This is a genomic window from Pseudomonas sp. LG1E9, from assembly GCF_003290225.1.
GTDB classification, from domain to species: Bacteria; Pseudomonadota; Gammaproteobacteria; order Pseudomonadales; family Pseudomonadaceae; genus Aquipseudomonas; species Aquipseudomonas cyclaminis.
This window is the reverse complement of sequence record NZ_CP029983.1, coordinates 5,827,501-5,882,269: the sequence shown is the minus strand read 5'-3', so window position 1 is coordinate 5,882,269 and position 54,769 is coordinate 5,827,501. Positions and strand designations below refer to the sequence as shown.

General features: G+C 60.1%; 57 protein-coding genes and 1 pseudogene (1 of these 58 cut by a window edge). 29 read left to right on the top strand and 29 right to left on the bottom strand.

The annotated features are described in order from the left end of the window. The 4 genes from proB to DNK50_RS26955 form a co-directional block, all read left to right on the top strand. Window positions 1–462, top strand: the 3' end of a protein-coding gene (gene proB / locus DNK50_RS26970; RefSeq protein WP_026013771.1) for a glutamate 5-kinase. The gene continues 657 nt to the left of window position 1, outside the view; 462 of the gene's 1,119 nt are visible here — the last part of the coding sequence; its start codon lies off the left edge, out of view; the stop codon is at window positions 460–462. Window positions 463–477: 15 nt separating this feature from the next. Next, on the top strand, window positions 478–942 hold the full coding sequence (locus DNK50_RS26965) for a CreA family protein (protein WP_099587254.1): 465 nt from the start codon (window positions 478–480) through the stop codon (window positions 940–942). 101 nt (window positions 943–1,043) lie between these two features. Next, window positions 1,044–1,526 (top strand): glutathione peroxidase, encoded by a 483-nt coding sequence (locus DNK50_RS26960; protein ID WP_112196722.1) that lies wholly within the window; start codon window positions 1,044–1,046, stop codon window positions 1,524–1,526. Window positions 1,527–1,714: 188 nt separating this feature from the next. After that, on the top strand, window positions 1,715–2,818 hold the full coding sequence (locus DNK50_RS26955; RefSeq protein ID WP_099587256.1) for an NADH:flavin oxidoreductase: 1,104 nt from the start codon (window positions 1,715–1,717) through the stop codon (window positions 2,816–2,818). Here the strand turns inward: DNK50_RS26955 and DNK50_RS26950 are convergent. Both DNK50_RS26950 and cysZ read right to left on the bottom strand, forming a co-directional pair. After that, window positions 2,787–3,989: a glycosyltransferase family 1 protein gene (locus DNK50_RS26950; protein WP_099587300.1), complete on the bottom strand. Its 1,203-nt coding sequence runs from the start codon at window positions 3,987–3,989 to the stop codon at window positions 2,787–2,789. The genes DNK50_RS26955 and DNK50_RS26950 overlap by 32 nt on opposite strands. A gap of 54 nt (window positions 3,990–4,043) precedes the next feature. Next, the gene (gene cysZ, locus DNK50_RS26945) at window positions 4,044–4,808 is read right to left on the bottom strand and encodes a sulfate transporter CysZ (protein WP_099587257.1); all 765 of its coding nucleotides are present in this window, start codon (window positions 4,806–4,808) and stop codon (window positions 4,044–4,046) included. Between the two features lie 281 nt (window positions 4,809–5,089). On the opposite strand from cysZ, the gene trxB reads away from it, so the two are divergent. Continuing rightward, window positions 5,090–6,052 (top strand): thioredoxin-disulfide reductase, encoded by a 963-nt coding sequence (gene trxB, locus DNK50_RS26935; RefSeq protein ID WP_010206474.1) that lies wholly within the window; start codon window positions 5,090–5,092, stop codon window positions 6,050–6,052. A 124-nt stretch (window positions 6,053–6,176) separates the two neighbouring features. Here the strand turns inward: trxB and DNK50_RS26930 are convergent, their stop codons facing one another. From DNK50_RS26930 to DNK50_RS26905, 6 genes are read right to left on the bottom strand one after another with little or no spacing between them, the layout of a single operon-like run. After that, window positions 6,177–6,518: a HopJ type III effector protein gene (locus DNK50_RS26930; protein WP_162633406.1), complete on the bottom strand. Its 342-nt coding sequence runs from the start codon at window positions 6,516–6,518 to the stop codon at window positions 6,177–6,179. Beyond that, window positions 6,511–6,807 carry a DUF1244 domain-containing protein gene (locus tag DNK50_RS26925; protein WP_158877546.1) on the bottom strand — a complete coding sequence of 99 codons (297 nt, stop codon included), beginning with the start codon at window positions 6,805–6,807 and terminating at the stop codon, window positions 6,511–6,513. Before DNK50_RS26925 ends, DNK50_RS26930 begins: the two co-directional genes overlap by 8 nt. A 16-nt stretch (window positions 6,808–6,823) precedes the next feature. Then, window positions 6,824–7,195, bottom strand: a complete 372-nt coding sequence (folX, locus tag DNK50_RS26920) for a dihydroneopterin triphosphate 2'-epimerase (protein ID WP_003194073.1) — start codon at window positions 7,193–7,195, stop codon at window positions 6,824–6,826. A 2-nt stretch (window positions 7,196–7,197) separates the two neighbouring features. After that, the gene (gene folE / locus DNK50_RS26915) at window positions 7,198–7,758 is read right to left on the bottom strand and encodes a GTP cyclohydrolase I FolE (RefSeq protein ID WP_099587260.1); all 561 of its coding nucleotides are present in this window, start codon (window positions 7,756–7,758) and stop codon (window positions 7,198–7,200) included. Window positions 7,759–7,778: 20 nt separating this feature from the next. Further along, window positions 7,779–8,489 (bottom strand): dihydromonapterin reductase, encoded by a 711-nt coding sequence (gene folM, locus DNK50_RS26910; protein WP_112196719.1) that lies wholly within the window; start codon window positions 8,487–8,489, stop codon window positions 7,779–7,781. A gap of 57 nt (window positions 8,490–8,546) precedes the next feature. Continuing rightward, entirely contained in the window at window positions 8,547–9,107 is a 561-nt protein-coding gene (locus DNK50_RS26905; RefSeq protein WP_099587262.1) for an antibiotic biosynthesis monooxygenase, read from the bottom strand. 214 nt (window positions 9,108–9,321) lie between these two features. On the opposite strand from DNK50_RS26905, the gene DNK50_RS26900 reads away from it, so the two are divergent. Continuing rightward, window positions 9,322–10,281 (top strand): MerR family transcriptional regulator, encoded by a 960-nt coding sequence (locus DNK50_RS26900; RefSeq protein ID WP_112196718.1) that lies wholly within the window; start codon window positions 9,322–9,324, stop codon window positions 10,279–10,281. Window positions 10,282–10,283: 2 nt separating this feature from the next. Here DNK50_RS26900 and DNK50_RS26895 read toward each other — a convergent pair whose 3' ends face one another. After that, the gene (locus DNK50_RS26895; protein WP_099587264.1) at window positions 10,284–10,889 is read right to left on the bottom strand and encodes a hypothetical protein; all 606 of its coding nucleotides are present in this window, start codon (window positions 10,887–10,889) and stop codon (window positions 10,284–10,286) included. Between the two features lie 60 nt (window positions 10,890–10,949). Then, the gene (locus tag DNK50_RS26890) at window positions 10,950–11,417 is read right to left on the bottom strand and encodes a PAS domain-containing protein (protein ID WP_112196717.1); all 468 of its coding nucleotides are present in this window, start codon (window positions 11,415–11,417) and stop codon (window positions 10,950–10,952) included. Window positions 11,418–11,545: 128 nt separating this feature from the next. Between DNK50_RS26890 and DNK50_RS26885 the strand changes: the two genes are divergently transcribed. The 4 genes from DNK50_RS26885 (at window position 11,546) to DNK50_RS26870 (ending at window position 14,904) form a co-directional block, all read left to right on the top strand. Next, on the top strand, window positions 11,546–12,004 hold the full coding sequence (locus DNK50_RS26885) for a flavodoxin (protein ID WP_112196716.1): 459 nt from the start codon (window positions 11,546–11,548) through the stop codon (window positions 12,002–12,004). Between the two features lie 185 nt (window positions 12,005–12,189). Next, window positions 12,190–12,972 (top strand): class II aldolase/adducin family protein, encoded by a 783-nt coding sequence (locus DNK50_RS26880; RefSeq protein WP_112196715.1) that lies wholly within the window; start codon window positions 12,190–12,192, stop codon window positions 12,970–12,972. Beyond that, window positions 12,972–13,874, top strand: a complete 903-nt coding sequence (locus tag DNK50_RS26875) for an alpha/beta fold hydrolase (protein ID WP_112196714.1) — start codon at window positions 12,972–12,974, stop codon at window positions 13,872–13,874. The genes DNK50_RS26880 and DNK50_RS26875 overlap by 1 nt, the downstream gene beginning before the upstream one ends. A gap of 118 nt (window positions 13,875–13,992) precedes the next feature. Next, on the top strand, window positions 13,993–14,904 hold the full coding sequence (locus tag DNK50_RS26870) for an SDR family oxidoreductase (RefSeq protein ID WP_099587269.1): 912 nt from the start codon (window positions 13,993–13,995) through the stop codon (window positions 14,902–14,904). Window positions 14,905–15,065: 161 nt separating this feature from the next. Here the strand turns inward: DNK50_RS26870 and DNK50_RS28890 are convergent, their stop codons facing one another. Beyond that, a complete protein-coding gene (locus tag DNK50_RS28890; RefSeq protein ID WP_143522585.1) occupies window positions 15,066–15,308 on the bottom strand; it encodes a hypothetical protein in 243 nt (80 codons plus the stop codon). 79 nt (window positions 15,309–15,387) lie between these two features. On the opposite strand from DNK50_RS28890, the gene DNK50_RS26865 reads away from it, so the two are divergent. From DNK50_RS26865 to DNK50_RS26855, 3 genes are all read left to right on the top strand, one after another. Next, on the top strand, window positions 15,388–17,169 hold the full coding sequence (locus tag DNK50_RS26865; protein WP_099587270.1) for a DUF1302 domain-containing protein: 1,782 nt from the start codon (window positions 15,388–15,390) through the stop codon (window positions 17,167–17,169). Window positions 17,170–17,195: 26 nt separating this feature from the next. Next, on the top strand, window positions 17,196–18,554 hold the full coding sequence (locus DNK50_RS26860) for a DUF1329 domain-containing protein (RefSeq protein WP_099587271.1): 1,359 nt from the start codon (window positions 17,196–17,198) through the stop codon (window positions 18,552–18,554). Between the two features lie 222 nt (window positions 18,555–18,776). Continuing rightward, a complete protein-coding gene (locus DNK50_RS26855; protein ID WP_112196713.1) occupies window positions 18,777–21,278 on the top strand; it encodes a LuxR C-terminal-related transcriptional regulator in 2,502 nt (833 codons plus the stop codon). Here DNK50_RS26855 and DNK50_RS26850 read toward each other — a convergent pair. Next, window positions 21,275–22,147, bottom strand: coding sequence for an AraC family transcriptional regulator (locus DNK50_RS26850; RefSeq protein ID WP_112196712.1), 873 nt, complete (start codon window positions 22,145–22,147; stop codon window positions 21,275–21,277). The two genes, DNK50_RS26855 and DNK50_RS26850, sit on opposite strands and share 4 nt — an antisense overlap. Before the next feature lie 138 nt (window positions 22,148–22,285). Here DNK50_RS26850 and DNK50_RS26845 point away from each other — a divergent pair, with 138 nt between their 5' ends. Next, window positions 22,286–23,197 (top strand): DMT family transporter, encoded by a 912-nt coding sequence (locus DNK50_RS26845; RefSeq protein WP_112196711.1) that lies wholly within the window; start codon window positions 22,286–22,288, stop codon window positions 23,195–23,197. A 108-nt stretch (window positions 23,198–23,305) separates the two neighbouring features. Here DNK50_RS26845 and norR read toward each other — a convergent pair whose 3' ends face one another. Next, a complete protein-coding gene (gene norR, locus DNK50_RS26840; RefSeq protein ID WP_112196710.1) occupies window positions 23,306–24,850 on the bottom strand; it encodes a nitric oxide reductase transcriptional regulator NorR in 1,545 nt (514 codons plus the stop codon). A gap of 147 nt (window positions 24,851–24,997) precedes the next feature. Between norR and hmpA the strand changes: the two genes are divergently transcribed. The 8 genes from hmpA (at window position 24,998) to queC (ending at window position 33,281) form a co-directional block, all read left to right on the top strand. Further along, window positions 24,998–26,179, top strand: a complete 1,182-nt coding sequence (gene hmpA, locus DNK50_RS26835) for an NO-inducible flavohemoprotein (RefSeq protein ID WP_112196709.1) — start codon at window positions 24,998–25,000, stop codon at window positions 26,177–26,179. A gap of 164 nt (window positions 26,180–26,343) precedes the next feature. After that, a complete protein-coding gene (locus tag DNK50_RS26830) occupies window positions 26,344–26,850 on the top strand; it encodes a disulfide bond formation protein B (RefSeq protein ID WP_032885619.1) in 507 nt (168 codons plus the stop codon). A 794-nt stretch (window positions 26,851–27,644) separates the two neighbouring features. Continuing rightward, complete coding sequence (gene cyoA / locus DNK50_RS26820) at window positions 27,645–28,586, top strand: ubiquinol oxidase subunit II (RefSeq protein WP_043205874.1); 942 nt, start codon at window positions 27,645–27,647, stop codon at window positions 28,584–28,586. Between the two features lie 3 nt (window positions 28,587–28,589). Beyond that, complete coding sequence (cyoB, locus tag DNK50_RS26815; protein WP_033896216.1) at window positions 28,590–30,608, top strand: cytochrome o ubiquinol oxidase subunit I; 2,019 nt, start codon at window positions 28,590–28,592, stop codon at window positions 30,606–30,608. A 3-nt stretch (window positions 30,609–30,611) separates the two neighbouring features. Continuing rightward, a complete protein-coding gene (locus tag DNK50_RS26810) occupies window positions 30,612–31,238 on the top strand; it encodes a cytochrome o ubiquinol oxidase subunit III (protein ID WP_017734786.1) in 627 nt (208 codons plus the stop codon). After that, window positions 31,238–31,579 carry a cytochrome o ubiquinol oxidase subunit IV gene (gene cyoD / locus DNK50_RS26805; RefSeq protein WP_010206434.1) on the top strand — a complete coding sequence of 114 codons (342 nt, stop codon included), beginning with the start codon at window positions 31,238–31,240 and terminating at the stop codon, window positions 31,577–31,579. Before DNK50_RS26810 ends, cyoD begins: the two co-directional genes overlap by 1 nt. 11 nt (window positions 31,580–31,590) lie before the next feature. Further along, window positions 31,591–32,478, top strand: a complete 888-nt coding sequence (gene cyoE / locus DNK50_RS26800; RefSeq protein ID WP_019817484.1) for a heme o synthase — start codon at window positions 31,591–31,593, stop codon at window positions 32,476–32,478. Between the two features lie 104 nt (window positions 32,479–32,582). Beyond that, window positions 32,583–33,281, top strand: a complete 699-nt coding sequence (gene queC / locus DNK50_RS26795; protein WP_112196708.1) for a 7-cyano-7-deazaguanine synthase QueC — start codon at window positions 32,583–32,585, stop codon at window positions 33,279–33,281. Between the two features lie 203 nt (window positions 33,282–33,484). Here the strand turns inward: queC and DNK50_RS26790 are convergent, their stop codons facing one another. Both DNK50_RS26790 and DNK50_RS26785 read right to left on the bottom strand, forming a co-directional pair. Beyond that, a complete protein-coding gene (locus DNK50_RS26790) occupies window positions 33,485–34,363 on the bottom strand; it encodes a queuosine precursor transporter (protein ID WP_099587279.1) in 879 nt (292 codons plus the stop codon). Next, on the bottom strand, window positions 34,350–34,952 hold the full coding sequence (locus tag DNK50_RS26785; protein WP_099587280.1) for a helix-turn-helix transcriptional regulator: 603 nt from the start codon (window positions 34,950–34,952) through the stop codon (window positions 34,350–34,352). The genes DNK50_RS26790 and DNK50_RS26785 overlap by 14 nt, the downstream gene beginning before the upstream one ends. Window positions 34,953–35,257: 305 nt before the next feature. Here DNK50_RS26785 and glyA point away from each other — a divergent pair, with 305 nt between their 5' ends. Both glyA and DNK50_RS26770 read left to right on the top strand, forming a co-directional pair. Beyond that, window positions 35,258–36,613 carry a serine hydroxymethyltransferase gene (glyA, locus tag DNK50_RS26775; RefSeq protein WP_112196706.1) on the top strand — a complete coding sequence of 452 codons (1,356 nt, stop codon included), beginning with the start codon at window positions 35,258–35,260 and terminating at the stop codon, window positions 36,611–36,613. A gap of 144 nt (window positions 36,614–36,757) precedes the next feature. Next, a complete protein-coding gene (locus DNK50_RS26770) occupies window positions 36,758–37,840 on the top strand; it encodes a pyridoxal phosphate-dependent aminotransferase (protein WP_112196705.1) in 1,083 nt (360 codons plus the stop codon). 57 nt (window positions 37,841–37,897) lie between these two features. On the opposite strand, the gene DNK50_RS26765 is transcribed toward DNK50_RS26770, so the two are convergent. Both DNK50_RS26765 and DNK50_RS26760 read right to left on the bottom strand, forming a co-directional pair. Then, on the bottom strand, window positions 37,898–38,614 hold the full coding sequence (locus DNK50_RS26765) for a hypothetical protein (protein WP_099587284.1): 717 nt from the start codon (window positions 38,612–38,614) through the stop codon (window positions 37,898–37,900). Window positions 38,615–38,839: 225 nt separating this feature from the next. Then, on the bottom strand, window positions 38,840–40,090 hold the full coding sequence (locus DNK50_RS26760; protein WP_112196704.1) for an aspartate aminotransferase family protein: 1,251 nt from the start codon (window positions 40,088–40,090) through the stop codon (window positions 38,840–38,842). 223 nt (window positions 40,091–40,313) lie between these two features. Between DNK50_RS26760 and DNK50_RS26755 the strand changes: the two genes are divergently transcribed. Further along, entirely contained in the window at window positions 40,314–41,342 is a 1,029-nt protein-coding gene (locus DNK50_RS26755; protein WP_112196703.1) for an amino acid ABC transporter substrate-binding protein, read from the top strand. Window positions 41,343–41,347: 5 nt separating this feature from the next. Here the strand turns inward: DNK50_RS26755 and DNK50_RS26750 are convergent, their stop codons facing one another. From DNK50_RS26750 to DNK50_RS26735, 4 genes are all read right to left on the bottom strand, one after another. Further along, on the bottom strand, window positions 41,348–42,361 hold the full coding sequence (locus DNK50_RS26750; RefSeq protein ID WP_112196702.1) for a sensor domain-containing diguanylate cyclase: 1,014 nt from the start codon (window positions 42,359–42,361) through the stop codon (window positions 41,348–41,350). A gap of 136 nt (window positions 42,362–42,497) precedes the next feature. Beyond that, on the bottom strand, window positions 42,498–44,396 hold the full coding sequence (locus DNK50_RS26745) for an alkaline phosphatase D family protein (RefSeq protein WP_112196701.1): 1,899 nt from the start codon (window positions 44,394–44,396) through the stop codon (window positions 42,498–42,500). Window positions 44,397–44,516: 120 nt separating this feature from the next. Then, window positions 44,517–44,720, bottom strand: coding sequence for a hypothetical protein (locus DNK50_RS26740; protein WP_112196700.1), 204 nt, complete (start codon window positions 44,718–44,720; stop codon window positions 44,517–44,519). A 129-nt stretch (window positions 44,721–44,849) separates the two neighbouring features. Continuing rightward, entirely contained in the window at window positions 44,850–45,635 is a 786-nt protein-coding gene (locus tag DNK50_RS26735) for a VacJ family lipoprotein (RefSeq protein WP_112196699.1), read from the bottom strand. Between the two features lie 164 nt (window positions 45,636–45,799). Between DNK50_RS26735 and DNK50_RS26730 the strand changes: the two are divergent. Then, window positions 45,800–46,219, top strand: a pseudogene (locus DNK50_RS26730) (sensor histidine kinase); the annotation flags it as partial. Window positions 46,220–46,246: 27 nt separating this feature from the next. Here the strand turns inward: DNK50_RS26730 and DNK50_RS26725 are convergent. The 3 genes from DNK50_RS26725 to DNK50_RS26715 all read right to left on the bottom strand — a co-directional run bounded on the left by DNK50_RS26725 (window position 46,247) and on the right by DNK50_RS26715 (window position 49,676). Further along, entirely contained in the window at window positions 46,247–48,490 is a 2,244-nt protein-coding gene (locus tag DNK50_RS26725) for an ATP-binding protein (RefSeq protein WP_112196698.1), read from the bottom strand. Continuing rightward, window positions 48,487–49,101, bottom strand: coding sequence for a biliverdin-producing heme oxygenase (locus tag DNK50_RS26720; protein WP_099587292.1), 615 nt, complete (start codon window positions 49,099–49,101; stop codon window positions 48,487–48,489). The genes DNK50_RS26725 and DNK50_RS26720 overlap by 4 nt, the downstream gene beginning before the upstream one ends. Before the next feature lie 194 nt (window positions 49,102–49,295). Further along, window positions 49,296–49,676: a response regulator gene (locus tag DNK50_RS26715; RefSeq protein WP_099587293.1), complete on the bottom strand. Its 381-nt coding sequence runs from the start codon at window positions 49,674–49,676 to the stop codon at window positions 49,296–49,298. A 172-nt stretch (window positions 49,677–49,848) separates the two neighbouring features. Between DNK50_RS26715 and DNK50_RS26710 the strand changes: the two genes are divergently transcribed. The 3 genes from DNK50_RS26710 (at window position 49,849) to DNK50_RS26700 (ending at window position 51,575) form a co-directional block, all read left to right on the top strand. Next, window positions 49,849–50,382, top strand: a complete 534-nt coding sequence (locus tag DNK50_RS26710; RefSeq protein ID WP_256592901.1) for a demethoxyubiquinone hydroxylase family protein — start codon at window positions 49,849–49,851, stop codon at window positions 50,380–50,382. Window positions 50,383–50,423: 41 nt separating this feature from the next. Further along, window positions 50,424–50,801, top strand: a complete 378-nt coding sequence (locus tag DNK50_RS26705; protein ID WP_112196697.1) for a cytochrome c family protein — start codon at window positions 50,424–50,426, stop codon at window positions 50,799–50,801. A 201-nt stretch (window positions 50,802–51,002) separates the two neighbouring features. Continuing rightward, window positions 51,003–51,575, top strand: a complete 573-nt coding sequence (locus DNK50_RS26700; protein WP_112196696.1) for a hypothetical protein — start codon at window positions 51,003–51,005, stop codon at window positions 51,573–51,575. Window positions 51,576–51,583: 8 nt separating this feature from the next. On the opposite strand, the gene DNK50_RS26695 is transcribed toward DNK50_RS26700, so the two are convergent. From DNK50_RS26695 to DNK50_RS26675, 5 genes are all read right to left on the bottom strand, one after another. Further along, complete coding sequence (locus DNK50_RS26695) at window positions 51,584–52,069, bottom strand: hypothetical protein (protein WP_112196695.1); 486 nt, start codon at window positions 52,067–52,069, stop codon at window positions 51,584–51,586. Further along, on the bottom strand, window positions 52,066–52,353 hold the full coding sequence (locus tag DNK50_RS26690) for a colicin E3-like toxin immunity protein (RefSeq protein WP_112196694.1): 288 nt from the start codon (window positions 52,351–52,353) through the stop codon (window positions 52,066–52,068). The genes DNK50_RS26695 and DNK50_RS26690 overlap by 4 nt, the downstream gene beginning before the upstream one ends. Window positions 52,354–52,367: 14 nt before the next feature. Beyond that, the gene (locus DNK50_RS26685; RefSeq protein WP_112196693.1) at window positions 52,368–53,531 is read right to left on the bottom strand and encodes an S-type pyocin domain-containing protein; all 1,164 of its coding nucleotides are present in this window, start codon (window positions 53,529–53,531) and stop codon (window positions 52,368–52,370) included. Window positions 53,532–53,774: 243 nt separating this feature from the next. Further along, a complete protein-coding gene (locus tag DNK50_RS26680; protein WP_112196692.1) occupies window positions 53,775–54,146 on the bottom strand; it encodes a PH domain-containing protein in 372 nt (123 codons plus the stop codon). A 74-nt stretch (window positions 54,147–54,220) separates the two neighbouring features. Further along, the gene (locus DNK50_RS26675) at window positions 54,221–54,550 is read right to left on the bottom strand and encodes a hypothetical protein (RefSeq protein ID WP_112196691.1); all 330 of its coding nucleotides are present in this window, start codon (window positions 54,548–54,550) and stop codon (window positions 54,221–54,223) included. Window positions 54,551–54,769 lie beyond the last annotated feature (219 nt).

The following is a 54,769-nucleotide window of genomic DNA, read 5'->3' as shown; positions in this document are numbered from 1 at the left end:
ACCAAATTGCGTGCTGCACGCTTGGCTGCACGCTCCGGGGCACACACCATCATCGTCGGTGGGCGCCTGGAGCGCGTGCTGGATCGCCTCAAGGCTGGGGAGCGCATCGGCACGCTGCTGTCGCCGGAACGCGGCATGCTGGCGGCACGCAAGCAGTGGCTGGCCGGTCACCTGCAAACCCGTGGCACCCTGGTACTGGACGATGGCGCGGTGTCGGCGCTGTCCCAAGGCAACAAGAGCTTGCTGCCGGTGGGCGTCAAACTGGTACAAGGCAGTTTCCGCCGTGGCGAAATGGTGGTGTGCGTGGCCCCCGACGGTCGTGAGATCGCTCGCGGCCTGGCTAATTACAGCGCCCTGGAAGCTCAGAAAATTATTGGACAATCGTCGGATGCGATTGTCGGACTATTGGGTTACATGGCCGAACCGGAACTGGTTCACCGCGACAACCTGATCCTGGTTTAACCAAAGGAATATACGATGCGTTTAGTGAAGTTCGCGCTGGGCCTGCTGTTGCTGACGCCGCTGCTGGCTTCGGCCGAAGAGATTGGCCAGGTGTCGACGGTGTTCAAGTTTGTCGGCCCCAATGACCGGATTGTCGTGGAAGCGTTTGACGACCCCAAGGTCGACGGCGTGACCTGCTATTTGTCCCGCGCCAAGACGGGCGGCGTCAAGGGCGGCCTGGGCCTGGCCGAAGACCGTGCCGAAGCGTCGATTGCCTGCCGTCAGGTCGGCCCGATCCGCTTCAAGGGTGAGCTCAAGGACGGCGACGAAGTGTTCAAGGAGCGCACCTCACTGGTGTTCAAGACCATGCAGGTGGTGCGTTTCCTCGACAAGAAGCGCAACACCCTGGTGTATCTGGTCTATAGCGACCGCTTGATCGAAGGCAGCCCACAGAACGCCGTGACCGCGATTCCGATTTTGCCGTGGCCGACCGCTCAGTAATCCGCAGGCGGGTTTTGTAATCGGCGTCTATGATTGCAGGCTTGCGAGTTGTAATCTCGATGAGCCGCAACGTAAAGAATATGGGATATCTGGAGTTCGTCATGAGTGCTTTCCACGACCTGAAACTCAAAGCTTTGGACGGACAAGAGCTGCCACTGGCGCCCTTCAAGGGGCAGGTCGTGCTGGTGGTCAATGTGGCCTCCAAATGCGGCCTGACCCCGCAATATGCGGCGTTGGAAAACCTCTATCAGCAGTACAAGAACAAGGGATTTACCGTGCTGGGCCTGCCGTGCAACCAGTTTGCCGGCCAGGAACCGGGTACCGAAGAGGAAATCCGCAATTTCTGCAACCTGAACTACGGTGTCACCTTTCCCTTGGGCAGCAAACTCGACGTAAACGGCCCGGAGCGTCACCAACTCTACCGTTTGCTGGCAGGTGAGGGCGCCGAATTTCCTGGGGATATCACCTGGAACTTCGAAAAATTCCTGCTCGGTAAAGATGGTCGCGTGCTCGCGCGCTTCTCACCGCGCACAGCGCCGGATGATCCAGCAGTCGTCCAGGCCATCGAAAAAGCCCTGAGCTGAACCTTTGGCCGGCGGGCTTGTGTGGTGAGCGAGTTTGTCGAATCGTCGCATCACCCGCGCTGGGCTGGGTAGCAGCCCAATACCTCACTGCTTTTACCCCTTAATCACCCCAATCAATAGTGCTACCCAGCGCTGTGCACTCTCCATATTATCTGCATCATAAACCCCGTCTCCCGTGGAGTGCCCCCATGCCCGTCCAAGCCTTGTTCAAACCTTTCCAGCTCGGCGCATTGCAACTGTCGACCCGCGTGGTCATGGCGCCGATGACCCGCTCGTTTTCTCCGGGTGGCGTGCCCAATTCCAAAGTGATCGAATACTACCGTCGCCGCGCTGCCGCTGGCGTGGGCCTGATCATCACCGAAGGCACTGTGGTCGGTCACCAGGCCTCCAACGGCTACCCGAATGTCCCGCATTTCTACGGTGAGGCGGCCTTGGCCGGCTGGAAGAAAGTGGTCGATGCGGTACACGCCGAAGGCGGCAAGATAGTCCCGCAACTGTGGCATGTAGGCAGCGTGCGCCGTATCGGCACCGAGCCTGACGCCAGCGTTCCCGCCTACGGTCCGATGGAAAAACTCAAGGACGGCAACGTGGTCGTCCACGGCATGACTGCCCAGGACATCAAGGACGTGATCAACGCCTTCGCCCAAGCCGCCAAAGACGCCCAAAGCATCGGCATGGACGGTGTGGAAATCCACGGCGCCCATGGCTACCTGGTCGATCAGTTCTTCTGGGAAGGCAGCAACCAGCGTACCGACGAATACGGCGGCAGCCTCGCCAACCGCTCGCGGTTTGCGATCGAACTGATCGAGGCCACCCGCGCCGCCGTTGGCCCGGATTTCCCGATCATCTTCCGTTTCTCCCAGTGGAAGCAGCAGGACTACACCGCGCGTCTGGTGCAAACCCCTGAGGCATTGGGTGAATTCCTCAAGCCTTTGTCCGACGCCGGCGTGGATATTTTCCACTGTTCCACCCGCCGTTTCTGGGAGCCGGAATTCGAAGGTTCCGACCTCAACCTGGCCGGCTGGGCCCGTCAGCTCACCGGCAAACCGACCATCACCGTCGGCAGCGTCGGGCTGGACGGAGAGTTCCTGCAGTTCATGGTCAACACCGACAAGGTCGCGCAGCCGGCCAGCCTGGAAAAACTGCTGGAGCGCTTGAATAACGACGAGTTCGATCTGGTTGCCGTAGGTCGTGCGCTGTTGGTTGACCCGGATTGGGCCGTGAAGGTGCGTGAAGGTCGCGAGGGCGACATTCTGCCGTTCAGTCGTGAGGCGTTGACGACTCTGGTCTGAGTGGCGTCAGGGCGGGCACTGGGTGGCCGTCCTTGCACACGCCGCGCAACTGGCGTTCAAACTGTTCGATAATCGCCGGCCAGCCCTGGCGACTGGCATGTTGGCGCGCGTTCAGGCGCGCCCTGCGCAACGTTTCGCGCTCTTCCAGTAGCCAGATGGCCGCATCGCAAAACGCATCTTCATCCCCCGGCATCGCCAGTGCGCCGCTATAGCCGTGTCGCAGGTGCTGGCTTGCGGCCGCTTGATCGTAGGCCACCACACCAAGACCTGAAGCCATGGCTTCCAGCACGACGTTGCCGAAGGTTTCGGTCAGGCTGGGAAACAGAAACAGGTCACCGCAGGCGTAATGCCGTGCCAGCTCTTCGCCGCGTTGAGTGCCGCAGAACACCGCGTCGGGCAGATCGCGCTCAAGCAGTGCGCGTTGCGGGCCGTCGCCGACGATGATCAGCTTCATGCGGCGCGATGGATACGTAGCTTGAAGCGCATCGACGCAGCGCTTGAGCAGCCCGAGGTTTTTCTCCTGGGCCAGGCGGCCAACGTGCAGCACAGCAATATCGTCGTTCTCCAGACCCCAGCTTTCACGCAGTGCATTGTCACGCTTGGCCGGGTGGAACAACTGGCTGTCGACACCGCGCGACAACATGCCAAGGCGCTCGAAATGCCGGCGCTCCAACTCCAGGCGTTGGCTGGCGCTGGGCACCAGGGTCAGGGTCGAACGGTTGTGAAACCAGCGCAGGTAATGCGTGACCACACGGCTCAGCAGGCTCAAACCGTACTGGTTTGAATACTGCTGGAAGTTGGTGTGAAAGCCACTGACCACACTGATTCCCAGGCGGCGTGCTGCACGCAGTGCGGACAATCCCAGCGGGCCTTCGGTGGCGATGTAGAGTACGTCCGGGCGTTGGCGTGTCCACCGTCGCAATAACTTGTGCATCGACGACTGGCCCCATTGCAGGCCTGGATAACCCGGCAGCGGCCAGCCGCGGCACAGTAAGAGTTCGTCGTCGCTGAGCCGGCTCTGATCAGCGCCCTGGCGTGGGCGCACGAGCTCGACTTGATGGCCGCGCGCACGCAAACCGTCGCACAGGCGACCAAGGGTATTGGCCACCCCGTTGATCTCTGGCGGGAAGGTTTCGGTGATCAGGGTGATATGGAGCGAAGCTGTCGTCATGACCCACAGTGTCCCGGTGGGCCATGTCGCCATTGTGTCATCCAGATGATGGATTTATGACCTGGGCACCTTGGGCGTGGCCATCGCCTCGGCGCCTTGCTCGCGCACCCAGAACAGCGTCGCCCCGGCCACCGCCGCCGGCATCATCAGCAGGTTGACCACCGGCACCAGCAGCACCAGATAAACAATCCCGCCGAAGCTCATGCTCTGCCAGCGCTTCTGGCGCAGCCACGCGAGCATCTCGTTCCAGCCCAGCTTGTGGTTGTCGGCCGGGTAGTCGATGTACTGGATCGCCATCATCCACACGCCGAACAGCAGCCACAGCGGCGCCGCAATCAGGTTCACAACGGGGATAAACGACAGGATAAACAGACCGATCGCCCGCGGGAGAAAGTAGCCCAGCTTGCGCATTTCCCGAGCCAGGGTGCGCGGCACCATGGCGATCAGCTCGCCCCAACTGAACGCGGGGAAGTCATCGGTACCGCGCACCACCACTTCGACTTTCTCCGAGAGAAAGCCATTGAACGGTGCCGCGATGATATTGGCGAGCATGGTGAAGGTGAAAAACACCATCAGCACCACCAACACCACAAACAAGGGCCATAACAGGTAGTTAAGAAAACTCAGCCAGCTCGGCAGCGTCGGCATCAAGTGGTCGACCCACAGGCTGAACTGATGACCGGCGAAGTAGATCAATCCGACGAACAGCACCAGGTTGATCGCCAGAGGCAGCAGCACAAACAGCCGCAGGCCAGGGCTCAATACCAGTTTGAGGCCTTCACGCAGGTATTGCGGGCCGGAAAGAGCAGGGGCGGGCATGGAGAACTCCGAGCAGAATGACGATCGCGCCGACCTTACCGGCTTTGCATTCAAGGTGAAAGCCGCGACATCAAAGTTAACAAAGGCGTCGATCAGGCCAACTGACAGCATAGAGACCGCCTATGAGCTGGATTGTTAAACCGTATTTCCTTAATCTTGCCCCCCTCTATACGCTGCACCCATTATTTTCAGGATCTGCGAGTTAAAGCCTTCCCCAAGTGCTTCGCAGTCCTTTTTTATTCCAGCCGCCTTGTAGTCCGGGCGGTCGATAGGAGTGAGTCATGTCTGATACCCGTCATTCGCGAGTGATTATTCTCGGTTCCGGCCCTGCCGGTTACAGCGCTGCGGTCTACGCTGCCCGGGCCAACCTCAAGCCGCTGCTGATCACCGGCATGCAGGCGGGCGGTCAGTTGACCACCACCACGGAAGTCGACAACTGGCCGGGCGACGTCCACGGTTTGACCGGCCCGGTGCTGATGGAGCGTATGAAAGAACACGCCGAGCGCTTTGAAACCGAGATCGTGTTTGATCACATCAACCAGGTCGACTTCTCCAAAAAACCTTACAGCCTGACCGGCGACAGTGGCGTCTACACCTGTGACGCGCTGATCATCGCCACTGGCGCAAGCGCTCGTTACCTGGGCCTGCCATCGGAAGAAGCGTTCATGGGCAAAGGCGTTTCTGCCTGCGCGACCTGCGACGGTTTCTTCTACCGCAACAAGCCAGTTGCGGTCGTCGGCGGCGGCAACACGGCTGTGGAAGAGGCGCTGTACCTGGCCAACATCGCCAGCACCGTGACCCTGGTTCACCGTCGCGAGACCTTCCGCGCCGAGAAGATCCTGATCGACAAGCTGCACGCCCGTGTCGCTGAAGGCAAGATCATCCTCAAGCTCAACGCCACCCTGGATGAAGTCCTGGGCGACAACATGGGCGTGACCGGTGCCCGCCTGAAGAACAACGATGGCAGCTTCGACGAACTGAAAGTCGACGGCGTGTTCATCGCCATCGGCCACACCCCGAACACCTCGTTGTTCGAAGGCGTGCTGGAAGCCAAAGACGGCTACTTGGTGGTGCAGGGCGGCCGTGAAGGCAATGCGACTGCCACCAACATCGAAGGCATCTTCGCGGCCGGCGACGTGGCTGACCATGTGTACCGCCAAGCTATCACCTCGGCTGGCGCCGGTTGCATGGCCGCACTGGATGCCGAGCGTTACCTCGACGGCCTGAAGGACGCTTCGTTCTAACAAACGCCGTAAAACAATGTGGGAGGGGGCTTGCCCCCGATAGCGGTGGTTCAGTATCAAATGTACTGACTGACACACCGACATCGGGGGCAAGCCCCCTCCCACATTTTGATCTGCGTCTGACTTAGGATTTGCGGGTCAGGGGCTGCGCGCTGAATTTCACACCGGCCAGGCCATTGGCGATCAATGCGCGGATATTGCCGTGGTCGCTGCCCTCAGGCGTAGCGATTACCGAGCGGTAATGCTCGCCAAACGCCAGCAGCGCTTCCTGGTCACTCAAGCCTTCCAGCACCGCCAGACCCAGCGTCTTGCACGACCCTTCATTCTGCCCGGCCGCGTTTTCCACCGCGCCGTTGGTGAAGGCTTGTGGCTGGTAGTCATACCCTGCGGCAACAAACGCCAGGGTATCGGCAAAAGCATGGTCACCGCTGTTGAGGCTGGCGCGCAGGGGGTTCAGATCATTCATGGGTTTTTCCTTTGGCGAACGCCGCCTGTTGGTCGGCGTTGGCTTCTTTCTGGTATTGGGCTTTCCAGTCGGCGTACGGCATGCCGTACACCACTTCACGGGCATCATCGAGGCTCAGCTCGATGTGGCGCTCGTCGGCCTCGGCCTTGTACCACTTTGACAGGCAGTTACGGCAGAAACCGGAGAGGTTCATCAGATCGATGTTCTGCACATCCTTGCGGCTGTCCAGATGGGCCACCAGCCGGCGGAAGGCGGCAGCTTCGAGTTCGAGGCGTTGTTGATCGTTCATAGGGTTCACTTGAATGTCAGCGGCTGGCCGCCAGGGTAATCGAAACCGACTCGGCAAAGCGCAGCGCATGGGGCTTGTCCACTTCGACCTCGGCATACAGCACCGATTCATTGCTCATCACCAGGTCCAGCAGTTCCTGGGTCAGACGCTCCAGCAGGGCAAAGCGGTTGCCTTCCACGTGGGCGATGATCGCCTTGGTGATGGTGCGGTAGTTCAGCGCGTGGTCGATATCGTTGTCGCGCACCGCCTCCTGGGCGGCGTACAGGATGGTCAGGTTGATCAACACATCCTGCTTGTTGAGGATCTCGTCCTCGTTGATGCCGATGAAGGTGCGCAGGCACAGGTCCTTGACCCGGATGCGCGCCATGCCTGGTTGAAGTTGTGGCATTGCTACTTGCTCCGTCCAATCAGTTGCAGGAACTCCATGCGCGTGGTGTTCGACTCGCGGAAAGCGCCGAGCATCACCGAGGTGTTCATGGTTGAATTCTGTTTCTCCACGCCGCGCATCATCATGCACATGTGCCTGGCTTCGATCACCACGGCCACACCGGCGGCCTGGGTCACGTCCTGGATGGCGTCGGCGATCTGCCGCGTGAGGTTTTCCTGGATCTGCAGGCGCCGGGCGAACATGTCGACGATACGCGCCAGTTTCGACAGGCCCAGCACCTTGCCAGTCGGAATATAGGCCACATGGGCCTTGCCGATAAAGGGCAGCAGGTGGTGTTCGCACAGCGAGTACAACTCGATGTCCTTGAGGATCACCATCTCGTCGTTATCGGAAGAGAACAGCGCCCCGTTGACGATCTCTTCCAGGTTCTGCTCATAGCCATGACACAGGTACTGCATGGCTTTGGCGGCGCGCTTGGGCGTGTCGAGCAAGCCTTCGCGCTCTGGGTCTTCGCCGAGGCCTTTGAGAATCTCGCGGTAGTGTTGGGGCAGGGACAAGGTCATACAACATCCTCACATACGGCTTACTTGATATGCCGCCCGCCGTTGACGGTCAGGGTGGTACCGGTGACATAGGGGTTGTCCAGCAGGTAGCGCACGCTCTGGTAGATCACCTCGGCACCGGGCTCGATGCCCAGGGCCGACTTGGCCAAGACCTTGCTGCGATAGGCCGCGTCGTCGTCTTCGTTGAACATCACCATCGCCGGGGCGATGCCGTTGACCTTGATCAGCGGCGCGAACTGCGCGGCAAATGACAGCGTAAGGCTATCGAGCCCGGCCTTGGTGGCGCAGTAGGCAATGTGCTGGCGGCTGCCCTTGCGCACCACGTCATCGCTGATGTGCACGATGTCGGCTGGTGAAGAACGTTGCAGCAGGGGTGAACAATGCAGGTTGATCAGGTACGGCGCAAGCATGTGCACGCTGAACATGTCGCTGAAGGCGCGGCTTTCGTCGCCCGGGGTTTCCGCGACCCAGGCCGAGGCGTTGTGGATGATCGCGCGCAGGCTTTGAGTATGGGTCTGCAGGTCAGCGATAAACGTCAGGATTCCAGCTTCGTTGGAGAAGTCGGCAAACACGCCGACCGCACCCCGTTCGCGCAGGGCCTGCACACCGGGGCGTTCGCTGCGATAGCTGAAAATCACCGGTTGGCCTTCGTCCAGCAGGCGCTGGGCGCAATGCAGGCCGACACGTTGGCCGGCGCCGGTGATCAGGATCGGTGCATGGGTTGCAGTCATGGGAGGCTCGCGTCGCTGGCAGGCGCAAATCATACCAGCGACGGGTCGCCCCTGTACTCACGCCGCCGCTTCGGCGGCCTTGCGCGGTGTTGGCGCGGGATGCAGCCAGTTCGCCAGCAGGTGGGTCGACAGCGGAATGAACCAGTAAACCATCAGCGGCGTGAGTGCCATCGTGCTGACCAGCACGCGCGGCACCAGGTCGAGCTGATTGAGCAATGGCCCCAGGACGAAATTGAACAGCAGCGACACCGGGAAAAACGCCAGCCAGATCGCCACCGCCTGTTTCCAGCGCGGCGGACGCGCGCCGGCCGCACCAAACCAGCCGTCGATGCCGCGTACGCGGTGCTCGGATGGGTCGGCAAACAACTCGCTGCCACGGCTCAGCCACGCACCTCGGGAGGCGGAAAACTCCCAGGCGTGCAGGGTCTTTTCATCGGCGAAACGGAAAATGATCTGGAATTCGTCATCGTTGGGCGGCGGTGCCAGCACGCCGGAACCCAGGTAACCGGGGAAGTCGGTGGCCAATTGCTCGCCTTCGCGCAGCCAGGCCATCAGTTCTTCGTAGCGCCCTTTGGCGACGCGGCGCGCAACCATCAAGGTGACGGGAGAGGTAGACATTGTGTATCTCCAAATATACGGGTGCGCTGAACCGGGTAGGCGGCGCACAGACGAAGCTGCGGGGTGTTGCAGCGACGTGTAAAAAGCAGGCAAGGATTATTCCTGTTTTGCCGAAATACACCAGCGACATTGGTCCGAAAAGCCCAGACCTTGAAAAAGACAGGTCTAAAGGCGTTAAATGAGCACCCGACTACAAACGGTTTTTTGGTCTCAAATGCCCGTGATTACTGCTCCCACTGATAGCACTTCGCATCTGGATTCAACTGACGTCTCTGAGCTGTTTCCAATCCGTGAAGTCTCAAGATTGACAGGCATCAACCCGGTCACCCTGCGTGCCTGGGAGCGCCGTTACGGTCTGATCCAGCCCATGCGCACCGAAAGTGGGCATCGTCTCTACTCCAAGTCCGACATCGAGACCGTCAATCGCATTCTTGATTGGATCGAGCGGGGAGTGGCCGTGAGCAAGGTCGGCAAGATTCTCGCCCGCGACGATCAGCAGGCCGAAATGATTCGTGCTGAGCGTGACACCCGTGAAGACGCCGAATGGCCGCAGTGGCGGGCGCGCCTGATGACCGCGATCAGTGCCTTTGATGACCGCCAGATGGAGAGCGTGTACGGCCAGATTTTTACCACTTATCCCCTCAGTGTGGCGTTCCAGGACATCCTGATGCCCCTCTGGAACGAGCTGTTGCGCCACCAGGGAGGTTTCGGCCAGGCCAGCGAATGGTTGTTTTTCGACGCCTTCCTGCGTGTACAAACCTTCCTGCGGCTGCACGTCGCGAGTGGGTCGCTGGCGCCCAGGGTACTGCTGACCGCCATGCCCGGCGAATGCCGCAAACTGGAGTTGCTGGTGGCGGCGCTGTTGATGAGTCGTGATGACTTGACCGTGAAGGTGCTGGGCATGGGCCAGCCGTTTGATGAGCTGACCCTGGTGTGTGAAAAGATTCAGCCCCAGGCGCTGGTCATCCTCTCCAATCACGCCCATAACCTTGAGTTGGCCGGGCGCCTCAATCGCTTGGCGTTGACCCTCGATTGCCCATTGTTTCTGGCGGGGGCCGCGTCGGACCTGGCGCAGAGCGCACTGGCAGGCTCCTCCATCGGTTGCCTGGGCAGCGAAGGGCGCGAGATGCAACGCCGCTTGCAGCAGTTCCTCAGCGGTAACCTGGATACCTGATCTCAGGCGTGCATCTGCGGGTGCACCAGGCGGTGCTGATGCAGGATGAACTGGCGCAGGCGCTCGATTTCATCCGTATCGCTTTGGCTGAGGCGATAGGCAAACAACCCCCGCGCCGTTTCCCGTTCGAACGCGCCGCGCAGGCTGATGCGCTCATAGCCGGAAGGGCTGAACCACAGGGAAAAGGTTTTTGGCGGCTTGATCCTGCCCCGAATCTCCACCAGCACGCCCTTGAATGACACTTCATGCACCCACAGCGCGCTCGCCGTGCCCTTGATGTTTTCCAGGGCCACCGGTGCTTCGAGCGCCAGCCGCCAGGCGCGGATCACTGGGCCGTCTTCGAAAATGCTCGGCACCCCCAGACGCAGATGCACGGCATTGAACTCATCCTCCACCAAGTGCAGGGGAAAAGTCAGTTGCTGGTTGTCGAACTGTGCCTGGATGGTGACATGGTCGTGGGCGGCCAGGCGTGTGAGCAAGTCGCGAATCTGCGCACCGCCGTTGACGGTCAGGCTCGACGACGCATCCCGCAAGTTGAGTTGCGGGTTGTGTTGCATGTTCTGAATGAAATCCAGCTCATCCTGGGTCAGAAGCGCATCGCGTTGCATCGTACGGGCTCAGTAGGGAGGGCATTAAAGTGCCATTATCTGCTCATATGGCCGCATTTTCTAAGTTTTGTTTAATCCGCTGGTCGCCCTGAGCGCCGCGAGCTCGGCCTTGACCAGGGCCAATTCGCCTTCCAATTGCGCGACACGCTGCTGGGCCTTGACCTGGAGCGTGACGTCTTTTTGTACGCCGACAAAATACGTTTGTTTATCGGCCGCGTTGTGCACCGTCGAAAGTGACAGTTCGTTCCAGAAATGGCTGCCGTCCTTGCGGTAATTACGCAGGATTTCCCGGCACGTCCCACCATTCTCCAGCGCGTCCCGGATAGCCATCAGCGCTGGCTGGTCACGGTCACCCGACTGCAGGAAGCGGCAGTCCTGATAGAGGATTTCATCCAGGGTGTAGCCGGTCAGCCGTTCGAATGCAGGGTTTACGTAAATCAGCGGCTTGTCTTTGCCTTCCCGTTCGGCGACCACGATGCCGTCGTTGGAAGCGTCGATCACCATTTGCATCAGCTTGGCGTTAATCATTGAGCGATCCATGGCTGGTTGTTGAAATGGGCAGTTTATGGCAAGTCCTGAATCTTGCACGGTGTGCCCCGAAATATTTGCGTCGCTGTTAATATCCCAGGCTTTCGCTCAACTACAGGATCAGATTGATGAAAGTCGCCATCCTTTCCGGCTCGGTCTACGGCACGGCTGAAGAAGTCGCCCGCCACGCCGCCGGCATCCTCAAAGACGCCGGTTTTGAAGCCTGGCACAACCCCCGCGCAACCCTGGCGGATGTGCAGGCGTTTGCCCCCGAGGCGTTTCTGGCGGTGACCTCGACCACCGGCATGGGTGAACTGCCCGACAACCTGCAACCGTTGTATTCGACGATTCGCGACCAGTTGCCCGCCGCCTGGCGCGGTCTGCCCGGTGCGGTGATCGGCCTGGGCGACGCCAGCTACGGCGACACCTTCTGTGGCGGCGGCGAGCAGATGCGTGAACTGTTCGACGAGTTGGGCGTGCGCGAAGTTCTGCCGATGCTGCGCCTCGACGCCAGCGAAAGCGTCACTCCGGAAACCGACGCCGAGCCCTGGCTGGCTGAGCTGGTCGCCTTACTGCGCGCTGACTGAGCGGTTCGCAGTGGCTTTATTGACGGCGTCTCTTTGACGCCGTTTACACAGATTTAAACTATTCTCCTAGCTGACTCGTACGGTCATCAAGCTGGCTGCGAAGGCAACTCCGTCTGCCAGGGCGTCTGACTAGACTGGCCCATCACTCAAAAAACAATAAGAAGTGCGCCAAGGAGGTCGTTGCCGTGAGCCTAGCCCCTGTTGTATCGCCACAGACTGTCAAAGATCAGGTCAGTGCTGCCGAGTGGCAAGCCCGTGTCGACCTGGCCGCCTGCTATCGCCTGGTGGCGCTGCATGGCTGGGACGACCTGATCTTCACCCACATCTCGGCCAAGGTGCCGGGCACCGATGATTTCCTGATCAACCCTTACGGGCTGATGTTTCACGAGATTACCGCGTCGAGCCTGGTCAAGGTTGACCAGGCCGGCAACAAGCTGATGGACAGCCCCTACGAGATCAACCCCGCGGGCTACACCATCCACAGCGCCATCCATGAAGTGCGCCACGATGTCACCTGCGTGCTGCATACCCACACGGCCGCCGGCGTGGCGGTGGCGGCGCAGAAACAAGGCGTGCTGCCGATCAGCCAGCAATCGATCTTCGTGCTGTCGAGCCTGGCCTATCATGCCTACGAAGGTGTGGCGCTGAACCACGAAGAGAAGGCGCGCCTGCAGGCCGACCTGGGCGACAACAATTTCCTGATGCTGCACAACCATGGTCTGCTCACCTGTGGCAGTACCATCGCCGACACCTTCCTGATGATGTTCACCTTTCAGCGCGCCTGCGATATCCAGGTGCTGGCGCAAAACGGCGGCGCTGAATTGATCGCCATTGGCCCGCAGATTCTGGCGGGCGCCAAGGCCATGGTCGCGGCTGTCACAAAGAGCGCCCAGGGTATGGGGGGCGCGCTGGCCTGGCCGGCGTTGCTGCGCAAATTGGATGCTCAAGATCCTGGGTATAAAAGCTGATGCCACTCGCCGAGATCCCGCTCAGAGCCTGGCGCAAGCGCAGCCAGCGTTTCGACTTTCGCGGTCGCACCATCCGTTATTGGACGGCGGGGCAGGGCGAACCGTTACTGCTGATCCATGGCTTTCCCACCGCCAGTTGGGACTGGCATTACGTGTGGCAACCCCTGGCCCAGCACAACCTGGTCATCGCCTGCGACATGCTCGGTTTTGGCGATTCGGACAAGCCGCTGGACCATGGCTACTGCTTGCTCGAACAGGCCGACTTGCAACAGGCGCTGCTTGAGCATCTGCGCCTGGATCAGCCGGTGCATGTGTTGGCCCATGACTACGGCGACAGCGTCGCCCAGGAACTGTTGGCCCGACACTATGAAGGCCGCTTCCAGATGGCCAGTTGTGTGTTTCTCAACGGCGGGCTGTTCCCGGAAACCCATCGCCCGGCGCTGGTGCAAAAGCTCTTGCTCAGCCCGCTGGGCTGGATGATCGGCCGCGCGTTCGGGCGCAATGCCCTGGCCGACAGCTTCAACCAGATATTCGGCCCCAACACCCGCCCCAGCGAAAGCGCCCTTGACGATTTCTGGAGCCTGATCGACTGCAACGACGGCACGCGCATCCTGCACAAACTCATCGCCTACATTCCCCAGCGTCGGCGCCTGCGTGATCGCTGGGTGGCGGCGATGCAGCACGCTGACGTGCCGTTGCGGGTGATCGACGGCGAGATCGACCCGATCTCGGGTATCCATATGGTGGAGCGCTACCGCCAGTTGGTGCCCAACGCCGACACGGTGCTGTTGGCCAATATCGGCCACTACCCGCAGATCGAGGCGCCGGTGCTGGTGCTCAAGCACTACCAGGCGTTTCGTGATCGAATTGGGCTGGCCGCGCCGCGCCTGGCTTATTCCTAGACCCTAGGATCATCCCTCTGCCTTATCGAGCACCATTCAGCCCTGGCCGTCTTTATTGTGACCAGAGGCTGGGTGCCCGACACTCGACTCATTCCCATTGTCGCCATTGGAGTTCGGTATGAGTGAGTCAGTGCAGTTCCAGGATAAGGTCGTGATCGTCACCGGTGCCGGCGGCGGATTGGGCCGGGCCCATGCGCTGTTGTTCGCCAGACACGGGGCCAAGGTGCTGGTCAACGATCTCGGCGGTTCCACTCAGGGCGAAGGCGCCAATGCCTCGGCGGCCGACCGGGTGGTGGCCGAGATTCGCGAAGCCGGCGGGATCGCCGAAGCCAACCACGACTCTGTCACCGACGGTGACAAGATTGTGCAGAACGCCCTCGACGCCTTTGGCCGCATCGACGTGGTGGTCAACAATGCCGGCATCCTGCGCGACAAAACCTTCCACAAAATGGAAGACGCCGACTGGGACCTGGTGTACCGCGTGCATGTCGAAGGCGCCTACAAAGTCACCCGCGCCGCCTGGCCCCATCTGCGTGAGCAAGGTTACGGCCGGGTGATCTTCACCGCGTCCACCTCGGGTATCTACGGCAACTTCGGTCAGTCCAACTACGGCATGGCCAAGCTCGGCCTGTATGGCTTGACCCGCACCCTGGCGCTGGAAGGGCGCAAGAACAACATCCTGGTCAACGCCATCGCCCCCACGGGCGCCACGCGCATGACCGAAGGCCTGATCCCGCCGCAAGTGTTCGAGCGTCTCAAGCCGGAACTGGTCAGCCCGCTGGTGGTGTACCTGGGCAGCGAAGCCTGCCAGGAAACCTCGGGGTTGTTTGAAGTGGGCGGTGGCTGGATCGGCAAGACCCGCTGGGAGCGCAGCCTGGGCGTGGGCTTTGATCCCGAAGCCGGCTTTTCGCCGGATGATGTGGCCGCGCACTGGCAGCAGATCTGCGACTTCGAAGGGGCGGCTCATCCCAAGGACAACATCGAGGCCTTGAAGGAGATGATGGCCAACTTGCAGAAATACAGCCTCTGATCGTTGCTTGAAAAAGATTGAATCCTACGGGGCGCTGATGGCGCCCCGTTTTATTTCAGGCAAAAAAAAGCCACTGCAAACGCAGCGGCTGAAGTAAGACGTTGGATCAAGGAGCGACAAATCAACGTCAGTGAACACCGGTAACAGATTGAAAAAAGACATCAATCCATTTGAATCTGGCTTTTCTTCCGTTGGCAGGAAGCGGACTGTTTGCCCTGAAAGCCCGGCAAGAATAGTCGTTTGTAACAGCATGAGTAATAGCGATTCACGACATGCACTGTTGTCAAAATTGCAACAGTTACGGCGCTCGCCATCCACGCCCCTGATAACCCGCCATCCACCCGGTCGATGCCCCCGCCCAGACCCAGGCCAGAGCGCCCGGTAATCCTTTCGAGCGACAACACGAATCCCTCCTTGGTGCGCTTATCGCTCCTGATGCGCGGCAGTAGGGTGGGGCCTTCTGTCACTCACCGGGGAAGACGCATGACAAAAACAACAATGCGCGCCATCTTCACGCCACAGGCGCTGGCCGCTGCGGTTGCCTTGGGTTGCTGCGCCCAGGCTCAGGCTGTTTCGTTCAATATTGGCGAGATCGAAGGGCAATTCGATTCGTCGTTGTCGGTGGGGTCGAGTTGGGGCATGCGCGATGCCGACAAGAGCCTGGTTGGTACCGTCAATGGCGGGACAGGCCAGGCTTCCACGGGGGATGACGGGCGGCTCAATTTCAAGAAGGGCGAGACCTTCTCGAAAATCTTCAAGGGCCTGCACGACCTGGAACTCAAGTACGGCGATACCGGTGTGTTCGTGCGTGGCAAGTACTGGTATGACTTTGAACTCAAGGACGAAGACCGCGAGTTCAAGCAGATCAGCGACCACAACCGCAAGGAAGGCGCCAAGTCCAGCGGTGCGCAGATCCTCGATGCCTTCGTCTACCACAACTACTCCCTGGGCGACCTGCCGGGCACCGTGCGCGCCGGTAAGCAGGTGGTCAGTTGGGGCGAAAGTACCTTCATCGGCAACTCCATCAACAGCATCAACCCGATTGACGTGTCGGCGTTCCGTCGGCCCGGTGCCGAGATCAAGGAAGGCTTGATCCCGGTGAACATGCTGTTTGCGTCCCAGAGCCTGACCAATCAACTGACTGTGGAAGGGTTTTATCAGTTGGAGTGGGACCAGACCGTGCTGGACAACTGCGGCACCTTCTTTGGCGGTGACGTGGCGGCGGATGGTTGCACGGGTAATTACACCGTAGGCAGTCCGGGGATCGCAGCGTTGCAACCGATCGCCGCATCACGCGGCCAAGGCTTTGTGGTGACCCGCGAGGGTGTGGTGGTGCAGCGTGCCGGCGACCGTGATGCGCGGGACTCCGGCCAATTCGGTGCAGCCCTGCGCTGGTTGGGTGATGACACCGAGTACGGCCTCTACTTCATGAACTATCACAGCCGTACGCCCACTGTCGGCACGATTACCGCCAATACGAACCTGGCGACCATTGGTGGCATCGCCGCCGCCGCTCCTGCAGGTTTCGGTTCAGCCCTGGCCCAGAGCACCATGCTTGGCCGTGGCCAGTACTATCTCGACTACCCGGAAGACATCCGCCTGTTCGGCGCGAGTTTCTCCACGACCTTGCCCACCGGCACCGCGTGGACCGGGGAAATCAGCTACCGGCCCAATGCCCCGGTGCAGTTGAACACCACTGACCTGACACTGGCGCTGGTCAACCCTATCGCCGGCCAACTGGCCTCACCCATCCGCAGCAATTTCGGCAGCGACAACAAAGGCTACCGCCGCAAGGAAATCACCCAGATCCAAAGCACCATGACCCAGTTCTTCGACCAAGTCCTCGGCGCCGAACGCCTGACCCTGGTCGGCGAGGCGGCCGTCGTGCACGTGGCAGGCCTGGAGGACAAATCCAAACTGCGTTATGGCCGTGATTCGGTCTACGGCGCCTACGGTTTCCAGGGTGACACCGACGGTTTTGTCACCTCCACCTCCTGGGGCTACCGCGCGCGGGCGATCCTCGACTACAACAACGCGATTTTCGGGGTGAACCTCAAGCCCAACCTGTCCTGGTCCCATGACGTCGCCGGCTACGGCCCCAACGGGATCTTCAACAAAGGCGCCAAGGCCATCAGCGTCGGCGTGGATGCGGACTACCGCAGCACCTACACCGCCAGCCTCAGCTACACCGACTTTTTCGGCGGCGACTACAACACCCTGACCGACCGCGACTTCCTCGCCCTCAGCTTCGGCGTGAACTTCTGATTTGGCTTAAAGAAGGACAAGAACCTATGCGTAAGACAATTGCAGTGTTGGCCCTGAGTCTGTTGGCCGCCCACGTGATGGCAGCCGTATCGCCGGAAGAAGCGGCCAAGCTGGGCACCACCCTCACGCCAGTCGGCGCCGAAAAAGCCGGCAATGCCGACGGCTCGATTCCGGCCTGGACCGGCGGCATCCCGAAAAACGCCGGCGCGGTGGACAGCAAAGGCTTTCTGGCCGACCCGTTTGCCAGTGAAAAACCGCTGTTCGTGATCACCGCCGCCACCGTCGACAAGTACAAGGACAAACTCTCCGACGGCCAGGTGGCGATGTTCAAGCGCTACCCCGAGACCTACAAGATCCCGGTGTACCCGAGCCACCGCACGGTCAACCTGCCGGCGGATATCTACGAGTCGATCAAGCGCAGCGCGCTCAACGTCAAGGCGATCAACGACGGCAACGGCCTGGAGAACTTCACCGGCAACCGTTACTACGCGTTCCCGATTCCGAAGAATGGCGTAGAAGTGCTGTGGAACCACATCACCCGTTATCACGGCGGCAACCTGCGCCGCATCATCACCCAGGCCACCCCGCAGACCAACGGCAGCTACACGCCGATCCGCTTCGAAGAAGAAGTGGCGGTGCCTCAGGCGATCCCGGATATCGACGCGGCCAAGGCGGCCAACGTGCTGAGCTATTTCAAGCAGTCGGTCACCGCCCCGGCGCGCCTGGCGGGCAACGTGTTGCTGGTGCACGAAACCCTCGACCAGGTGAAAGAGCCGCGCCTGGCCTGGATCTACAATGCTGGCCAACGCCGCGTGCGCCGTGCGCCGCAAGTCTCCTATGACGGGCCGGGTACCGCGTCCGATGGCCTGCGCACCACCGACAACTTCGACATGTTCTCCGGCGCCCCCGACCGCTACGACTGGAAGCTGGTGGGCAAGAAGGAGATGTACATCCCCTACAACAGCTACAAACTCGATTCGCCGAGCCTCAAGTACGACGACATCATCAAGGCCGGCCACATCAACCAGGACCTGACCCGCTACGAACTGCACCGCGTGTGGGAAGTGGTCGGCACGGTCAAACCGAGCGAGCGGCACATCTACGCCAAGCGCCACATGTACATTGACGAAGACAGCTGGCAAGTCGCACTGGTGGATCACTACGACGGTCGCGGCCAACTGTGGCGTGTCGCTGAAGGCCATGCGCAGTTCTACTACGACCACCAGGTGCCGGCCTACACCGTCGAAACCCTGTACGACATCATTGCCGGTCGCTACATCGCACTGGGCATGAAAAACGAGGAGAAAAGCAGCTTCGTGTTCGGCTTCGCGGCCAAGGCAGCGGACTACACCCCGGCCGCGTTGAGGGCTGAAGGCGTACGCTGATCCCGGATCGAAGCGCAGTCAACATGTGAGAGGGGGCTTGCCCCCGATGAGGGAGTATCAGTCACTGGATTGGTTGACTGATACACCGCCATCGGGGGCAAGCCCCCTCCCACTTCTGTGCATGGCCTTCAATCATTGCGCTGAATACTTCTTCAACAACCCCCCGCCACAGGACTAGGGTACGCAACACGTTGCATAACAATAAGAACGCAGGATGCAGCAATGACTGCCATGACACGCTGCCTGGACCGTCCTGGATTCATGCCCCGGCTGTCCGCCCATCATCTGCTGCGCCCCCGCCTGGCCGAGCCTTTGCTGGTGGCGCAGGCGCGCGTCAAGTTGTTGTGCGCCCCTGGCGGCAGTGGCAAGAGCGCGTTGCTCGCCGAGTGCGCGTTGCACGCGCCTGCGGGTTGCCAAGTCTATTGGTTGCCGCTCAATGGCGCGTCCCTCAGCCCTCTCGACCTGTGCCAGCGACTGGCGCAAAACCTGGGCCTGACGTTTACCGACGAAACTACCTTGCTGCTGGACTTCAGTCGTTGGCAGGCGCCGGCGTGGTTGTTCCTCGATGATTTCTGCCGCTTGCCCACTCCCGACACCGACGCCTTGCTCGACCGCCTGCTCACCGCCAGCAGCCCGGCGCTGAACTGGTGGCTGGGCGCTCGACGGCGTCCGACCTGTAACTGGCCGCGACTGTTGCTTGATGATGAGCTGCTTGAGTGCGGCGCTGAACTGGCCTTTACCCCTTCGGAAATTCAGGCTCTGCTCGGCCATGCGCCGGCTCAGTCCGTCGACAGCGTGATGCAGTTCAGCGCCGGTTGGTGCGCGGGTGTACGCATCGCGTTGCTGGGCGACGGTCATCCCGACAAGACGCTGCTCGACTACCTGCAACATGAACTCTTCAGCACGCTGCCGCCGGAGCTGGCCGAGACCTGGCGCGTGCTGGCCCATCTGCCGCGCTTCAATGCGGGCCTGTGCGAGCATTTGTTCGGCGCGGGCGACGGTGGCCAGTACCTGCGGGATTTGCAGACGCTCGGCGCATTTATCGAACCGTGGGAAGCCACCGACTGGCTGCAGGTTTTCCCGCCGCTGGCGCAACTGATGCACGACGAACCCTGGCCGGCCAAACGCTCCTGGCATCGTCGCGCTTGCCAATGGTTTTGCACCGAACAGGACTGGCAGGCGGCTTTCGAACAAGCGCTGCTGGCCGAAGAATATGAAATGGCCGTGAGCTTGTTGCAGCACTTCAGCTTCGAGGATCTGTTCCGCCAGCAGAACGCCGTGTTGCTGTTGCGCCTGCATGAGCAGCATGGCGATGAATTGATGCTCGGCTCGGCGCAGTTGGTGGGGTTGGTAACCGCCGCATTGCTGTTTGCCGGGCGCTTCGAACAGGCGGCTGCGTGCATCGATCAGTTGGCCCGATTTGCCCCGCAACCCTCGGCGGCGCAACAGCGTTATCTACTGGCGCGCTGGCAGGCGCAGTGGGGCTGGCTACTGCACCTGGGCGGCGATGCCGAGGGCTCTCGTCTGCATTTTCTAGAGGCCCTGCAAGCGTTGCCCGACAGCGCCTGGACGTCCCGCTTGATGTGCCTGTCGGGCCTGACTCAGCAAGCCTTGCTGCGCGGCGAGCTGGACGTCGCCCAAGGCCTGAACCGTGAAGCGCTGTGCCTGGCGCGCGCCCATGGTTCGTTGCTACTGGAGGCCTTGCTGGAACTGGATCACGCGCAATTGCTGGAACAGCGCGGCGCGCCGTATCGGGCGCAGAGCCTGCTGGAAACGGTGCAGGCGATGTTGCTCAAGCAGCGACTCAAGGCCGGGCCTTTGGTGGGGCGCATTGCGTTGCGGCGCGGACATTTGGCGCTGCGCCAGGGCCAGGACAGCCTGGCCGCCGAGTGTTTCGAGACTGGCTTGAAGATGTGCCTGCACAGCCAGGACAAGCGCGTGCTCTACGGATATCTCGGCCTGGCGCTGCTGGCTGCCAACCGGGGTGATTACGCCCAGGCGTTTATCCAACTGCGCGAAGCCGAACGGCTGATGCAGCAACGCCAGGTGCCGGACACTGTGTACCGTGCGGTGCTGTTGTTGGTCAGCGGGCATTTCTGGCTGCAGCAAGGCCGCGCCGAATTGACCGTGGAAGCAGTGCGCCGTGTGCTGCGCCACTTTCGTGGGCCCCAGGGCAAACAAGCGCCGCCGGCCACCCTGGAACTGATCCCGCGCCTGGAATACCTGTTGGTGCTGGCGGAGGTAAAACTGGGCTGCGCCGAGCAACCCATAGAACGGCTCAACGTGTTGCTGGCAACCACCCACCAGCGCGGCATGCTCTGCCTGGAAACCGAGCTGCACCTGGTCCTGGGTGAAGTGGCGTGGCAACTGGGCGACCCGGCCTTGGCGCGCCGTTCGCTGCAAACCGGCCTGGACCTGGCCGGACGTTGCCAGGTGCAACAAGCGATTCGCGAGCTGCGCTTGCGCTCGCCGGGACTGTTGAGCGAGCTGGGCATGGAGCCTCAGGCATCAACCCCCGGCACGCTGGAAAACCCTTTGAGCCAGCGTGAACTGGAAGTGTTGCAACTGATCGCCCAGGGCAGCTCCAACCTGGAAATCGCCGACCGGCTGTTTATCTCCCTGCACACCGTCAAGACCCACGCGCGGCGCATCCACAGCAAGCTGGGCGTCGAGCGGCGCACCCAGGCGGTGGCCAAGGCCAAGACGTTGGGCTTGATGGTCTAAATGAACGCCAGACGGTAGTCGCCGGGCGTAGCACCCATGGCCTGGCGGAAGCGATGGGTGAAGTGGCTGGCGCTGGAGAATCCGCACAGCAAGGCTATCTCGCCCAGGGGCAGGGCACCGCCGCGCAGCAGGCTTTGCGCACGACTCAGCCGACGCGCCAATAGATATTGATGGGGCGGCAGGCCGAAGCTTTGGCGGAACATCCGCGCAAAATGGTATTCCGACAGCGCGCACAGGCCAGCTAATTGGCCCAGGCTGATGGGGTCTTCCAGGTGCTGGTCGATGTAGTCCACCAACAACCGTCGCTGGTATGCCGCCAACCCCCCTTTCAAGCGCAGGCCTTCTCGGGCGCCTACCTGGCTGAGCAGGATGTGGCTGAGCATTTCATGGGCCAGGCTGCTGGTCAGCAGGCGTTCGGCGGGCTCCTGCCAATTGAGCGCGATCAACTGGTGGAAACGTCGGGCCTGGCTGTCGTCTTGCAGAAAGGTGCTTTCGCGCAGCTCCAGGGCGCGCGGCTCGCGGTCGAGCAGGGTGACGCAGCCCAAGGCAAATTGCTCGGGGCTGAAATACACGTGGGCCAGGCGGATTTCACCGTTGATCACCCACGCCGACTGATGCTCGGCGGGCAGGATGCACAGCTTGTCGGGGCCGCCCTTGGTGCCCGGCTGGTCACGCCGAAACGTGCCGGTGCCACCGCCGATGTAGCAGGACAGCGTGTGGTGGCTGGGCGCCTGGTAGTCCTGGGAATCGTGATGATTGCTCCACAAGGCCGCCGACAAGCCGTCACCGAGCTCGGCGCAGGCTTCAAGGCGTGCGTTGGGCGAACGGTTAAGCGCTTGAAAGACTTGCAGGGATTCCAGATCTGACATGGTGTGTGTTCTCCGACGCCTTGCATCCTACTCCGCACGGCTGGCGCTGTGAGCCCAGCGCCCGACAAAAGCGCAAGAATGTGCAAGAACGTTACGAACGTTGAAGGCGACACTGTGGCTCAATCGATGGAGCCCGCTATGAACCTTTCCCTGTATTTACTCACCGTGCTGATCTGGGGCACCACCTGGATCGCCCTTAAATGGCAATTGGGCGTGGTGGCGATTCCTGTGTCCATCGTCTATCGCTTTGGCCTGGCGGCGCTGGTGTTGTTTGCATTGTTGCTGCTCAGCCGCAAGTTGCAGGTGATGAACCGGCGCGGGCACTTGATCTGCCTGGCCCAGGGGTTGTGCCTGTTCTGCGTCAACTTCATGTGCTTCCTCACCGCCAGCCAGTGGATTCCCAGCGGGTTGGTGGCGGTGGTGTTTTCCACCGCCACGTTGTGGAACGCACTCAACGCCCGGGTGTTTTTCGGCCAGCGGGTGGCACGTAACGTGTTGATGGGGGGCGGTCTTGGTATGGCGGGGTTGGGCTTGTTGTTCTGGCCGGAACTGGCAGGGCACACCGCCAGCCCGCAGACCTTGCTTGGTCTGGGCCTGGCGTTATTGGGGACGATGTGTTTCTCGGCCGGCAATATGCTGTCGAGCCTGCAACAGAAGGCCGGCCTGCGGCCGCTGACCACCAACGCCTGGGGGATGTTGTACGGCGCCTTGATGCTGGCGACCTATTGCCTGGTGCGCGGCATTCCGTTTGAGATGGACTGGAGCGCACGGTATGTCGGCGCCCTGTGGTACCTGGTGATTCCGGGTTCGGTAATCGGCTTTACGGCCTACTTGACCCTGGTGGGGCGCATGGGGCCGGAGCGGGCGGCGTATTGCACGGTGCTGTTCCCGGTGGTGGCGCTGAATGTGTCGGCGTTTGCCGAGGGCTACCAATGGACCGGGCCGGCGCTGGCGGGGTTGGTGCTGGTGATGCTGGGGAATGTGTTGGTGTTTCGCAAGCCGAAGGCGGTTCAACCGACGACTCCGATCCTTCAGGCAAAGCAGGTTTAGTGTGGGAGGGGGCTTGCCCCCGATGGCAGCGTGTCAGCCAGACCACTATCGGGGGCAAGCCCCCTCCCACATTTCCTGCATTTCATACATTTGGCCGAGTTGTCCTTGCTATTTGAGGCCAAGGCGCTTGGCCATGCGGCCCAGGTTGGCACGGTCCAGGCCCAGTTCGCGGGCGGCGCTGGCCCAGTTGTGCTGGTGGCGTTCCAGGCAGGCGCTGATCACTTGGCGCTGGTAGGCCTCTGTGGCCTGGCGCAGATCGCCGGTAACGGCCAAGGCTGTTTCTGCCGCTGCTTCGATCACCGGTGCGCTGACATCGGGCAAGTCCAGATCCAGGGCACTCAAGCTCAGAATCCTCGGCCGCTCACGACAGCTCCCCAGTGCTTTCAGCGCGCTGCGTCCGATCAAGTGCTCCAGCTCGCGCACATTACCCGGCCAGTTGTAGGCCAACAGCGCCGCCTGGGCATCGCTGCTCAGGCGAAGACTGCCCAGGCCCATGCGTGAGCGGTTCTGCTCCAGGAAGAAGCCCGCCAGCAACAACACATCGCGCCCGCGCTCGCGCAGTGCCGGCACTTGCAGCGGGTATACGCTCAGACGGTGATAGAAGTCGGCGCGGTAGCGGCCGTTGCGCACCTCGTCCGCGAGGTCGCGGTTGGTGGCGGCGATCAGGCGTACATCCACCTGGTGCTCCTTGTCCGAGCCCAGGCGCTGCAACTGGCCGCTTTGCAGCACGCGCAGCAGCTTGGCCTGCACGGCCAGCGACAACTCGCCCACTTCATCCAGAAACAAGGTGCCGCCATTGGCCAGTTCGAACTTGCCGCGACGCTCGTTCAGCGCGCCGGTAAAGGCGCCGCGTACGTGGCCGAACAACTCGCTTTCCACCAGGGTCTCCGGCAGGGCGGCGCAGTTGAGGCTGATCAGTGGTTTGTCCGCACGATGGGAGGCCGCGTGGATAGCCTGGGCCACCAGCTCTTTGCCCACCCCGGTTTCGCCGGTGATCAGCACGGTAAGGTCGCTGCCGCCCACCAGTTTGATTTCTTCGATCAGGCGCTTGTGGCTTTTGCTCTGGCCGATCATTTCCTTGTGCTGCTGGCCGCTGGCCTGGCGGTAGACCTCGGCGCGCTGGTGCTCGTCTTCGGCGCGCAGGGCCAGGCGTTCGATGCGTTCGGCCACGTTGACGGTGGCAGCGGCGAGGCTGGCGAAGGCTTGCAGGGCGTCCAGTTCAACCCGTTCGAAGCGCTCGGTGTCGAGGGCATCCAGGGTCAGCAGGCCCCACGGCTGGTCGTCGATGAATAGCGGGCAGCCCATGCAGTCGTGCACTTGCAGGTGTCCGTGCAAGCCATCAACCAGGCCGTCGTAGGGGTCGGGCAATTCGCTGTCGCTGTCAAAGCGCGTCGGGCCGGGGCTGCCGAGCAGCACGGCGAAGCGCGGGTGCTCGCTGACCTTGAAGCGCCGGCCCAAGGTGTCGGCGCTCAGGCCATCGACCGCCAGCGGCACCAGCCATTCACCGTCCAGGCGCAGCAACGCGGCGGCGTCGCACGGCAGCAGGGCGCGCATGGCTTGCAGCAGGCGACGGTAACGCTCGCCTTCAGGCAGGTCACGGGACAGGTCGGCGACCAGGGGTAGCAGGGTGGTGAGCAGCGATTGCGCAGTCATAATGACTCCTTGTAGTCCTTATGACTATAAAGCGTAGGAAGTCATATTGACTAGGCATTATTTAACTCATTGAAAAATAGAGGTTTATTGTTTGGCACGAATACTGAGTAGCTAAGGGCAATCAGTAAAGAAGCCCAGGAGGCTCCCATGCTTAGTGCCCAAGACCGTGCCATCGTCAAATCCACCGTGCCCCTGCTGGAAAGCGGCGGTGAAGCGCTGATCACCCACTTCTACCGCATGATGCTCTCGGAGTACCCCGAAGTCCGTCCGCTGTTCAACCAGGCCCACCAGGCCAGCGGCGACCAGCCCCGCGCCCTGGCCAATGGGGTGTTGATGTACGCGCGGCATATCGACCAGCTCGATCAACTGGGCGACCTGGTGGCGAAGATCATCAACAAGCACGTGGCCTTGCAGATTCTGCCGGAGCATTACCCGATCGTTGGCGCCTGCCTGCTGCGGGCGATTTCCGAAGTGCTGGGCAGCGAGATTGCCACGCCAGAAGTGATGACGGCCTGGGGTAACGCCTACGGCCAGTTGGCAGACATCCTGATCGGCGCCGAAGCCGCCATCTACGACGAGAAAGCCCAGGCTCTCGGCGGCTGGCGCGGTGCGCGGCCGTTCCTGCTGGTCAAGCGGGTGGAAGAGAGCGACGAGATCGTTTCGTTCTACTTCGCCCCGGTGGATAACGGAGCGATTCTCGCAGCGGCCCCAGGCCAATACATCGGCATGAAGCTGGTGCTGGATGGCGAAGAAGTGCGCCGCAACTATTCCCTGTCGGCCTTGAGCGATGCGGGCCTGTACCGTATCAGCGTCAAACGCGAGGCCGGTGGGCGGGTGTCCAACTATCTGCATGACCAGTTGCACGTCGGCGCAACCATTGACCTGTTCCCGCCGTCGGGCGAGTTCACCCTGGCGGCCAGCGACAAACCGTTGGTGCTGATCAGCGGCGGCGTGGGCATCACGCCGACCTTGCCGATGCTCGAAGCGGCCTTGGCTACGCAGCGCCCGGTGCACTTTATCCACTGTGCGCGTAACGGCGGAGTGCATGCGTTTCGCGATTGGGTGGATGGCCTGGCGGCGCAGCACCCGCAGCTCAAACGCTTCTACTGCTATGCCGAGGACGACGGCATCAGCCCGGCGGCCGACAAGGTAGGTCTGCTGAACCAGGAACAACTGGCCGCCTGGTTGCCCGAACAGCGCGACCTGGACGCCTACTTCCTCGGCCCCAAAGGCTTCATGGCCGCCATCAAGCGCCACCTGAAAGCCCTGGGCGTACCCGAGCAGCAGGCCCGCTACGAATTCTTCGGCCCCGCAGCCGCCCTGGAATAGCCCTCTCAGAAATACCACTGTTCCAAATGTGGGAGGGGCAATCCCGCTCCCACATTTTGATCTGTGTCCTGCCCGATTAATCCCCCGTTAACCCCCCTCTGTTTAAACCACTCCCTGTGTGTAAACTTGCGGCCATTGGCACAACCAAACAAAGGGATACGGGGATGAGTGACGAATTGCGTTTAGGCAGGGAGCGGCGCTTTCTGGTGTTGCTGGGCATCATCTGCCTGGCGCTGATCGGTGGGGCCTTGTACATGCAGGTGGTGCTGGGCGAGGCGCCGTGCCCGCTGTGCATCCTGCAACGCTATGCCTTGTTGTTGATTGCGATCTTCGCCTTCATCGGCGCGGCCATGCGCACCAAGGGCGCCCTGACCTTTTTCGAAGGCCTGGTGATCCTCAGCGCCGTCGGCGGGGTGGCCGCGGCGGGACACCACGTGTACACCCAGTTCTTCCCGCAGGTCAGCTGTGGCATCGATGTGCTGCAACCTATCGTCGATGACCTGCCCCTGGCCAAGGTCTTCCCGCTGGGCTTCCAGGTCGACGGCTTCTGCAGCACGCCGTATCCGCCGGTGCTGGGCCTGTCCCTGGCGCAGTGGGCCTTGGTGGCGTTCGTGCTAACGGTGATTCTGGTGCCCCTGGGCATCTATCGCAATCGCCAACGCAAGGCCTGACCTCTTCCATGAAAACGCCCCGGTCCTTCTTTAAGGAAGGCCGGGGCGTTTTTGCCTGTAGGCTTTTGTGAACAGAGCGTGACGCCGGACAACGGTGGGGTGCGCGCAGCGTGCGACATGTTGTCACACGGAAGCCGCCGCAGGACGTTTCTGACCCGCCAAACCATCGCTTAAATTTGCAAAAAACGCCCAAGATGTGCTGTCAGTTCGTGGTTCGCGAGAGGCCGTGCGCCTCACGCCGTACACGCCTTGGCGTGATGTCCGAATGCCTTGTTTTCTGGGGGGTTGGATAGGTTTTGCATGCCCTTACGCGATGTAAGGGCTGCGGCGGTTGCGCCAATAACACGGCAATTTTTGTGGTTTTTGTTGGGAATCTAACGCGATAAGATCGCGAACCCTTGCAATATGGGTGAAGGATTATTGCTGTAATCGATAAAAATTATTTCTTTATAAGACATGGTTTATACATCGCTAGCTAACTACAATCGCCCGCACTGAATGTCCGGTGCTGTTCAATATTTGAGCACCGGAGCGGTCGAGGGGCAGATGGATGGCTCTGTGCGACCCCAAGGTTCCGGCAGCCTTTCAACTATCCGCACCAAATGGAATTGGTCTGTAACAAGGCCTTTAACCACGAAATCGAATAAGAACTCACCGCAGGTCCGTGAAACGCTCCGTTATGGCGTGCCGGGCAGGCTCTTATTCAATCGAAGAGAAATGCCAACCCTTGGCAGGGTGAAGTGTTGGCGATCAAAACCCAACTGCATTGCGCAAGCTGCTTTAGAGGTCGTGAGATGAGTAAAAACAGGTACCCCCGATTACTAGGCTTTTTGCCGCTGCTTGGCATGATGTTAATGCTGGGAGGCTGCAAGTGGACCTTGATGGACCCGAAAGGACAGATCGGTCTGGATCAACGAAACCTGATCATCACCGCCACGCTGCTGATGCTGTTGGTCGTGGTGCCTGTGATCATCATGACCTTCGCCTTCGCCTGGAAATACCGCGCGTCGAACACCAACGCGACCTACGCGCCCAAGTGGTCGCACTCCACCAAGATCGAAATCGCGGTGTGGCTGGTCCCGATCCTCATCATCATCGCCTTGGGTTACATCACCTATAAGTCGACCCACGAGCTGGACCCGTACCGTCCGCTGGAGTCCGACGTCAAGCCGATCAACATCGAAGTGGTCGCGCTGGACTGGAAGTGGCTGTTCATCTACCCGGACCTGGGTATCGCCACGGTCAACCAGATCCGCTTCCCGGAGAACACCCCGCTTAACTTCCGGATCACCTCCGACGCCGTGATGAACTCGTTCTTCATCCCAGCCCTGGGTGGCCAGATCTACGCGATGGCAGGCATGCAGACCCGCCTGCACCTGATCGCCAACGAAAAAGCTGAAATGGAAGGCATCTCCGCGAACTACAGCGGCGCTGGCTTCACCGGCATGAAATTCAAAGCGATCTCGACGAGCCAGGAAGATTTCAACGCCTGGGTAGCCGAAGTCAAGGCCGCACCTAAACAGCTTGATCAAGCTGAATACGACGCCCTGACCAAACCAAGCCAGAACAACCCAGTCGCCCTGTACTCCACGTATGAGCCGAACCTGTTTCAGAAAATCGTCGACAAGTACGAAGGTATGAAGCCAGGCAAGCCGGTCAAGCACGAGAAGAAAGAAGTGGCCGCGGTTGAAGGTTCTGACACGGGCTCGCATTCAACTGCTGGGGCAGAGGAGTAAACGATGTTTGGTAAATTAAGTTGGGATGCGGTCCCGTTCCACGAGCCGATCGTAATGGTGACCATCGCCATGATCGCGCTGGGTGGTCTGGCACTGTTTGCAGCAATTACGTATTACAAGAAATGGACCTACCTGTGGACCGAGTGGCTGACGTCTGTCGACCACAAGAAAATCGGTGTCATGTACGTCATCGTTGCCATGGTCATGCTGCTGCGTGGTTTTGCCGACGCCATCATGATGCGTACCCAGTTGGCCATGGCCACCGAGGGTTCGCCTGGCTATCTGCCGCCTGAACACTATGACCAGATCTTCACCGCTCACGGTGTGATCATGATCATCTTCATGGCGATGCCTTTCTTCACCGGCCTGATGAACCTTGCCTTGCCGCTGCAGATTGGTGCCCGTGACGTTGCCTACCCGTTCCTGAACTCCCTGAGCTTCTGGCTGCTGGTTTCCGGCGTTGTGCTGATCAACCTGTCCCTGGGCGTCGGCGAATTCGCCAAGACCGGCTGGGTCGCGTATCCGCCATTGTCGGGCCTGCAATACAGCCCTGGCGTGGGTGTGGACTACTACATCTGGGCGCTACAGTTATCAGGGCTCGGGACGACATTGACGGGGGTCAACTTCCTGGCCACCGTCCTGAAAATGCGCGCCCCTGGCATGAAACTGATGGACATGCCGATCTTCACCTGGACCTGCACCTGGGCCAACGTCCTGATCGTGGCTTCGTTCCCGATCCTGGCCGCTACCATGGCGCTGCTGTCGCTTGACCGTTACCTGGATTTCCACATTTTCACCAATGAACTTGGTGGCAATCCAATGATGTACGTGAACCTGTTCTGGGCATGGGGTCACCCTGAGGTGTACATCCTGATCCTGCCAGCGTTCGGTATCTTCTCCGAAGTCATCTCGACCTTTACCGGCAAGCGCCTGTTCGGTCACCACTCGATGGTCTATGCATCGGGCGCGATCTCGGTACTGGGCTTCATGGTGTGGCTGCACCACTTCTTCACCATGGGTTCGGGTGCCAGCGTCAACGCCTTCTTCGGCCTGGCGACGATGCTGATTTCCATCCCGACGGGGGTGAAGCTATTCAACTGGCTGTTCACCATCTACCACGGTCGTCTGCGCATGACCAGCCAGGTCCTGTGGACCCTGGGCTTCATGGTGACCTTCGCCATCGGCGGCATGACCGGCGTACTGCTGGCCATTCCGGGTGCTGACTTCGTCCTGCACAACAGCCTGTTCGTGATCGCTCACTTCCACAACGTGATCATCGGCGGTGCGGTATTCGGTTACATCGCTGGTTTCAGCTTCTACTTCCCGAAAGCGTTCGGCTTCAAGCTGCACGAAGGCTGGGGCAAGGCTGCATTCTGGTTCTGGATCTCGGGCTTCTTCGTCGCGTTCATGCCGCTCTATGCACTGGGCTTCATGGGCATGACCCGTCGTCTGAACGCTACTACCAACCCTGAGTGGGTGCCGTACCTGTACGTCGCCATGTTCGGTGCGATCATGATCGCCGTGGGTATCGCCTGCCAGCTGATCCAGCTGTACGTGAGTATCCGTGACCGTAAGCAGAACGCTTGCGACTCCGGCGACCCATGGAATGGCCACACCCTGGAATGGTCGACTTCGTCGCCACCTCCGTTCTACAACTTCGCCGTGATCCCTACTGCGAACACCATTGATGCGTTCACCGAAGCCAAGGAAGACGGTACTGCGTACCAGCGTCCTAAGCACTACGAGCCGATCCACATGCCAAACAACACCGCCACTGGCGTGGTGATGGGTGCGCTGTTGACCGTGTTCGGTTTCGCGATGATCTGGCACATCTGGTGGCTGGCAATCGTGGGCCTGGTTGGCACTATCGGTTACTTCATCGTTCACGCCGCGCGTGACGATCAAGGCTACATGGTGCCGGTCGAGACGATCGAACGCATCGAAGCCGAGCAACACGCTCGCCTGGTAGCCGAGAAGAAGATCCCGGCCAACCGTGTAGAAACCTCGTTGGAACAGGCTTAAACCATGTCGAACTTAGTGACCAATGCTGGACACGCCCATGTCGATGACCATGGGCACGATGACCATCACCACGACTCGGGGCCGATGACCGTTTTCGGTTTCTGGCTCTACCTGATGACCGACTGCATCTTGTTTGCGTCGATCTTCGCGGTGTACGCGGTACTGGTAAACAACGTAGCGGGTGGCCCGTCGGGCCACGACATCTTCGAACTGCCTTACGTGCTCGGCGAAACCGCCTTGCTGTTGTTCAGTTCGATCACCTACGGCTTCGCCATGTTGGCCTTCTACAAGGGCAACAAGAAAGGCGTACTGAGCTGGCTGGGCCTGACCTTCCTGTTCGGCCTGGGCTTCATCGGCATGGAGATCAACGAGTTCCACCTGCTGATCTCCGAAGGCTACGGCCCGCACCGCAGCGGCTTCCTGTCGGCGTTCTTCACGCTGGTCGGCACCCACGGTCTGCACGTAACTGCCGGCCTGCTGTGGATGGCGGTGATGATGTATCAGGTCAATAAGCACGGCCTGACCAACACCAACAAGACCCGCCTGAGCTGCCTGAGCCTGTTCTGGCACTTCCTGGACGTGGTCTGGATCTGCGTCTTCACCGTTGTTTACCTGATGGGGACTCTGTAATGGCTAATGCACACTCCCATGACCATGACAGCCATGATGCGAGCCACGGCAGCGTTAAGTCGTACGCCATCGGCTTCATCCTGTCGGTAATCCTGACGCTCATCCCGTTCGGTCTGGTGATGTACCCGACCCTGCCCAAGTCGATCACCTTGATGATCGTGCTGGCATTCGCGGTGATTCAGGTTCTGGTTCACCTGGTGTACTTCCTGCACCTGGATCGTTCCAAGGAACAGCGCGATAACGTGATTGCGTTCGTGTTCGCAGGTCTTGTGATCCTGCTGCTGGTTGGCCTGTCGATATGGATCATGTTCAGCATCCATACGTTCATGATGGCGAAGTGAGGTAAGACCCGATGTCGCTTAAGCACTTTATCCAAATCACCAAACCGGGGATCATTTTCGGTAACGTGCTTTCTGTGGCGGGCGGTTTCTTCCTGGCCTCCAAGGGACATGTCGATCTGGCCATCTTCCTGGCTGCGATGATCGGCACGTCCCTGGTGGTTGCTTCCGGTTGTGTCTTCAACAACTGCATCGACCGTGACATCGATATCAAGATGGAGCGCACCAAGAATCGCGTGCTGGTCCAGGGCCTTATCTCCCTGAAGCTGGCACTGATCTTCGCGACCGTCCTGGGTGTTGCCGGTGTGGCCCTGTTGTACAAGGTGGCCAACCCTTTGGCGGCGCTGTTTGCCGTGATCGGCTTTGTCATCTACGTCGGCCTCTACAGCCTGTACCTCAAGCGCAAGTCGGTTCACGGCACGCTGGTGGGCAGTCTGTCGGGGGCGATGCCGCCGGTGATTGGTTATGTGGCTGTGACCAATAGCTTCGACATGGCTGCGCTGGTGCTGCTGGTGATGTTCAGCCTGTGGCAGATGCCGCATTCCTACGCCATCGCGATCTTCCGTTTCAACGACTACCTGGCTGCTTCGATTCCGGTCCTGCCGGTCAAGCGTGGCATCCAGGTCGCCAAGAAACACATCCTGCTCTACATCCTGGCCTTCCTCGTGGCGACCTTGATGTTGACCTTCAGTGGCTACGCCGGCATGAGCTACCTTGCCGTCGCCGCGGCCATGGGCATGTACTGGTTGTACATGGCCTGGACCGGCTACAAGGCGGTGGACGATACCGTCTGGGCGCGCAAGCTGTTCGTGTTCTCGATCTTCACCATCACCGCGCTCAGCGTGATGATGTCCCTGGATTTCCAAGTGCCGAAAGAGCTGTTGCTGACCTACGCACACTGAATGCCTGAGCAGTAGAAAGGCCCCGCCTTCGAAAGAAGCGCGGGGTTTTTTATTGAGTGAGCTTTAAACTATGCCCAAATCCTACCTATGCAGGACGCAGAACGATGACTAAAAAAGCTGTAATCGTATTCAGTGGCGGACAAGACTCCACCACCTGTTTGATCCACGCGCTGCCGCACTACGATGAGGTGCACTGCATTACCTTCGATTATGGCCAGCGCCATGTGGCAGAAGTCGAAGTCGCCCAGCAGCTCGCCAGTCAGTTGGGGGCCACCGTTCACAAAGTGATGGACGTGTCGTTGCTCAATGAGCTGGCCATCAGCAGCCTGACCCGCGACAACATTCCTGTGCCGACGGTGAACAGCTCAGGTGAAAGCCTGCCCAGCACCTTTGTGCCGGGGCGCAATATTCTGTTCCTGACCCTGGCGGCGATCTACGCCTACCAGGTGAAGGCCGAGACCGTCATCACCGGCGTGTGCGAAACCGACTTCTCCGGTTACCCGGACTGCCGCGATGAATTCGTCAAGGCGCTGAACCAGGCACTCAAGCTGGGCATGGAATACGACGTGCGCCTGGAAACCCCACTGATGTGGCTGAACAAGGCCGAGACCTGGGCCTTGGCCGACTACCACCAGCAACTGGACCTGGTTCGCGAGCAGACACTGACCTGCTACAACGGCGTCCTTGGCACTGGCTGCGGCGAGTGTGATGCGTGCAACCTGCGCGCACGGGGCTTGAATGATTACGTGCGGAACAAGACGGCTGTCATGCAGAACCTCAAGCAAAAACTGCAGCTCGACTGATCCCCATGTAGATCCCGTCTTGCCGGGCCGGCCTCGGCAGAGCTCGTCCCCAAGTTTTGGGTCGTAGCTGTCGAGCGCAAGCGAGGCTGCGTTGGGGGCCCCGCATATCGTGGGGTGTCAATGCGTCCGCTACGCAGCCTCGCCAAGGCTCGGCAGCTGCTACGCCCCAAAACTTGGGGGGGCCGGTGAGGGATTTGCCTGGATCAGGCCTTGGCGTTGGTCAGGTAGCGCTTGAACAGCGAACGCGCGCCATAAGCCGGCAGGATATTGAAGAACGCAAAGCCCACCTTAATTGCGATCTGCACATAGATCATGCTCAGGATATCGCTGGTCTGCATGGCGCCGTAGAACGCGATAAAGCAGAACAGGAAACTGTCGATAATCACCGCGAAGAACGTACTGAGGAAGATGCGCAGGTACAGGTACTTGGAGTTGGTCAGCTCTTTGATCTTGCACAGCAAATACGAGTTGATGTTTTCCGACACCAGGAACGATATCGAAGAGGCGATCAACACCGACGACACCTGCACAATCACATCGTTGTAGGGGCCGTCGAGCTTCCATCCAGGTAAACCGGGCAGGAAGGTCGAGCCGTAGAGCAAAACGATGATCATCGCGTTGCTGGCAAAGGCAAACAGGATGGCCTTTCTGGCGAGCCTGAGGCCGAAGTTTTCGTTGAGCAGGTCCACGATCAGGAAGGTCAGCGGATACAGGAAAGTGCCCGGCGTCACGATGATGTCGAGGGACTCGATGTAGATCGGTTTAGTCGCGGCAATGCTGGTGAAGATGTAAAAGGTGAAGAGCAGCAGGTTGAGGACGATGTAGACCATCCACGAACTTTCATTGCGGTCGTTGAGGTCGTACGCCGTCACCGTACCGGCTTGGGAGTAGTACTTCTTGTACAGGTTTTTAACTTCCATTTTGTTCAGGTTATCCATGATTTCGCTGTTTAAGACTTCGCTCAACTTGACCCGAATGATCTTGCCCGTGGCGATGATCATGATCACCGCCAGGCGCTTGTCATTTTCGAAGCCAAGCAGTTTGTATTTACTGTTTTCGATCTCGCTTTCATACGTGGTCATTGAAGCGCTCCTCAATGATATCCCCCAGGACACACAGTTGTTCTGAGCTGGCGCAGGCTTCACGGCTGATGAACAGCGTTTGGGTGGCCCGGTCGAACACCAGTTTTTCCTTATCGTCGCTGGACGAACCCTTCTGGATGATCAACAGGTCGCCTGGCTCATTCACGCCCGGTATGGCGCGCTCCAATTGCACGCCGATCAGGTTATGGGAGGTGCCGAAGTAGTACGTGAGCGGGTAGAGGATCGCCAGTTCGCCAATACGTTTATCCAGGTGCTGCATGACCTGGCTTTCCTTGAGCACCGGCACGGCTGCGGGGTTCATGTTGCCTTGGGGCGAGGCACTGCTCTCGATGATTTCCTTGGCTTCAAAATCGATGGTCTCGATTTCTTCGTAGGACACACCGAAAAAGTCGGAAATCTTGCGCAGGGTCGACTGTTGAACGTTGACGACCTTGCCTTCGAGGATGTTGTAGATCGTGGTGCGGGTCAGGCCGGCGGCGTTGCATAGCGACAGCTGGGTCTCACCACGGCTCTTGATCAAGTACTTGATGTTGCTCTTCAAATGCTCGGTTTTTTCTCGTCTGTGCATCACGCGCTCACCACTTCCCTTTAGTAAAAACCGTTGCGTTGAAGATGCCGTACAGATTGTTCAGCAAAAAAAGCCCATCCAGGGCGTTCCAGGCATCGCGGCGGGCGCAAGTGTTGCACGCGTGCGGCCTAACAATAAAGTCCCGGATGCTCGTCAGCGCCTGCGCGCAGGGCAAATGGCCATCCGCTCGGTAAAGGGGGACAAAAGCGAACATTTAATTTGGAAAATGTTTAATTTCCTGTTTAATTGAACGCCACGGTTCAGGACGAACTGACACGCAGCGACCAAGGAAAGGACACCCCCCGATGCCCGTCAATACCGTACACCTGCAGGATCAGGCCGATCTGTTGCGCCGAGGCATGGCGGACCTGCGCGCCGAGGACCTGGAGTTGGCGATGCTGCTGGACGCCGAAGTGGCGCGCCAGCACCGCACACTCTCATTGGTCGCGTCCTCCTGCGCGGTCAAGGCCCGTACTTTGGTGGCCTCCGCGTCTGCACTGGTCAACGTCACCGCTGAGGGCGCGCCCGGCAAGCGTCAACGCGCCGGTTGTGAAAACGTCGATCTGGTCGAGTCACTGGCGATCCGCAGGGCGCGTGAACTGTTCGACGCCCACTACGCCGGCGTGCAGTCGCACTCGGGCTCCAATGCCAATGCCCAAGTGCTGTCCGCCCTGCTGGAACCAGGGGACACCTTGCTGGGCATGGCCCACGATCACGGTGGCCACCTGACCCACGGCAGCCCTGCGGTGTTTACCGGCGCCTACTACAAGGCAATTCGTTACGGCACCACTGCCGAAGGCCTGATCGATTACGAGCAGGTGCGCACCCTGGCGCTGGCCCATCGTCCACGCATCATCATTTGCGGTGCATCGGCGTATTCACGGGTGCTGGATTTCGAGCGGTTTCGCGCCATTGCCGACGAGGCGGGCGCGATCCTGCTGGCCGATATTTCCCATATTGCCGGGCTGGTCGTGACCGGTCGGCACCCCAGCCCGATCAACGCGGCGCATGTCACCACCACCTGCACCCACAAGCAGTTGGGTGGCCCACGTGGTGGTCTGATCCTGTCCGGCCGCGACGCCCATACCAAGGTGCCGGGCTTACGGGCGTCCTTCAGCCGTGTGCTGGATCAAGCCGTATTTCCGCGGATGCAGGGCGCGCCGGCGGTCAATATGATCGCCGCCAAAGCCGCCGCGCTGGGCTACGCGATGACAGCGGAATTCGATGTCTGCATGGGGCGTGTTCGCGCCCTGGCCGATGAAACGGCCTACGCCTTCCAGGCCCATGACTATGAAGTGGTCGGCGGGCGCAGTGAAAACCATACCGTGCTGATCCGTCTGCGCGGGGATATGACCGGTGCCATCGCCGAGTCGGCGCTGGAAGGCTGCGGAATCGTGGTCAGTAAAAGTCGTGTACCTGGCGAGACCCGTTCGTCTGCCGTTACCAGTGGCCTGTGTATCGGCACCGGCTCCATGGCGCAACGCAATGTCGATGCGCAGGGCTGCCGGCAGGTCGTCGATCTGGTGTGCCGGGTACTTAGCCAGGTCACGCCGCTTGGCGAACACGAATACCATGTCGAGCCTGCTGTGCAGTTGCAATTTCGCGCTGAACTTGAGCGTTTGTGCGCCCAATACCCCATCGCAGACTACTGGGAGCACTGAAACCCGCCCATGAAAAAGCCCCGTCGTCGAAAGCCGTACGGGGCTTTTTCATGGGCGCTCGGTTAAATCAGCCGACCCTTGTCTCGTCATATTCATCTATACGAGCAGTGCGAATCCATCATCCGCCTACAAGGAGTAGTCACCATGGTCAGCGTCAGTCGTCGATCCCTTCTCGCCCTCGGCGCCGCCCTGCCTTTGCTCGGACGCCTGGATTGGGCGGTTGCCGCGTCGCCGTCGGCCAAGACTGACAAGGTGTTGCTCAACTACAACGAAAGCCCCTACGGGCCTTCGTCGGCGGCCCGCGAAGCGATGCAGCGCGGCATCGCCACCGCGGGGCGTTATCCCTATAAACACATGTACGCCTTGGCTGAGTTGTTTGCCCAGCAACAGGGGATTGCCGAAGAAAAGGTGGCGGTGTTTTCCGGCTCCATGGCCGCCCTGCGCTACGCGGTGCTGGCATTTACCAGCGAAACGCGCGGCCTGGTGATGGCTACGCCGTCCTACGAAGTGCCGCGCCAGTCCGCCGAATCAAACAAGGCGCCGGTCAAAGAAGTCGCCCTCGACGCCGAGCATGCCCACGACATCCCGGCCATGCTGGCGGCTGACCCCCAGGCCGGCATGCTCTACCTGTGCAACCCCAACAACCCGACGGGCACCGTGACGTCGACCGACGCCATCCGCCAGGCCCTGGCGAACAAACCCAAAGGCTGTGTGCTGGTGGTGGACGAGGCCTACATCGACTTCGCCGAGGCCCCGAGCGTGGTGAGTTGGGTCAAGGACCACGACGACCTGCTGGTGCTGCGCACCTTCTCGAAAATCTACGGCATGGCCGGCGCCCGCCTGGGCCTGGCAATCGGCCATCCAGCATTGCTGGAACGCCTGGCGGTGTTTGGCGGCGACAACGTCCCGGCCGGCTCGTCCTTGCTCGGCGGCCTCGCCAGCCTGGAAGATGTGAAGCTGCTGCCACAACGCAAGGCGCTCAATGCCCAACTGCGCGAAGACACCATTTCCTGGCTCAAAGGCCGTGGTTTTACCTGCACGGCATCCCAGGCCAACTGCTTCATGATCGACGTGAAGCGTCCGGCAGAGCAGGTCATCGACGCACTTGCCGGCCATGGCGTACTGATCGGGCGCATGTGGCAAAACTGGCCGCAGTGGGTGCGAGTGACGGTGGGGAACAAGCGAGAAATGGCGCGGTTTCGCGAGGTATTTGCGGCAACGGTCTAACGCAGTATTGAATTCATGTGGGAGGGAGCAGCTCCTCCCACATTCAGTTCAGTGGTTTCACTGTTGCGCGATGCTGTACCCATCAAACGCGCTCTGTTGCTGCAGTGCACTGATCACGCTCTTGCGGGTCAGCGGCTGTTCAGCCCCCGAGTTATCCACAAAGCTCTCGACTTCCAGCTCGGCTTCATCGCCTTCACCCACAAAGCTGAAGCCCAGGAACTCAAACGCCTCGCGGTCGATGTTCAGCTTGGAGCGTGGCGTGCGCAGTGGCAGGGTAACGCTGATGCCGTCCTTGCTGATCACAAAAACCTCGGCTTCTTTCTTGGGACGGGAAGCCTTGCTCTTGCCGGCGCTGGGGTTGCTGATGGCCTGGTGAGACTGGTTCAGCACCTTGAGGGCCAGGCCGTAGACCAGCTCCTGGAACTCGGGGTCGTCCTTGAAGCTGGACAGGATGCGGCTGATGGAGAATTTGCTGCTCAGGTCTTCCAGCGCGATGTTGTCGGCGGCTTCGGCGTCCTTGAGCTGCTTGAGCTGGCCCATCAGGTCGTAGGCCTTATCGTCATCGAACGCGTCGTGGGCCTGGCGGATGGCAAGGCGCAACTCGCGGATCTGGTCGCTTTCCTTGGAGGTGTGAAACGCGTCCAGCACCATCTCGCTGATGATCTTGGCGGCTGGCACATGCTGTGAAAGATTGATGGCGTTTTCGTATTCAGCTTTGGCGTGCAGGGCGACTACGGATTCTTCGGTGGAGTGTTCGGTGTAAGAATCGGACATTGAAATTTCACTACTTCAGTAAACGGGGAAGACAAAAAAGCGTCGCGCATTTTCAGGGGGGAGGGGGATCAGGTCAAGGCAGCACAATGCCCTTATCGCGGTGCAAGGCAGTAAGCGCCCGCTGCAAGCGCACCGCTCGTCCGCAAAACAAACCTACGGTATAGAGGTGTCGTGGATAATCGGCGAGCCTGCACGCATTGGTCCAGCGTAATGGCGCTGACGCGATTACTCCAACTGCTTGAGGCACCGTTCAAGAATAACCAGCCCTTCCTCCAGCACCTCGGGCTCAATCGTCAACGGTGCCAGCAGCCGAATGATATGCCGCGACTTGCCACTGGGCATCAGCAGCAACCCGGCATCCCGCGCCACGCCCAGCAGTCGGGTCAGTTGGTGGGGCGCAGGTGTGCCGTCGGCATTCACCAGTTCGATGCCGCGCATGGCGCCGACGCCGGTCAGGCGGCCCAAAAAGGGCGTCAGGTGCTGCGCACGCCAGGTTTCATAGCGGCTCACAATAGCGGCCTCCTGCCGGGCTCCCCAGGCGTGTAACGCCTCATCCGTCATAGCGTCCAGCGTGGCCAGTGCCGCCGCGCAGGCGATGGGGTTACCGGAGTAAGTGCCGCCCAGCCCGCCTTTGGGCAGGTTGTCCATCAACGGCTTGCGCCCGACCACCGCCCCCAATGGCACGCCGCCGGCGATGCTTTTGCCGAGCAGGATCAGGTCCGGTTCGATGCCCAGGCGCGAGAAGGCAAAACGCTGGCCGGTGCGGCCAAAACCGGATTGGATTTCGTCGGCAATCAGCAGGATCGCGTGTTCATCGCAGAAGCGCCGCAGGGCCTGGGCGAACTCGATATCCAGGGCGAGGAATCCGGCCTCGCCTTGCACCGGTTCAAGGATGAAACAGGCTACGTCGCTGACGTCGATTTCCACACTGAACAGGCGGTCCATGGCCTTCAGCGCCTCAGCGCAGCTCACGCCATTGTCGGCGCTGGGGTAGGGCAGGTGATACACCGGGCCGGGCAGGACGCCGACCTTTTGCTTGTAGGGCGCCACTTTGCCGTTGAGGTTGAGGGTGGCCAGCGTACGGCCGTGGAAAGCCCCGTCAAAGGCAATCACCGCCGTACGGCCGGTGGCGCCGCGTACGATTTTCAAGGCATTTTCTGCGGCCTCGGCGCCGCTGTTGGTGAGCATTCCGCTGATGGGGTAGTCCACCGGGATAAACGCGGTCAGGCGGTCCATCAGTTCGATGTAGGGCATGTGCGGCGCGGCGTTGAACGCATAGTGGGTCAACTTCGTTGCTTGTTCACGAATGGCCTGCACCACGCCGGGGTGACAATGGCCGAGGTTGAGCACACCGATGCCGCCGACAAAATCGATATAGCGCTTGCCCGTGGTGTCCCAGACCTCGGCATTCCTGCCGTGGCTGAGGCTGATGGGATGAACGATGGAAATCGACTGGCTGATGGTTTCGCGGCTCATGAATCCTGGACTCGGCAGTGGCGGGCGTCTTTTTATCTAAGCCGTGGGCCTGGCCTTGTCGCAAACGAAATAAAGTCGCCGGGTCATTCCAAATCGGAAGGAGCTGTTGCCAAAAGGTCGTTTGTGGCAGCGCACCAAACCCGTCAATACTGCCCCGGCAACATCAGAAACCGGCGCAGGCTGTGCGGTGCCGAATAATAAGGAACGACAGGGAGAGCCTCGCATGAACCCATTTAAAACCACCTTGGCCATGATCAGTGCCGCCGCCGTCTTTGGACTGGCCGGCACCGCGCATGCCGGTTCGACCCTGGACGCGATCCAGAAAAAAGGCTTTATCCAGTGTGGTGTCAGCGACGGGTTGCCCGGTTTTGGCGTGCCCGACAGCCACGGCAAGATGACCGGCATTGACGTGGATGTGTGTCACGCCGTAGCGGCGGCCGTGTTTGGTGATGCGTCCAAAGTGAAGTTCACCCAGTTGACCGCCAAGGAGCGTTTCACCGCGCTGCAGTCCGGCGAAATCGACCTGATCTCACGCAACACCACTTGGACCAGCTCCCGCGATTCGGGCATGGGCCTGGTGTTCACCGGCGTCACCTACTACGACGGCATCGGCTTTTTGGTGAACAACAAACTGGGTGTCACCGCTGCCAAGCAACTGGGCGGCGCAACCGTGTGCATCCAGGCCGGCACCACCACCGAGCTCAACGTTGCCGATTACTTTCGCACCCACGGCCTGAAGTTCACGCCGATCACCTTCGACACCGCCGACGAAAGCGCCAAGGGCCTGGAAGCCGGGCGTTGCGATGTGCTGACCACCGATCAGTCCGGGCTGTACGCACAGCGCATCAAGATGGCCCATCCGGATGAATTCGTCGTGTTGCCGGAAGTGATCTCCAAGGAGCCGCTGGGCCCGCTGGTGCGCAAGGGCGATGACGAGTGGTTCAGCATCGTCAAGTGGACTCTGTTCGCGATGATCAACGCCGAGGAAATGGGCATCACCTCGCAGAATGTCGAAGAGCAGGCCAAGACCACCAGGAACCCGGACGTTGCGCGGTTGCTCGGCGCCGATGGCGAGTACGGTCGGGACCTGAAACTGCGCAAGGATTGGGTGGTGCAGATCGTCAAGCAGGTGGGCAACTACGGTGAAGTGTTCGAGCGCAATATTGGTCAGGGCAGCGTGTTGAAGATCAAGCGCGGCCTCAATGCCCTGTGGAACAACGGCGGCATCCAGTACGCGCCGCCGGTGCGCTGACAGGGCTACGCCGACACGCCATCTTTCCCCGCCGCCTTGGCGCGATACAGCGCCTGATCGGCACGTGCCATCAGGGCGGCGGGGGATTCATCCATGCGCCGCTCGGCCACGCCGAGGCTCAGGGTGACGATGAGGTCATCGCGTATCGGCATGTTGCGCATCGTTCGGCAGATGTTCTCGGCCAGGGCCCTGGCGTTTTCCAGCGAACTTTTGGGCAGCACCACCATGAATTCATCGCCACCCCAGCGCGCCAGCAGGTCGCCTGGGCGGATGCAGCTCTCCAGGCATTCCACGACCTGCACCAGGGTTTGGTCGCCTACGCCGTGACCGTGTCGGTCATTGATCGGCTTGAAGTCATCGATATCCATCGCGATCAGTGCCAGTGGCAGGCGAAAACGCTGGGCGCGGTCGCAGGCTTCCAGCAGCACTTTTTCCAGGCGGTAACGGTTGGCGACGAGGGTCAAGGCATCCCGTTCGGCCAGTGAGCGGTTTTCGTCCAGTTGTAATTGCAACTGCTGATTGACCCGCGACAGCTCGCGCGTACGCTCGGCCACCAGTGCCTCAAGGGATTGATTGCGTCGCTCCAACTGCTCGACCGAGGACTTGCGCAGATGGATATCGCGATGGGCACCCACCATGCGTGCAACCGAACCGTCTTCATTGCGTGCAATCACGTAACCACGGTCTTCAATCCACAGGTAGCCGCCATCTTTTTTGCGGCAACGGTATTCGGTCTGGTAATGGGGCGTGCGCCGGTGGATGTAATCATCGAACACCGTCATCACGTGGGGGTAATCCTCCGGGTGGATGACGCTCTCCCAGGTGAACACACTGTTTTCCAGGGAGTGGCTAGGGTAGCCCAGCATTTCGTACCAGCCTGGGCTGCGGTAGACGAACCCGGTATTGGCGTTCCAGTCCCAAATGCCGTCGCTGACCAGCTCCAGCACGGTGTGCAACATGTCGGCGTTAAAGTGAGAAAAAGCATGATTGAGCGGGTTGTTGCCGGAAGTATCGTTCATCTGCGCATTCCTTGCGGCGGCAGGCAACCAAGGCCTACCAATATTGACGCCGATACTCCGTGGCTGGGGCTACTGTACAACGGGGATTGAACGCTTTGAATAGGGGGGTGTGATGCTGTTGGATGGTGGCAGTAGGCTACTGCTTTGGCGCCGCCATTCTTGTCCGAGGTTTCCCATCGGCGTTGTGCTGGTAAATCGCCTCAGGCTGCCCCCGCTCGTTGAAAAACACCTGGCCGATCCCTGCTGAATTCCACAACCGTTCACCGGCTTCGGCATGTTCCGGAATATGCGGCACCACCTGCATGGTGCGCCGGCGAGTGAACCAGTTCAGAGGCGAGCGCGGCGAGTACAGCCAGCGGTTGAGACGGTCGAACCATTCCAGCAGTCGCGGTGGGAATTCGTTCTTGATGCCGCTGCTGGTGATCTGCCAGATCCTGGGGCCAGCGTCGCGGTGGCGGATCAGTACTTCATAGACGAACGAGTAGTGCACGTCGCCCGAGAGGATCACGTAGTTACCCGGCGTGCGCGAGTGACGGAAGATGTTGAGGATCACCTGGGCCGCGCCGCGATGGGCCATCCAGTTTTCGGCGTCCACCAGTAATGGATGGCCGCACCAACTGAAGATTTTCTGCACGGTCTCGATCAGCTTGACGCCAAAAATCGGCGCGGGCGAGACGATGATGGCCGAGGGGTGATCGAGCAGTTCCTGCTGCAGGTCGCTCAAGGCTTCCCAGTCCAGCAGGCCGGACGGTTGCTTGAGGGTGAATTCGCTGCGCCAGCGCCGTGTGCGGGTATCGAGCACCACCAGGGCCGGCGTGGTGGGCAGGACGTAATGCCACTGCTGGAATTTCAGCAGGGTTGCCAGCAAATTGTCCTGCGCGAGGGCATCCAGATGATTGTTCTGCGTCTGGGTTGCCAGTGCCTGGGTTTGGCCCACCAGCTCATCAAAGGCATCCGGGTTATTCCCCCAGCCTTGGCACAGCAGGTAAGCGAGCAGGGCGTTACCGATGATGCGCTTGGAAAATGGATGGCCGTAGGCGGTTTCTTCCCATTGCGCGCTGAGGTTCCAGTCGTCGGTGATGTCGTGGTCGTCAAAGATCATCAGTGTGGACAGATGGGCGAAAACCCGCGCAGCACCCGGCAAGCCCTCGCGAAATTTATCCACCGTCACCTGCTCGCGAGCGTAGCGCGAGGATTCATCGGCGCTCAGTTGGGGTGGCGGCGGGTTGATCAGGCGCCAGGGCGTGGGCGACCACACCAGCAGGTACATCGCCATGACCTCGGCAAAGGTCACCAGGTGATTGTCGGCGGTGCTGCTGGTGAAAATCGGCTTTTTCACGCCGCCGAAAAACCGCTCGCGCAGGGTCTCGTTGCTGTCCAGCGCCGGGAGCAGATCGGCGCGGTTGTAGTAGCTGGCGCTATGTGCGTAGAGGCTGGCGCTGTTGTCGACCACGGCGCCTTCCAGAGATTCGTCAAACAGGCCCAGGCGCGCAATCAGCCCGTGGATCGCCCGCAGCATTGGCCCGGCTACATCATCGGCATACACCTGGTCGCCGCTCATCATCAACAAGGCCGGACGGTCGGCGGGTGTTTGTGCATCGGCCAGCAGGCGATCGACGCAGAGCAAGCCTTCGTCGGCGCTGTGGTGAGGTTTGCGGCACGAACCGTGTACCAGTTGATGGATGCGGCTGTGCAGCACGAAATTCGGATATTGGGCGTTGGCGTACAGCAAGTGGGGTGCCCATTGGGCAATGCCAATGCCGTCGACGAGCAGGTCATAGTCGATGACCATATCCTGCGGCAGCGCTTCCTCCAGTCGTACATCAATCAGGTGGACAAACGCCTCGCGCCCCACCGGCACGACTTGGCACTGGTCCTGGCCTAGCGGGATATCCACGCGTTGCTCGGCACATTGCAGCCTCAGCATCAGTGGCAATGCTCGGCTTCCCACCAGCCACAGCACCAGCCGCTGGGGTTCGAGGCGTCGCAGCAGAGGGCCGGCGAGCACGGCGGGCAAGGTGTCGGGATGTGGCATGCAGTAAAAGGCTCCGGCCAGGGTTGAACCGGCAAGGTTAGCGCAATGGATGTCAGTGTTTTGTTAAGGCGTGGCGGCTTGTGGAGACGAAGGGCTGTGCACAGCCCTTCGTGCGACGATTTAGAGCAGGTTACCCTTGCCCAGGCTGTCCAGGCCACCGCTGCCCGTGCGTCGGCTGTTGCGCGCTGAACCGTCGGACTCCTGAGGCTCCAGTTGCGATCGAGGTTCATCGATGCTGCGCTTCTTGCGTTGAATGGCGGCGTCATCCTGCGGCGCTGCGGGGTATTGAAGGGGGGGCACTGCGGAGTTGATAGGGCTGAGCATGGAAGTATCCTTCTACCAGTCTAGGGGGACTTCGCCCTTAAGAGCGAAGTGGCGCCAAACTTACAGAGGGCGAGGAAGGGCGAGCTATAAACGCCTTACTGCAAGATATGACGGCCGTGACGAGCGTAGTCAGAAGTCATCAGCGGCGCCCTTTGCGCAGCCTTCGCTGGCAGGGGATGTCGCGCCTTCCTTGCCTTCCAGCACGAAGGCTGCGCGGTTTTGTGCCACCACATTACGTAACGCGCTGTAGTAATCCGGCAGTTTTTGCAGGCTATCGGTGAGCGGCAACAATGACGCCCGGGTGTCGACCGTTCCGCCCACCAGGCTGATGGTGCCCAATGTCTGCACGGTATCGCTGTCTCCCAGCGGCGAAACCAGGAAGCTCAACACCTTGCCTGTCGCATCGCGGCTGTTGCTGGTGCCGAGCAATGGCAATTCGACAATCGGCCCGGCACCCACGCCCCATACGCCGAACGTTTGGCCAAAGTCGGCGGAGTGGCGCGGGATGCCCAGGCGGTCCGACACATCAATCAGCCCCACCACACCTACCGTGGTATTCACTGCAAAACGGCCAAGGGTGTTGACCGAACGGCGTGGGTTGCCTTGCAGTAGATCGTTGATAAATACCTTCGGCTCGCTGAAGTTGCTCGCGAAGTTATGCACACCCTGCTGGAAAAATTCCGGGAGGTAGCGGTAATCGCGAGCAACAGGCGCCAGCGCGTAGTTGTCCACCGCCCGGTTGAATGCAAACACACTACGGTTGACCCGTTCGGCCGGGTCATGCACCGGGTAGTTCACCTGCGCGCAGCGGGTGGACGGCGCTTTCGTCGGGTTCGCACAGCCCGCCAGGTAGGACACAGTCAGCAACAGTACTGCCTGGCGAGCCAGGTGGTGGGGGTAGGTCAGCGCACGCATGGGCACAGTCTCCGCAAAAGGGACGCCGATTCTGGCGCTGGTGCCTTGCGCAAAGATGTCCGGTTTATTGCGCCGTTGACGCTTTATTGCACGATTGAAATATATGACGGGCCGCGTCGAATGGTTTTAGATGACGCCTTGACCCAGCCAAGTGATGCCTGCCGGTGGACCTGTCGGAATTGTTGCAAACCTTGATCGACGACTACCGCGACCAGGCCATCGACCTGGCCTTTAGCGGCCCGCCATGCCTGGTGTACTTCGGCCGGCCCCTGGGCCTCAAGCGCGTGATGACCAACCTGATGGAAAACGCCATTCACTATGGGCACGCGCCGGAAATCGAACTGCAACAAGGGGCGCATCAAGTGGTGATCCGCGTGCGGGATCGCGGGCCGGGGATTGCCGCCGAGCACCGCGAACAGGTGTTCCTGCCGTTTTATCGCCTGGAAAATTCACGCAATAAAAGCACCGGCGGTGTTGGGCTTGGCCTGTCTACTGCCCGCGCTATTGTGCTGGAGCACGGCGGCACTCTCACCCTGGCAGAACGCCCGGGCGGTGGGTTGGAGGTGGTGGTGTTGCCGGTGTGATGACAACACCAGATCACGGTGGGAGTGTCAGGTGTGTGAGTCTCCAATCACCTTCGGCACGGTAAACCGGAACTCACTGCCACGGCCCACCTCACTCTCCGCCACGATCTTGCCGCCATGGGCCTGGACGATGCCTTGGGTGATATACAGCCCCAAGCCACTGCCGGTGGGGTTGTTTTCGGTCTGGGTCCAGTAGCGGTCGAACACATGGGGCAACTGCTCTGGCGCAATGCCTTCGCCGGAGTCGCGCACCGAGAACACGATTTCTTCGCCGTTGCTCATGGCGCTGATGCCGATATTGCCTTGGCGTGGCGTGAACTTGATGGCGTTGCCGATCAGGTTCGACAGCACCTGGAACAGCCGCTCCGGGTCACCGTTGATCAACAGACCAGGCTCGGCGTTGAACGACAGGTCGATGCCTTTTTCCATCGCCAGCGGTGCGAGCAACGAGTAGGCCTCTTCGAACATCTGGCTCACATCCAGCGCCACCGGCTTGACCACATAGCGCCCGGCCTCGATTTTCGAGGTGTCGAGCAAGTCTTCCAGCAGCACATTCATGCGCCCGGCGGCTTGCTGCATGGTGTCGATGGCCGAGGAAATCCGCCGCGAAGTGTGTGGGCCGTCGGAGCTGAAGGCCTTTTGCATCATGCCGCACAGCATCGAGATGACCGTCATCGGGTTGCGCAAATCGTGGGACACCACCGCCACCAGTTCATCGCGGGCGCGCACGGCTTGTTGCTCGCGCAGCACCTGGCGGGCCAGGTCGTTTTCCAGGGCGGAGCGACGCAAATCGTTGGCGGCGAACAGGTCGCCATGGCTCCACTTGGTGGAGATGCCGGCCATTTCGACTTTCCAGATTTCAAACGAGGTACGTGGGCGAAGGCGTAGGCCAGCGTTGGAGTTCTCCAAGTCCAGCGGCTTGTTCGGGTCGCCGCTCCAGTTGATGTTCTCTTTCACTTCCGGGCGGAACCACAGCACGCCGTTGTCCACCGGTTTAGGCAGGCTCATGGCCAGGACACCGCTGGCCATTTGCTGGAACTCAGCGGCTGGCGGGTAGACCGAGGCCAGGTTATGGCTGGAAAACACCGGCTCGCCGCTCTCTTGCAGCCACTTGTGCAACGCGCGGATTTGCGCCGGTTCCGGGCAGTTGCCGTAGCGGTGCAGTTGTTTGTCTTCGATGATCGCGATGCCGCCGGACAGGGTCAGGTCCATTAGCACTTGGCCTTGCTGGGCGAGGCCATCGAACACGTTGTCCGCTGAGGCTTTCATCGCCTGATTCAGCAGCGCCAGGGCCTCGACTTTTTCCTCGCGCTGGCGGCTCAGGTCCAGGGCTTCCATGGCGCTGATTTGCAATGACAATACCTGACCGATGGTCTGGCAGGCGGTGCGCAACTCGTTGGGTACCAGCAGCGGTTCACGGTTGCCGCAACTGATCAGGCCCCAGAGTTTGTCGCCCTTCATCAATGAGATGCTCATGGACGACAGCACGCCCATGTTCTTCATGTACTGGCAATGAATCGGCGACACACTGCGCAGGGTGGCGAAGCTCAGGTCCAACGGCTCGCCGCTGTCCGGGCGCAGCTTGGGCAGCAGTGGCACCGGCTCATAGGCCGCGTTGGGAATAATGCGCAGCCAGTTGGTGCGATACAGCTCGCGGGCCTGCTCGGGGATGTCGGACGCGGGGAAGAACAGCCCGTTGAACAGTTCCATGGACGGCGCCGACGCTTCGGCAATCACCTGGCCATGGCCTTCCTCTTCGAAACGGTAGATCAGCACACGGTCGTAGCCGGTCATGGCCTGGATTTCATTCACGCTGATTTCGTACAGCGCTTGCAGGGTTTTCGCCGCCTGCAAACGTTGCAGCATCTTGCCCAGATCACTGGTGCGACCCTTCACTGCCCGTGGCCGGAAGTTTTCCAGCAAGGGTTCGAACTCCAGCACCAGCACGCCCTGATGGCGATGCAGCAGGCCGTCGAACTTGGCACCGTTGAAGGTCACGTGCAGCGGCGGCGCGTCGATAAAGTTGTTGTGCTCAACCATGTGTTGCACGGCGGCAGCAGGCTCGGCGCCCAGTAGCGTATGCAGTGGTTGGCCCAACAGGGCTTCGGGCGCATGGTTGAACAGGCTGGCGACGTTGGTACTGACCTGAATGATCTTCAGGTCGGGGTCGGACAGCGTCAGCAACACACCATGGGGCTGGATCGCCCCGGGAAAGCGGATCGGCTCGTCGGCACAGTTGGCAAGCAGTTCCTCAAAATCATCGGGTTTCATAGCAGTACCTCCTGGCTGTCGAGCCATTGCTCAAAGCAGCTGAATGTCGAACGGGCCGCGTCCACTGCACGCTGTCTGGCTGACGCGTCCTGCGGCTGGCGGCCCAGATAGTCGAGAAAGTCTTTCCAGCGCCGACCGGTCTCGGCGCCATACACATTGAGAAATGCACCGCCGTTGTCGGCATCCAGGTCCAGGCGCTTGGCCATTTCCCGGCGCAACACCTGGCCGCCCAAGGTGGCGCCTTCCAGCACATACAAGGCACCGACGCAGGCGGCGGGGGTGTCGAGTGGCGGGAGGTGAGGGCGGCAGGGCAGCGCGTTGATGGCGTCGTCATTCAGGCCAAGGGCATGAAGATCGTTCAACAGCGTCGGGGTTTTCACACGCAGTACAGGGTCGAATCCTTCGGGGATCAACTCACAGTCATACAGCGCTGCTTCCATTGGTCCATAAAAACCGTAATACGCTTGGAGCAAGCGTCGATACCAGTCGGCATCCAGTTGTTCGCTGAAAAACGGCAGGCGCTTTTCCAGCGCGACATGCAGTAGGGCCGTGCCTGTGCGCAACGCTTCCAGCAATGAGGGCGCAGCAACGTCAGGGACCTGTGAATGCATTCAGTAAGCTCGAACTGTGGGCCTGCCGGCCGTAAATGACGCATAGAAGTGGGCGACGATTCTACACACCTCATGGCCATTGGCTGTATGCACAAGGCGAAGAGCCTGACCAGCGGATCAGAAAAATCGCTCCTTGCTCATTAATGACAGCAGCGCTTGTCCCAAAGTTCGGTTTAAGTGATGTCGCGACGCCATCAATGCAGGCGCGAGCCTTGTTGCGTCAGCGCCGTTTGCACACACTCAAGCAGGTGTTCGGCGCTCCACGGTTTTGGCAGGAACCGCACCGACCCCCCCAGTTGCGCCGCGATCTTCGTGTTGCCGGATGTCAGCACCACCTGCACTTCCGGCCATCTATGAGCCACCACCCGACTCAAGTCGTAGCCGTTGAGCAAACCAGGCATCTGAACATCACTGACAATCAGGTCGACCTGTTCATCATCACGCTCCAGAAAAATCATCCCTTCATCCGCCGAAGGAAACGAGGTGACATGCGCCCCGAATTCCTCCAGTACATCCACCATTAACGAGCGAATGATCTCGTCGTCTTCCAGCACTAAAATCGATGGCTGAGCCATGATCCTTACTCCACCATCAGGGGTTAGTAAGGTGGAGTCGAACGCGGCGGGATAGGTTCGATTGGATATGTCCTAAACGATGGGTGGTAATTCAGAGTGTCTAGTTTGCGTATTTGGCGGGAGGTGCGGCACGATGGCTGTGCTTTGTAACCCACGCAAAAGGCTATCAACCGTGAACGCTCACTTGATCGACCATGACCTCGGCAATCGCATGCTTAAAGTCGACCACGCCGGTGAGCATGGCGCGATTTGCATCTACAGCGGCCAACTGTTTATAGCCCGGCTGTTCAACCCGAGCCTGGTCGCGGAACTCACCGAGTTCCTCGGTGACGAGCGCCGCCACCGTGCCGTGTTCAACGCCGAGTTGCAGCGCCGAGGATATCCGCGTTGCCGCAGCTACTGGCTGTGCGGGCTCGGTGGGCTGGCGTTGGGTTTGCTCACAGGTCTCTGTGGTCGCAAAGCCATCATGACCACCACCGTGGCGGTCGAAAGCGTGGTGCTTAGACATCTGGCCCATCAGCTGCACGCCCTGCGCAACATCGACCCGCTGGCGGTGGCGGCCATTGCTTCGATTGTGGATGAGGAACAGCACCATCACGACCAGTCGGCGGCGCAGATCGATGTGAATGATCCCTGGTTCAAGATGCTGACGCCCGTGGTCACTGCATGGACCGAAGCGGTGATCTGGATGGGCATGCGTTCCTGACAAACAGGCATAATCGTCGCACCAGCCGATGTGGAGTCCCTATGAAGTACCGTGCCGTGATGACCCTCGCCCTGATCTTCAACACCCGTGCAGCCCTGGCGGCCGGCGATGCCGAGGCGGGCGGCAAGCTGTTCACCAAGACCTGCGGCGGTTGCCACAGCGTCGGCGAAGGCGCGCGCGGCGGGTTTGGGCCGGAACTCAATGGCATCATCGGCAGGCCTGCCGGCACCACCACCGACTATCAGTATTCCGATGCGATGAAAAATTCCGGCGTGGTCTGGACGCGGGACAAACTCGCCGCCTACATCGAGGCGCCGAAGAAGGTGGTGAGTGGTACGCGGATGATCTTCTGGGGGATCAGTGATCAGGAGAAGATTGAAAATATCCTGGCGTACCTTGAGACCTTCCAGCCCAAATAATCACTTGCGCACATTGTTGCGCCGTAGTCAGGAGCGCGCGCAACCGATGCTCGATCACGTCGGCATCGGCAAGCCTGCTCTCCACAAAAAAACGCTCACCAGAGAGATCGTGGCCAGCCTTCAAGGTTTGGAGAGTGCGGAACATTCCGTTCAATTCCGAGTCCAGTCAGCACACCCCCCTCACACCGATAAGGACATCCCGTGAAGCGAATCGCATTGCTCTCCCTCGCCCTTGCCCTGTGCGCCTGCCAATCCAACCAACGCGACTCCTCGCCGACCCTGCTTAAAGACGGCATCCAGTTTCGCCAGAAAACCGTGACCGTCGACGCCGAACACGCCAAAGTCATCATGAAAGCCGTGGGCGGCAACAACCCCGTCAAATTCGCCATCAGCCGCGAAGGCGACCCCGACCAACGCTCGGAAATCCTCGGCACCGTGGTGTATAACGGCGAAGGCCAAGTCTTCAACTGGATCGCCAAAACTGTCCAAACAGTAACCAGCGCCGGGTTCCGGCGTTTTCCACAGCTGGAAACCCAGGCCGATCCGGGTAAGAAACTCACCGTATTCGGCAGCGCTGGCAGCATCGGCAATGGGGATTTTTACAGCTGCGTGCCGCCGGTGAGCACGTTCGTTCCGGAGAAGGCCAAGGTGTATCTGGTGGAGTTCCAGTTCTCGCCGAGTCGTTCGGCGTGTATGCAGCAGGTGTTTGATATTACGGACCCAGCGAATCGGGTGTTGATTGGTGGGGCGGGGGGTGAGACGAAGGCGGGTTAAGCGGTTATTCAGCGGTGGGCATAGCCCACCGCTTGCGTGACGACCACCCCGTTGAAGGTGTGGGTGCAGCAGTCGCAATAAGGTTTCATGTTTTCGGGTGTCAGTTGTGGTTCTACCTTTTGCAGCAGACCTGCGTCGTCGACGTATAGGCCGCTGTAGTAGCTGTTTTCATCCGTTCTCACGTAATCCTGTTTCTCGCTTTCATGTAGCGCAACCACCCAGAACACCGGATTCGGCCGATCCAGGCGTGCGTTGGCTTCGCTGAAAACCGCGTCCCATGGCTGACCGACCTTGGACAACAGGAAGCGGAACAGCGGCGTGTAATCAAAACCGTGGCGTTGATGGTTGTGCATTGAACCTCGGGTGGCGAGCGTGTCTTTTTCGGTCTTGGTATTCCGTTCGTACCGGTAAGCGCCACCACTGCCGTGGCGCACGCCATGGGTTCGGGTGTTGACGGAGCGGTAGAGGAGGGGCTTTTTCGCTGTGGCTCTCATGACGCTTCCTTGGGTTGTTTTGGAGGTGGTGGCCAGGCGCCTTGGTAGCGGAAGGAGATTTGGTAGTCGAAAAGGTCCGGCTCTATCACCTGCCGGAAATGAGGTTGGAGAATTGCGATCCAGTTTGGCTGAACGTCAAAACCCCCTGCGTAGATTTGTGGTTCCTCCTGTAGACCAAGTGCGTTAAGAATACTGTCGTCCTCCTCAAAGTTTGCTGAGTATTCGTCTGCCTCCAAGTGTTCATTTATTTTGTTGAACCATTGCAGTCGTATTTTCATCGTCATAACGAATCCGCCACTCACTTTTGTATACGTCGTTCTTTTTTTGCCGGGCCGCGTTGCTCAGCGGTATAGGGGTCAAAGGAGCCTAGGTGTTTCACATCGCTGTACCTATAGACTTCAAGTTCGCCTTTTTCTGAATCCCATTCAAAAAGCCTCTTTCCTTTGGCGTCTTTCCATCGCTCACGAAGGCCGCCACCACTACGTTTACTATTTTTCTTCTTGAGTTCAATCAAACCTGGAAAACCAGTGATGTCCTCTGTTCTGGGGGCAGGAAAGTAATCGTAATCTGACTTTCTCAGCCCTTTCCGCGGCTCACTCACCACCACATACAGCGGCCGAACCCCAGACCCCATGGGGAACACCAGAATAAAATCCCGATACTGCGGCGGGTAAATCGGGTTCACCAGAATCTGCGCCGCCTTCTCCGTAGGCGGGTAAATCCAGATCACCGGCGCCTGCGGCGCAGCCTGCAACGCCGGAATCCCCAGCGTGTCACTTGGATCAACGGCAGGCGTCCAGATCAGCTCAACACCCTCACCCAAATCCGCTACGAACTGATCGCTGCGTGTTTGGAGCTGCACCACTTCAATCATCTGCCAGGCGGGGTTGTCGCCGGTGTAAAAACCATAGCCCTTGAGCGTACCGTCTTCCCGCTGCTCGATATGTAAACGCATCTGCGAACGCGCCTGCTGCATCGAGCGTAATTGCTCCTCGCTATACAGCGCGCTATCGCCCAGCTCCCCGGGCCACACCAGCGCTACCAACCCGCCTAACAGAGGCGCGGCCACAGAACCGATTGCGGCAGCGGCCGACTCCACCACCGCCGTACGCAACGCCAGCTGCCCCAAGCCAACGGGCAAGGCGCTGCCGCTGATCTTGCGCAGGGCAACAGCGCCCCGGCTGTCAACTTCACGGCCGCCCAACAGGCTGAAATGGCCGTACTCCGTGATCAGCTCAAGTGGTACGTAGGCAGTGGGATCTGAGTAGTGGGTGTGGCCGTCGGGCAGTTGGCAAGACTTCACGAAAACACAGCCAGGCGCTTTTGCGGGTGCAGATTTTGCGGCAGGGAATGGTTCGAATAAATCAATCAACGGTGAATAGGCCGCACGCTTTGGCTGTGGCGTCAGGATGCGCTGCTTGCGTAGTTGTTCCTCGGTGGGAGGGTAAAAGCGTTCTGACATGAGGGGCTCACTTCCTTGTGCGAGGGAGTGAGGCTACGGGGAGGGATCAGGGGGATGGAATTGGCATTTTTCGATGGAGGTTGTGGGAAAAGTAAGCGTGCTCTCTATAGCAGCGGGACGTTTACTACGTTCCAGGTCCTGGAGAAACCGCTGTGGTTTTATGGTGTGGGGGAGGGCGCTATCGGGGGCAAGTCGAATCGTCGCACCGCCCGTCCCACATTGTGATCGGTGTATATCCGCTGATCAGCTCAGCAGATGCTTGGAGATGATCCGCGAAATCTCAACGATCGACGTCTTCCCCGTAAATTCAAACTTCACTTTTCCCAGCGACGAAAAGTAAATCTCCAGCTCCGAATCCAGGTCAAACGTGCCGGATGTTTCCACCGAGTACGCGACGATGTTTTTGTACGGCAGTGAGGTGAAGTCTTTCTTGTTGCCGGTAATGCCCTGCACGTTTACGGCGATGATACGTTTGGTGGTGAAGACCACGCCGTCGCGCATGGCTTTGTAGGCGTCGATGACTTCTTCGCCGTCCAGCAGCAGGGCCGAGACGCGTTCGGCGTATTCGTTGTTTTGCTTGAGCTTGAAGAAGCCTTTGTTGTTGAAGTCGATCATTTGACGGTCCTTGTGGTGAGTCAATTAGAGCGCGTTATCGTTGGCGTCCATCGGGGCAAGCCCTCCACATGGCATCATTGGATGGCTTTTAGGTAGTCCTTGAGTGCGTCAAGCGGTGGGTTCAGTTCCTCCAGCGTGCGGGCTTGCCGCACGTCACCCGCCAATCGCTGCAACTCCCGCCCCAACACCGTATCCGCGCCGCCCAGTGCAGCCAGTGCCTGGTCAACACACGCACGCAACTTGAGCTGGATCGTCGGCAAGTCCCCTTGCCGCACAAGCAACCCAAACACCTCCCGCTCATACCCATCCATCACCAGGTCGTCCCTCAATACCGGACTGCCGCCGTCCTCCTCGTGCACGAGTTTGAGTGCAAAAAGCGCAACAGCTTCCAGCGTCAATTCCATGGTGTCGGTTCCTCTGGGGCGGGGAGGGCGATGATCACCGTTATCGGCGTGAAAAAAAAGACCTGCCGGGTTGGATGCAGGAGTAACAATATTTATTGGCCAGGTTCCAACTCGCCTTGGCGAGCGTATCCAGTCACCACATGGATCGGGTGCAAGGCAAACGTTCTCAAAGACAACGACGCAACCCATGCAGTCATCCCATGCCCAAGCACCTTTCAG

What these genes read in the sequence shown, in the direction of transcription:
- DNK50_RS26965 (WP_099587254.1), top strand. Translation starts at nt 478, where the DNA reads ATGCGTTTAGTGAAGTTCGCGCTGGGCCTGCTGTTGCTGACGCCGCTG.
- DNK50_RS26960 (WP_112196722.1), top strand. Translation starts at nt 1,044, where the DNA reads ATGAGTGCTTTCCACGACCTGAAACTCAAAGCTTTGGACGGACAAGAG.
- DNK50_RS26955 (WP_099587256.1), top strand. Translation starts at nt 1,715, where the DNA reads ATGCCCGTCCAAGCCTTGTTCAAACCTTTCCAGCTCGGCGCATTGCAA.
- DNK50_RS26950 (WP_099587300.1), bottom strand. Translation starts at nt 3,989, where the DNA reads ATGACGACAGCTTCGCTCCATATCACCCTGATCACCGAAACCTTCCCG.
- cysZ (WP_099587257.1), bottom strand. Translation starts at nt 4,808, where the DNA reads ATGCCCGCCCCTGCTCTTTCCGGCCCGCAATACCTGCGTGAAGGCCTC.
- trxB (WP_010206474.1), top strand. Translation starts at nt 5,090, where the DNA reads ATGTCTGATACCCGTCATTCGCGAGTGATTATTCTCGGTTCCGGCCCT.
- DNK50_RS26930 (WP_162633406.1), bottom strand. Translation starts at nt 6,518, where the DNA reads ATGAATGATCTGAACCCCCTGCGCGCCAGCCTCAACAGCGGTGACCAT.
- DNK50_RS26925 (WP_158877546.1), bottom strand. Translation starts at nt 6,807, where the DNA reads ATGAACGATCAACAACGCCTCGAACTCGAAGCTGCCGCCTTCCGCCGG.
- folX (WP_003194073.1), bottom strand. Translation starts at nt 7,195, where the DNA reads ATGCCACAACTTCAACCAGGCATGGCGCGCATCCGGGTCAAGGACCTG.
- folE (WP_099587260.1), bottom strand. Translation starts at nt 7,758, where the DNA reads ATGACCTTGTCCCTGCCCCAACACTACCGCGAGATTCTCAAAGGCCTC.
- folM (WP_112196719.1), bottom strand. Translation starts at nt 8,489, where the DNA reads ATGACTGCAACCCATGCACCGATCCTGATCACCGGCGCCGGCCAACGT.
- DNK50_RS26905 (WP_099587262.1), bottom strand. Translation starts at nt 9,107, where the DNA reads ATGTCTACCTCTCCCGTCACCTTGATGGTTGCGCGCCGCGTCGCCAAA.
- DNK50_RS26900 (WP_112196718.1), top strand. Translation starts at nt 9,322, where the DNA reads ATGCCCGTGATTACTGCTCCCACTGATAGCACTTCGCATCTGGATTCA.
- DNK50_RS26895 (WP_099587264.1), bottom strand. Translation starts at nt 10,889, where the DNA reads ATGCAACGCGATGCGCTTCTGACCCAGGATGAGCTGGATTTCATTCAG.
- DNK50_RS26890 (WP_112196717.1), bottom strand. Translation starts at nt 11,417, where the DNA reads ATGATTAACGCCAAGCTGATGCAAATGGTGATCGACGCTTCCAACGAC.
- DNK50_RS26885 (WP_112196716.1), top strand. Translation starts at nt 11,546, where the DNA reads ATGAAAGTCGCCATCCTTTCCGGCTCGGTCTACGGCACGGCTGAAGAA.
- DNK50_RS26875 (WP_112196714.1), top strand. Translation starts at nt 12,972, where the DNA reads ATGCCACTCGCCGAGATCCCGCTCAGAGCCTGGCGCAAGCGCAGCCAG.
- DNK50_RS26870 (WP_099587269.1), top strand. Translation starts at nt 13,993, where the DNA reads ATGAGTGAGTCAGTGCAGTTCCAGGATAAGGTCGTGATCGTCACCGGT.
- DNK50_RS26865 (WP_099587270.1), top strand. Translation starts at nt 15,388, where the DNA reads ATGACAAAAACAACAATGCGCGCCATCTTCACGCCACAGGCGCTGGCC.
- DNK50_RS26860 (WP_099587271.1), top strand. Translation starts at nt 17,196, where the DNA reads ATGCGTAAGACAATTGCAGTGTTGGCCCTGAGTCTGTTGGCCGCCCAC.
- DNK50_RS26855 (WP_112196713.1), top strand. Translation starts at nt 18,777, where the DNA reads ATGACTGCCATGACACGCTGCCTGGACCGTCCTGGATTCATGCCCCGG.
- DNK50_RS26850 (WP_112196712.1), bottom strand. Translation starts at nt 22,147, where the DNA reads ATGTCAGATCTGGAATCCCTGCAAGTCTTTCAAGCGCTTAACCGTTCG.
- DNK50_RS26845 (WP_112196711.1), top strand. Translation starts at nt 22,286, where the DNA reads ATGAACCTTTCCCTGTATTTACTCACCGTGCTGATCTGGGGCACCACC.
- norR (WP_112196710.1), bottom strand. Translation starts at nt 24,850, where the DNA reads ATGACTGCGCAATCGCTGCTCACCACCCTGCTACCCCTGGTCGCCGAC.
- hmpA (WP_112196709.1), top strand. Translation starts at nt 24,998, where the DNA reads ATGCTTAGTGCCCAAGACCGTGCCATCGTCAAATCCACCGTGCCCCTG.
- DNK50_RS26830 (WP_032885619.1), top strand. Translation starts at nt 26,344, where the DNA reads ATGAGTGACGAATTGCGTTTAGGCAGGGAGCGGCGCTTTCTGGTGTTG.
- cyoA (WP_043205874.1), top strand. Translation starts at nt 27,645, where the DNA reads ATGAGTAAAAACAGGTACCCCCGATTACTAGGCTTTTTGCCGCTGCTT.
- cyoB (WP_033896216.1), top strand. Translation starts at nt 28,590, where the DNA reads ATGTTTGGTAAATTAAGTTGGGATGCGGTCCCGTTCCACGAGCCGATC.
- DNK50_RS26810 (WP_017734786.1), top strand. Translation starts at nt 30,612, where the DNA reads ATGTCGAACTTAGTGACCAATGCTGGACACGCCCATGTCGATGACCAT.
- cyoD (WP_010206434.1), top strand. Translation starts at nt 31,238, where the DNA reads ATGGCTAATGCACACTCCCATGACCATGACAGCCATGATGCGAGCCAC.
- cyoE (WP_019817484.1), top strand. Translation starts at nt 31,591, where the DNA reads ATGTCGCTTAAGCACTTTATCCAAATCACCAAACCGGGGATCATTTTC.
- queC (WP_112196708.1), top strand. Translation starts at nt 32,583, where the DNA reads ATGACTAAAAAAGCTGTAATCGTATTCAGTGGCGGACAAGACTCCACC.
- DNK50_RS26790 (WP_099587279.1), bottom strand. Translation starts at nt 34,363, where the DNA reads ATGACCACGTATGAAAGCGAGATCGAAAACAGTAAATACAAACTGCTT.
- DNK50_RS26785 (WP_099587280.1), bottom strand. Translation starts at nt 34,952, where the DNA reads ATGCACAGACGAGAAAAAACCGAGCATTTGAAGAGCAACATCAAGTAC.
- glyA (WP_112196706.1), top strand. Translation starts at nt 35,258, where the DNA reads ATGCCCGTCAATACCGTACACCTGCAGGATCAGGCCGATCTGTTGCGC.
- DNK50_RS26770 (WP_112196705.1), top strand. Translation starts at nt 36,758, where the DNA reads ATGGTCAGCGTCAGTCGTCGATCCCTTCTCGCCCTCGGCGCCGCCCTG.
- DNK50_RS26765 (WP_099587284.1), bottom strand. Translation starts at nt 38,614, where the DNA reads ATGTCCGATTCTTACACCGAACACTCCACCGAAGAATCCGTAGTCGCC.
- DNK50_RS26760 (WP_112196704.1), bottom strand. Translation starts at nt 40,090, where the DNA reads ATGAGCCGCGAAACCATCAGCCAGTCGATTTCCATCGTTCATCCCATC.
- DNK50_RS26755 (WP_112196703.1), top strand. Translation starts at nt 40,314, where the DNA reads ATGAACCCATTTAAAACCACCTTGGCCATGATCAGTGCCGCCGCCGTC.
- DNK50_RS26750 (WP_112196702.1), bottom strand. Translation starts at nt 42,361, where the DNA reads ATGAACGATACTTCCGGCAACAACCCGCTCAATCATGCTTTTTCTCAC.
- DNK50_RS26745 (WP_112196701.1), bottom strand. Translation starts at nt 44,396, where the DNA reads ATGCCACATCCCGACACCTTGCCCGCCGTGCTCGCCGGCCCTCTGCTG.
- DNK50_RS26740 (WP_112196700.1), bottom strand. Translation starts at nt 44,720, where the DNA reads ATGCTCAGCCCTATCAACTCCGCAGTGCCCCCCCTTCAATACCCCGCA.
- DNK50_RS26735 (WP_112196699.1), bottom strand. Translation starts at nt 45,635, where the DNA reads ATGCGTGCGCTGACCTACCCCCACCACCTGGCTCGCCAGGCAGTACTG.
- DNK50_RS26725 (WP_112196698.1), bottom strand. Translation starts at nt 48,490, where the DNA reads ATGAAACCCGATGATTTTGAGGAACTGCTTGCCAACTGTGCCGACGAG.
- DNK50_RS26720 (WP_099587292.1), bottom strand. Translation starts at nt 49,101, where the DNA reads ATGCATTCACAGGTCCCTGACGTTGCTGCGCCCTCATTGCTGGAAGCG.
- DNK50_RS26715 (WP_099587293.1), bottom strand. Translation starts at nt 49,676, where the DNA reads ATGGCTCAGCCATCGATTTTAGTGCTGGAAGACGACGAGATCATTCGC.
- DNK50_RS26705 (WP_112196697.1), top strand. Translation starts at nt 50,424, where the DNA reads ATGAAGTACCGTGCCGTGATGACCCTCGCCCTGATCTTCAACACCCGT.
- DNK50_RS26695 (WP_112196695.1), bottom strand. Translation starts at nt 52,069, where the DNA reads ATGAGAGCCACAGCGAAAAAGCCCCTCCTCTACCGCTCCGTCAACACC.
- DNK50_RS26690 (WP_112196694.1), bottom strand. Translation starts at nt 52,353, where the DNA reads ATGACGATGAAAATACGACTGCAATGGTTCAACAAAATAAATGAACAC.
- DNK50_RS26685 (WP_112196693.1), bottom strand. Translation starts at nt 53,531, where the DNA reads ATGTCAGAACGCTTTTACCCTCCCACCGAGGAACAACTACGCAAGCAG.
- DNK50_RS26680 (WP_112196692.1), bottom strand. Translation starts at nt 54,146, where the DNA reads ATGATCGACTTCAACAACAAAGGCTTCTTCAAGCTCAAGCAAAACAAC.
- DNK50_RS26675 (WP_112196691.1), bottom strand. Translation starts at nt 54,550, where the DNA reads ATGGAATTGACGCTGGAAGCTGTTGCGCTTTTTGCACTCAAACTCGTG.